Consider the following 44,765-nt stretch of genomic DNA (forward strand, 5'->3'; position numbering starts at 1 on the left):
GTGCTTGTAGTCTTGCACATATGTACGGAAATTCCGTACTACCTTCAAACATCATTTGAGATGTGAGTGGTGCCCCTGCCCAAAAGATTTCATCATCGATTAATACAAATGGGAATGCTTTATTTTGTCTTTGTAACTTTATGTTTTTTAATGGAACTGGTCCATCACTATAAACCGTTATTTGTGCATTTGTACGCATTAACGCTTGCCATACTCGTTTATCTACTTGCTTCGTACTTGGAAGTGAAATAATGATTTTTCGTTTTGCGGCTAAAATATCTTTTAATAGCCCTTTCGTTTCCTCCGGATTCATTTCCATAAACCAGCGTAATCGTTTCGATATTTTCCGCTCCCATAATTGTCTGGATGTCGTGCGATCATACACATCCCCGTGACGTTCTATATGAGCTGTTAATTGTGATAACGCTTGTTTTCTCGAAAGATTTTTACGCATATAATGGCAATCCGATAATTGAATGAACTTCCCTCTCGCTCTCGTTACTGCTACATTGACGAGGCGATGGTTTTTATGGTCAAAGAATAACACGCCAGGTCGTTCTTGTGGATAACTATCAACTGTATCAAAGATCATCATATCTCTTTCAGAACCTTGAAACTTATGAACTGTCGCCGCTAAAACTGGTATGTTTTGATATTTCGTTCTCTGCAACATTTCCCTGATACATGTTGATAAAAAGCGTGACTGCGCCCTGTAAGGCGTAACCACACCGATCGATTGCACACCATCTAACAGTCCGATTAACATCATTTGCATCGCTACTAAACCAGACATAATGTTAAATCGAGAACCAGAAGCAGCGTCCTTTAACGAAAAGGCTCCCATTAAGCTCGTATCAAATAAAACACTTGCCTCATTTGCGAACGGTTGTAGCTGCGCAAGTTCCTTACGCTCTGAAACAGACGGATGGTCGTATACTCTATTTTTATAAATAAATGAGTTTGTAAACTTCGATATATCCGCATGCATACGTCTTTGTTCCTGCAACATAAAAAGGTTGGGATGTGCTTCTGATTTATTTACAGAATCAACAATGCCGGCATGATAAAACATATCTTCGCCGAGCCATTTGCGAACGAGTTCATGGTTCGCCATCGCAATCGGAGGTAACTGTAAAAAGTCACCACAAACGACGATACGTTTTCCGAGTGAAGCAGCTAATGCGATTTGCGGAACGAACGCCATACTCACTTCATCTACGACAACTAAATCAAATGTACGCTCATAAATAAGTGAATCAATTGCACATTTTGATAAAGTCGCACCAATTACTTTCGCATTTTCAATATATTCTTTTTCTACTTCTTTAATTTTCGCTTTTTGCTTTCGAAGATCACTTTCAATCTCTTGTATACGCTTCTTATCAGCAGATGTTGCTTTATACGATAAAATTTTTTCACGAAGTTCTTGGCGTGTTTCTTCTAAGTAGAGTCTTTCCTCACCCCATGATCCGTTCGTCGTTTCAACTAACTTCGACGCAAGTAACGTTTCATGATTTCGTATATGTTCATGTTGACTATAACCGTAACGAACAATTTCGCCAGGCGTCCATTTCTTTTTCTTTTCAATTTGCTTCGTTACTTCACTCATTAATACGTCCACTGCCGCATTACTATGAGCTAACACAAGTACCGATTTTCCTTTTTGGTAATGAGCCGAAATAATACGTGATAAATTGTACGACTTCCCTGTTCCAGGCGGTCCCCATACGTACGTTGTCGGATTGTAAAATGAACGATACGCCAATTCATTTTTCGGATTTTTCATCTTCTCAATATGTTTCGGACTGCTCGTCCCATCAACAAGACGCTTTATACGATTACGTTTTAGCTTATCTTTATGTGCCTCTTTCAATCGCTCTTGCAGTTGCTCTAACAATTGCCACGGTTCACTATATAAAACCGCTTCTCTTATTTCACCTTGTATATAATCATTTAATTTCAGTTCTATTTCTAATCCATGTACAGATAATACTTCCCCTGTCGCTTCCTCACCATCGAACTCAATTCGAATTGGTGAACCTTCAGGTAAGCTTACTTCCGAAATAAGCTGAAATACATACACTGTATTTTCATAATCTGTATATAAAAAACGACCGTTCATGATAGAAATTTTACTACCACCTATCGTTTTCCAATGTTTAATTTCATATGCTAATGCATAATGCCACTCTTTCATCGTTGCCGATAATGAAGGAGTTTGAGTAGGTGTATTCATCGTATAATCTCCTTCCTTCTCCCCAAACATACTTTCTCACTATACCATATAACACGCTAAAATTTGTAAGGTTTTTATCTTGCTTATTTTCTTAATTTTCAATATCATTTTACATATAAAATTTTCAGAAAGAAGGAATCTACATGCCAGTTAGAAGAATAGAACACGTTGGACTTATGGTTGCAAACTTAGAAACATCTATTACTTTTTATGAAAAAGTAGTCGGCTTACAGCTCATTAAACGTATGGGGCACCCGAATCCAGATTTAAAACTCGCCTTTTTAGGTGTGGAAGAATCGAAGGAAACGATACTGGAACTCATCGAAGGTTATAACTCTTCTCTTCCAGCAGAAGGAAAAGTACATCATATTTGCTTTAAAGTGGATTCATTAGAAGATGAAATTGAAAGAATTCAAAAACACGGCGTAACATTTTTACTAGGAGAAGAAATCGAAACATTACCAGATGGAACACGTTACATATTCTTCGCTGGCCCTGATGGGGAGTGGATTGAGTTTTTTGAGACGGAGAGATAGAAAAGGAAAAGGAGCCGGAATTCTGTCTCCTTTTTTCCCAAGTGCAGAAACGGTTTGAACACCATTAACTTTCACCCTGAAAATTCACCAAGATTAAGAAAAAATCGTTTTGTTAGGAGTATAGAGAATGATCAATGCTGTTTACATTCTTATTTTTTGGGTGCTTATACTATTTCCAACCCTTTATATAATAAAGATAAAGAAGTGGACTATAAAAGCAACTGCCTTATTTCTTGGAAGAATCCTATTAAGCATTGTCTATTTCATAAATGGAATGGTGTTAGGACTGCAACGAAATTGGGTAGAGCCTCCCTATGAAACAGAATGGGATTTCTTTGTAAAGTCTTTACTAAACGGAAAAACTGATGCACTTATACACTTGTTACTTCTAATTATTATCATTACTTTGGATCTATTCATTACATTTTATTATATTAATAAAAAGAAATAGGATATTCTCTCCTATTTCTTTTTTTATGAGTAGCGCCATATCGCTATCAAACTAAGGTTTTATGCTGCCCCTAAACAATAATTTTTTACATTTTTACTCTGGGGATGTCAATTTTACTATTTTTGGGGTATTTATTTTTACTAGCTTGATGGACATGGGGTTGATTTATTTTCTTAGGTTGATAGACATGGGGTTGATTTATTTTCTTAGGTTGATAGACATGTGGTGCTATCCCATTGCTATTAAGCTAAGAATTTAAATGTAATATTATTTAAGGTAATACTTAAGATACAAATAAAATATCTTTTCCATGTCGCACTGTTTTATTGAAGTCTATCCCGAGTTGTAGCTAGTTCAATGCAACTGTAAATTCGGAGTTCGGTGCGCCAGCAAATACAACCGTTCCGTTCTCTGGTAGTTTCACTTTGTTATTGTCACTAACGACGGTAAAATTGACGCATACTCCATTCTCATCATACACCGCGAATGAACTTCCTGATGGCAACTTCACAGTCATCGTTTTCCCTGCTGCCGTTTGCGGAATCGTAAACCATTTGGCATGCCCATTTTCTTGCAGTGTAACTTTCGATAATGGACCTGCATCAAGGGATTTTACGTTAGATTCACTGACGTATAAAAAGCTGGCCATCTCCATATATTCATTACCATTCTCTGTATAGAAATGAGCTTCCGTCGTATCCCGCCCATTTATCACGGGAATCTGAATTTGATGCGTCGCCGAATTTGGACCTGTAATTTTTTTGCCGTCCCAATACCCATCCTTGAGCGTAATTTGTGTGTTTAGAGGCATTAGTAGTCCTAGATAGTTCATTGAATTAAATTTTTCGTTAACGAGGTAGAACTTGCTCCCCTCACGCTTCGCCCATGCAGCTGCTGTTTTCTTCGGTAACACATTGCTTTCTAATTTTTGGGCTAAATATTGAGTCAACACATTTTGCCCCAATCCCGGCGATAATTCATATGTGCTCTCTCTCAAATAAACTTTTCCATTCTTCTCAGTAACGAAGTTAAGCTTGGAGGTACCCTTCTCATTTATAAAGCTTCCATCCGCCGTATATACATATTTTTCTTTCGGTTTAGTTGGTAAAAACAGTTCTCCCTTCTTCGTAATTTCTATTTTGAAATGGCTTTGGATATTTCCATAAAAACCCGCTTTTTTTACCACGTCTTGAGGTACTTTAGCCTTGACTGGCTTGCCGAAGGATTTATCTGGTTTTATATCCTTAATTGTCCCTTTCTCTTTAAGCCTAGCTAACAGTAATTTGTTTGCCAACAGTTGATTTGTCGTGCTGGAGCCGCCGGAGGACAATACAACTGCTGCCATCTTCTGTTCTGGAAGCACGACCAATGTGGCATGTTGCAGTACCGTATCCCCACCCTTAGTCAACGCTTTTATCCCATATTCACTGAATGGGTATAGTTTCACACTATCCCAGCCAAGACCATAGTTGAACATGTTTTCGCTATCTTCCGGCCACATGCCTCTTTTATATTCTTCTTGTTCCATCGCCTTGACTGCTCTATTAGAGAGAATTTCTTTTCCCTGTCCCATAAATATTTGTGAGAATCGCACCACATCTTCTGCAGTAGAAGAGATTCCTCCCGTACCAATCGCATTTACCATTTCACTCGGAAGCTGTCCCTGGTATTTTGGAGAATACTGTCCAGCCCGCTTTTCGTCTTCCCATTTGTCTTGCGATGTTATCGTATGATTCAGTTTTAATGGCTCTGTAAACTTTTGATGTAGAAATTCAGTAAAACTCATACCACTGACTCTCTCTACCAAGATCTCAGCTAGCGTAAAACCATCATTACAGTATACTGAGAACGCACCAGGGTCTGCCTTCAAGTTTTGGTTGGACAATTGCTGCAACAAGATATCATGGGCATAAGCATCATTATCTTTAAATAAAAATACATTATTGTACGAGGAACCTTGCAAACCCGAGGAGTGATTCAACAGCATACGCGGTGTGATGCGCTTATATCGTTTATCTTTCATTTTGAACTCAGGAATATAGCGGGCAACAGGGGCATCCAAATCAACTTTTCCTTCGTCTACTAGTTTCATAACAGCCGCAGCTGTATATACTTTACTGGTTGAACCAATTCCGTATAGAGTATCTTTGGTTAGTGGCTCTTTCCCTTCTATGTCATTCTTGCCTGTCTGCCCCGACAAAATAAGTTTACCATTATCAATCAGCGCATACTGCACGCTAGTCGTCTCATAGGACTTCGTGAGTAGTTCAGCGTTCTCTGCAGCAATCTTCTCCAAATCTTGGCTAGCAACTTCTTGACTAGATACAACTGGAGTCTTACTGCTAGAAGACGCTAGCGCTCCTGTTGGTAGGCTCATCGTTAGAGCCAAGGTAGCGGCTAACACCCCAGATAATTTATTTTCCATAAGAAAAATACCTCCTTAGATAAATGATCGATTTCATCTTTTATTTGTACAATTACAAACATCACATAAACTACTATTCCGCCTTTATCCCTACTGTCTAAATTCAACAAGTAAAATACTTTTAAAAAGACCAGGATTCTCGGCTCTACCCATACTGTTCAAATTGCCGTCAACATATGCCTCCCTCCATGTGTCCCTCCAGCAAAAGTATTAAATCCTGGAATAACACCTGTATGTCCCCCTATCGAGACAACGTTAGGAAGTTTAATTTCATAGATTCCTAGACCATATCCATTGATTCCTCCCTTTCCTGTAGAAACTGTAGTGAATATTTGTTTTAGTTGCTGTTCTTTCAGTAATTGCCACCAAGCAAATAAGAAAAAAATTTGTTTAAGTCGTTACACTTCCAATGCGAAAGTAAAAATCTGTTTTCATCGGTTCTTAGTTCTTATATCCTATATACCAGCTGCATACCCCTACGTTTTTCTACCCTGGGAAGTTTTAGCGAGTACCCCGGGGGTATCCAAGTTGCAATGTATCTCGCATTACTTGTTCGACGGAAGTACGATCTAGTTGAGTACTTATTTGTAATGAACTAAGTATATTTTGAGTGGAGCCTGTTTTTATCATTGCGGTTGGTGTTAGGTATAATAAAGAGTTCCGGCAATGAAAAGTGCTGAATCTGCAAATGGGAGTTAATTATATATTTTCATAAGACACTCTTCCCCTCTATTCATATAGTATCGGCGGTTGTATATTATTTCTTACTAATTACACAGAAATCATCTTCATATTGTTTATTTTTACAAGCACCATACTGTCGTAATAAACGGTAAAACCTCTCTTTTTCACATGTATGTTAGTACCATAAATGATTTTTTTATTTAGAATGTGCTTATTACTAGTTTGGTTTTCGTATAAATTAATCCTATTTATCCTCCCTCTTTTGTGCTTCTCTATATTTGTATCCTACATAATAAAAATTTCTTTTTTCTTATGCATTTCTTACAATTTCCTTACGTTCAAATCACTTCTATAATTAGGTAGGTTTTATTTTAAAATCTCCAGGATAATAAATGCTTATATAATCCCACGATTTCATAGAAGATGGATTAATAACCCTGCGCCAAATGATCATGCACATCTCTGATATTCCCTTGGATTCCCCCCTCAACCTTTACAACAGTTCCAACCGGCAATCAACACTTCTTCACGTTCTTATAACTAGTAATAACTAATCAACTCCTTACCTGAAAATAAATTAATATAGAAAAAGAGAGATAAGGTTAAAATACCTTTATCTCTCCTTTTCTCTCACAAATTTTGCGAAGGATTTTTTTGTTTTTGGGTTCATCTGTTTTCTTAGCTTGATGGGCATGAGACGTTAAGGAAAAGCAGACTGAAAGAATTAAAGGAGAAGAAATTATTTCAATAAAATTTCTTTAAAGTACTTTTACGTCACTTTCACAAATATAAGAACTCTCATATATTACACTTCATACATCCTTTTCCAAGGAACAATATACCGATACACAAATCCCTATTTATATAGGGATTTTTTTGTGCAAGTCCCCTCACCATCAATTTAAGAATTTAAAAAAGAGGGGATTATCCCCCTCCTTTTACGCTTGCTCCGATTGTCGAAATTATTTAATATACCCACGATTCAGTTCCGTTAACTTTTCATTGATGTTAAAAATTCTTACTCTAATATCTTTAACACCAACTGCTTCAAGTCTGTTCTTGTGCATTTCAGCGTATTTTTCAGCATCTTGTTTTTCCTCAAATACATAAATGCCTCCAGCTTCTTTTGTTTCTTCATTCTCAGTCCATATTTTCCAGTGGAATCCTCCTTCTTCGTTAATACTATTTGCTAAATCCCAAAATGCTTTTTCCATTTCTTCACCAAAAGGACCTTCAAACGGAAAATCAACTTGTAATAAATACGCCATTTTCACTCACTCCTATTTTTAATATAAAATTCATCAGGAATTCCTTTGTATAAAAATCCTTTCCATTCTTTTACTGATTATGATTCGAATGATAGTAATGTCTAAATTCGTATTGCTATTATTATTCAAGCATTAATTTGAGAATCCCCCTATTTGTAAAAAAACTACAAAATGTTAGCAACTTGAACGCATACAGTTTAACGGCTTCAGGTTATGTTTAAAAAATATGATAACAACTTACCCCTAAACTAAGGACAAACAAAACAAGCGCAGGTATTGCTTTCTTAAAAGGATCTCTCGCTAATACAATAAGAGTTAATGCAGCTGCAAGCATCGTACCACCTAACAACAATCCTGCTAATAAAGCTACTATTGGAATCCAAATTCCTATCAACATTCCAATTGCTCCTACAATCTCAAAAGCTCCAGTTAAGAAATTAAAAAACGAAGGTAAACCAAATCGTTTGAACTCCTCTGCCATTTTCCCAGATATAATTTTCGTACCTGTCATTAAAAAGAACAAAAACAACAAAACTTTTACAATATTGATGAAAATTAAAATAGTAATCACACCTTTCTTATTATTTGATAAAAACTCAGTATTGTTCAGGTAGTAGTCACTACCTATACCCTATTTCCTGAGATTGATCATAGGGAAATTGCTTCAATATTTAAAGGGGTAAAAATTATATGCTATAGCATATACAATGCAGAAATTCGACTGGTACTAGGTAAAAAAGTGATCCTGAATCAGATATCATAGAAAATAAAGCTACCTTCTCCTTCCTCTAAACAAACGAAATTATATGCTATAGCATATATAATACATAAAACAAAGTTTGTTCCTTATGAATAGCATAGTATTAATAAGGAACAAGTATTAATAGCGTGTATCATACAATTTGTTTAATAATGATTGTAATACTTTAATCTCTTCCTTGCTCAAATTACTCGTAACGAAATGGTGAGCGTCTTTCACTACAGGCAAGATGGTTTTCTTTAACTCGTCACCTTTTTCAGTTAAAAAAAGGTTATGTGAACGCCTATCTTGGTCATTCAAAGCCTTCTTTACAATCCCTTTTCTCTCCATTGACTGTATCATTCTTACGACAGTAGTTTGATCTTTATCAATAGCTTCTGCTAACTCTTTTTGAGTAGTGCCCCTTTGGCTACAAAGAACACTAATAATTCCCCACTGCTCTGGTGTAACTCCATACGGCTTTAATTTCTTTGTAAAATAATTAGTCATTTTCACATCAGTACGATGAACAAGATAGCCTATTAAATCATGTAAGTTCATGGATCACCTCTATAAATTAAGATATAAAAGGATATAGCATACCAGTCAATTATTCACAGTGAATGTATTTGTTTCACTATTTATATGCTATGACATATATATTAAATTAGGTCATTTTAATTGTCAAATGAATTACCTATTGTTTTCAAAATCAAAATCTATTCCATACATTCCTCCGGTGTGATTTCTGCTGACTATTTCTTCTCCATTCTACAGAAGTTCCGTAGATCTCCCCGCTTAATATGATCACAGTAATTTTTAGCGCTTCATCCTCTTTCTTTTTATGATGTTCTTATAACATTTTATAAAATTTGATATCTACAGGCAGCCACACATTTTCCACCGACGAATCCTTCTTGTCCGCCGATAATTCTTGCAAACTGTTGACAAATTGATTCCTCATTAATCGCCATACCTTTCATCATCACCCCTTTCACTGTTAGGTTATGAATGAATACATAGGTCTGAAACGGTAATGAATCTATGCTATTATAAAAAAGATGATGGGAATCTAACGAAATCTATTAGCTCAATTATTCTTGATCATTTGTATTGTTACCAGAGTTTAAATGGTGCAGAATTTTTATTTTATCCCGCAGTAACGGGCCTTAACAGCCCGATTGGTGAGTGTTAATAATCAGTGAGGGATAAACACCCCACTGATTAAACTTTCACTTTATGAGGGGTTTTTCCTTTTATGCTTGCTGGGCGACTGAAGGTAAAACTCGGCTATTATATGTTAAGATATTTTTAGAGGGCATAAAAAAACACCCTAAGGTGCCATCCTCTGACTTGAGAATCATATCTATGTATGGAAAAAATCAGAAAAGACAAATACAAAAGAGAAGCTTCTAACTATAATTTATAAAGTTCTTATGGCATTAATTACTTACATACATATTTCATTATTTACCGGAAGAAGAATCCCCGTTATATTACTTTCTAATCAGTCTCGTTAAAGCCATCCCAAGAAATCCAGTACCCATCCCTATTAGCCATCCAGTTTGAGTACTTCCTAACATAGATCCCACTCCTCCACCAAGAAACATGCAGCCAACGAATACTAATCCTCCAATTCCCCAATTCGGCCTTTCCATAATTCAAACACACCCTTTCAATAAAACATATGCTATTAGCTACCTAAACTTTCTTGCATAGGATATGTTAATTATTTCTCTAGAGAGGGTATAGTTATTTAGCTTAAGTTTAGCAACTTTCAGGGAATTCAAAAGACGCGGAGATTGACCGATTTGAAGGGATTACAGGAGAAGAATTTTTTGTATGATAATAACTTAATGGTTGTGGAACAAATTCTTCTTCAACTAACCAGCTAATAGAAATCTGGAGATTTTCTACAATCGGGGCTCATCGCCATCAAGTTAACATACCTCCCCCAGTTCTTGTTGTTACAAAATAAGCAGCATATAATCAATTAAAATAATATAACAACCCAAATTAGCAGCAAAAACATCAAGAAAAGACATTCCAAATATGGAACGCCTTCTTTTTTATAAAATCATTCACTTAAATCTATTCCAAAAAATTCTAATTAATAAAATCAAACATTTAACGAAAGAAATTTGTTACTTGCATAACGCTCTTCTAACTTTTTTTGCAAAATTTAGTGGATCATCAACGTCTTCGATATTAACGTAAATCAAATTCGGATCATCACATAACCATTCATTGTGTATAGACGAAACAATTATACCTTGTTTAATAATTGTAGCAACAAATTCAGTAACTTCCTTTTGCAAGAGTGCTACTCGGCCTAGACATAATGCCCGTCCAGTTTTATGATCTCTTGATTCAAATGAGAAGGAAGTTGTTACTCTAAAACGCTTTCCTAAGATGGTTGCTCGTATTTCCTCCCGATTTATTGTTGCTACACATTTTCCACCGGCGAATCCTTCTTGTCCACCGATAATTCTGGCAAACTGTCGACAAATTGATTCCTCATTACTCGCCATATTTTCAATCATCCCCCTTTTACTGTTAGGTTATGAATTCATACATAAGTCTGAAACGGTAATGAATCTATTCGGTTACAAAAAGATGATGGCACTCTAATAAAATCTGTTAGCCCAAGTATTCTTGGTTATATGAATTATTACTAGATTGTAAATGATGGGAGTTTTACTACCCGCAAATAGCGGGATGAATTTCCAAAAGTAAAACCCCAGAAATCCAAAGGTCTCTGGGGCTTCATTATATATTTAGCTCTTTTTGCTTTTTATTTTGTTTATGTCTATAAAGTAATTTTCGACTTATGAGAGAAATCAGTAATAAGATCAGTACTAGTACGAAAAGTTGCATATATGATAAATTAAAATATTTAGCACCTGTAACAAGTAAAAGTGTAGAAATCGTACCTTTTACAATGAAAAAAATAATAATCCATAATCCGCCTTTTTTCCAGTTCATTTTTACTTACCCTTTCCTACGTTTAAATTCATAAAAAAATTAGTGATAGTTCTTGAAAGTGACATTTTAATTGAAATCTATTACATTAATAAAAAAGTAGACTTTTTTTCACAAAAATCATATCCAATTACATGGGACGATTCCATAATAAATGCAAATGATATTCATTGTCAATTTTATTCAACATTTTTAATTCCGATCGTCTACATTGTTCTTTCAGATAGTGACATTTCTTTTTTGTTTCTACAACCGCGACACATCTTTGCAGAAGGAAATCACTTATCTATTTTCACAAGCTGTTTGCCTTGTTCTTGTAGCTTATATGCTAATTATACTTCATTACATTGCTTGGAAATATTAAAAATCACAAGGAAAAGAAGCTAACAATAAATTGTTAACTTCTCAGCTTAAGGAAAAATAGTATCTTTCCTTATTTTTTAATATCTAGGTTGTGATTTAATATTGGTAAGATGAGCATCAAACATATCAATGATTTCAAGAAATCTATCCGCTTCACGAAATACATGATCTGCTAATAATGGATGAATGATACTCTTTATTTTACATTGCTCAATTAAATCACGTGCCGTTTTCTTAAAATCCCGAAGAGATGTGACTGACACACGATTTTGATCTAAAAATTGATCTAAAAGAGGAACTGTTTGAGATTGTGGTTTCATAGATTCTAAGTCAATTGCTTGATACATTAATTCATCAAAATCATTGCTAAAATTCCGTGCTGTATCTACAAGCTTTCTTTCAGATGGATCAAGAAGATGACCAATAAATTTAGCATGGTCTGCCATAATCCTTAAAAAGAAAACATTTTCTTTAATAATAGCATCCGGAAGGGCATCTAATTTACCTTCATTTAATTCAATTAAACGTTTTCTAAAATAATCAGCTTCCCTACTTGTATGGTCAACTAACAGTGGGAAATTATTTTGCCCTGGCAATTTACATGTGAGAATTAATCCTAAAATTTTTCTTTTAAATCCCCAAATATTAGTTGCAGCTTGTTGTACTTCTGAATTAAATCTTTTTATTTGCTCAGGATCTGTTTCATTTGTATAGGAATACGCTATTTGTTCAATATGTTCAAACAATCGATAAAATTGATTAGCTTCTTCGATTAGTTGGGTATCCTCACATCTAAACCCCAATCGAAGAAAAAAAGAATGTTCCTTCATGATTCTAGACCAAAAACGAATTTCATTTAATGATCGTTCAACAAACATGACAGACGTAACACCCGTATCAGGATGTAATGAGGTCTCATCCCTATTCATTCTTAATCCCCCCAGTAAATACTCAGCTAGTTCTATTCTTATGAGTAAGTATATATATAAATGCCATCAATAAAAATCCATGATGATATTGAGAAAGTCCTTTCGGAAATAAAGAAAAGATACCATCAGATGCCTTTCTCTGAATTGATAACCACATGTTATGTTTAAATGTACCTAGTTAACAGTTCCCCCCGCACACGAGAAGTACATAGTATACATAATAAAAAAGAAGCAGAAAATCACTCACGATTTTCTGCTTCTTTTTTTAATTTAAGTTCTTCATACATCGCTTCACGCAAGATTGCTATTTTCTAGTACACGATAACTGGATCATACGTGTTCAAATTATCATACACAGTTTTTGCAACATTAGGAAGAAGGTTAACACACCCACCTGATCCCCCTGTTAAATAGGCATTATTCGCCCAATTTGTTCGCCAGCCAGCATCATGGAATCCTTGACCGCTATTTGTGAATGGTACCCAGTAATCTACTTTAACTGCATAATCAGCTTTACCTACTGCGCTTCCTTTCAACGTGTATGGTGTTCGTTTATATAGGACGTACCACACACCTGGTGATGTATCTTCACTCGTGCTATGTTTACCAGTTACTACATTTGTTGTGACTGCTAATTTGCCATCTTTATAAATCCAAATTTGTTGATCTGCAATTGAAACTTCCGCATACGTGTCTCCAATACCGTTATTCGCTGTTGTTTCATAACCGATACCTTCCTTCTCCCAACCATTTCCGTGAATATTAGAAGCAGATAGCGATTTTTCACCCTTTTCAAAAGCTTGTTGAACTTGTTTTGTTTCTTTTTCAACATCTAGTGCCCAGCCGTAGCCTTGTCCTTTTACTGATATAACCGAACCGGAATGGGTTTTAAAGCTGAAATTTTTATTTAATGTTGATTTAGCATTATTAATTTCAGTAATCTTTTTCTTAATGTCGCTCGCATCGATTGTCACTTTCATATCCTTTGACATAGAGGCATTTTGAATTAAATCTTTCGCTTTTAAAGGATACACTTCATTCTGTACTTTATATTCAACGGACTGCCCAAGAAGATTCTGTAGTGCTTGCTCCTCTTTTTTGATAATTGGATCGTCTTCTTTAATAGGCTGTATGTATGTAGACTTCAGATGAATTTCGCTTTTATATTTCTGCTTGTCGTAATCTTTCAATAGACTAGTAACGTCATACTGTTTTCCATCAACGCTCTTCGAAATAACAATTTTTCCTTGTTCAAGCTTCGCCATAGCATCTTGAGGTGCTTTTAATTCTTTATTCATAGAAACGAGCTTTTCTTCTACAAGTTTTTTCATCGTTTCACTACGATACTGATCCGCCTTTTCCGGTAGCACTGAATAATTTTTTTCCTTTGAGGAAGGGAAAAATGTCCACTGGCTTTTTAATAACTTCTTAACTTGAGGCAAATCTTTTTCCGTAAGTTCTGTTTTTGTCTCTTTTTCATCTAAAATTTGTTGTTGATCGACATAGACTTTATTTGCTAGTCCAGATGTTTTTAATTTCTGTATTGCCTGATCAGCACTCATACCACCAACTTTGGTGTCATTAATCGTAACATTCGAATTGAAGTGAGTTGCCTGATAATAACTCACTCCCCCAACGAGAAGCGCAATTATACCAACACCCGCTGCGATAAATTTCCAATTTGGAAAACGTTTTCTTGATCTTACTCGTTTTTTATGAACTTCTTCAACTGATTCATTTACTGTATTGTTGTTCATCAATTTTTCCCCCATAGACATTAACGTCAATCGATTTTAAACCAAAACCATTGACTAGTGTACCTTATTTTTCCTGAAATTTCATTATTTTTGACAAGATTTTATCGCATTTATTTAATCAAACTTAGTTTTTTAATAGAACGGCCCTACTCTATGTGTAACACTCTAATTTAGTTTCATATGAGATTTTTTCTTTTTCTACAATATCAGTCCAGCTTATTAAAAAATAGAAAAATCCCGTATTCCATAAAAAATACGGGATTTTTATCCATACGTTTATTTTGTAAAGTAACATTTAGTCGAAAGAAGTTCATTCGTTACAGATTACTCATCTAATTAAGGATCATTTATATTCCAGTCCAAACATCTTTCCCGTATCGTCCTTCATGTTGCAAATGATCCAACCAATTCCTTGCTTCTTGTTCACTAACTTCATGAATTTCTTCATATGCTTGACAAAGGGTATCTTCTACATCCGGAGCCATTTTACTTCCATCACCACATATATAAAGATGAGCTCCATTATCTAATAACGAAATTAAATTGATTCTATCTTGTTTTATTAAATGCTGTACATATGTTTTTGGATGTCCCTCTAGACGAGAAAAAGCTGTGTGTAAAGAGATTAATCCATCTCTTTCATCATTTTCTAGTTCTGTACGATAAAGATAATCTTTTTCAGGATGACGACAACCAAAATATAGATGCGCTTGTCCTAAGTTAATACCTTTTTGCTTTTGAACACGACGCGCTTGCAAGAATCCACGGAATGGTGCAATTCCAGTACCTGGTCCCACCATGATAATTGGTGTTTCTGGATTTTCAGGCAATTGAAAGTTTGATTGTGGCGTTCGAATGAAACAGATAATTTCATCTTTATTATGACGCTGAGCTAAATAATTAGAAGCGACGCCTTCATATGTCCCTTCCCCACTCCATGCAGGTGCATTAACAACACCAACCGTAATGCTCAGACGATCCTGTGCAACGAGTGGCGAGCTTGAAATAGAATAGTAACGCGGTTTGAGCGCAGGAAGAAGTTCTAAAAATCGTTCAAATCGGATTTCACAAGCCTCATACTTTTCAAGCAGATCCAACATTGAAATACGTTTCTTTAATATTCTTTCATGATAAACTCCTTCTTCCAATAATGATTCCAATTCCTTTTTATGAGGAGGGCATGCTGTGAATGTCACCATTTCTCGTATTTGTGCTCGAGTGGCTGCTTCTTGCACTTCGACACTATAACTAATAAGGTCAAACAAACTAACAGGACTGTCTAAAGGTATGTGATTTACACTGCGCCCACTTGCGCTCAGTATGACTTGATCCTTCCCATTTAATCCAAAGCGTTTTAAAATTCGGTTAACATTTTTCTCGCTATTAATTGGTAGCACTCCAAGGTGGTCTCCTTCTTGATACGTAGCACCTTCTGGCAAGGATACCTCGATATGCCGCGTACTTCTATCACTGCTGGATGATTGGAGTTCACGATTTTCTAGTATAGATGCATAAACTGCTTCATATGTTCGGGCAAGAGGAGATCCTCCAAGACGACTAACAAATTGCAGACTCAAAGTACTGCGCTCTTTTTCCATATTTTTGTTAAGTTCTAGTCCAAATGCCCTCATCGCATCAGACCACATGCTTTGTTTCCATTGCTCGAGTTGTTCCTCGAAATCACCACTTGCATCCGCTTCTCCGCGTTTAGAGAATCTCGTTGCTCCTTTTTGAGCCATTTGCTCATCAATGTATCTTGGAATCCGCTGATAAGTACTAGCCCAATTGTGATCTCCACAACCAAAAACTGCGTATTGAACACCTTTTAGCTCATCCGGTTTTAATTCCTCCAACCACTGCACAAACTGCCCTGCATTACTTGGTGGCTTTCCATTATAAGATGAAGTTACAATAAGAACTGCTCCTTCTTTTGGCAGAATTCCAATTCGCTCGTTAAGAGCTACTACTTCCGTTTGAACACCTTCTAAACTAGCTGTATCTGCTAGTTCTCTTGCAATACCTTCTGCTACCCCTGTATCCGAGCCATACAGAACAAGCAGCGAAAGATTATCAGCTCCAATAATAGAAGGAGTCTTCTGAACTTGCTGTTCGATTTCATGGTTTTTCAGTTTCTCCTCTGTAGGCGCAAGAACAGTAGTATGACTGATAGTTTGATTTCGGGGTAGAATCCTAATTTTAAAATCACCGGGCTTTAGCGTTAATGTTTGTTTTACGTCCAGCTGATAGTTTTGATAATCGATTAATTCAAAATGTTGAAGAAGCATTCCCATTACGAGAGTGGCTTCATGAAGTGCAAACTGCATACCGATACATGCTCGTTGACCATTTCCAAATGGCTTATAAGCATGATGAGGAAGCTTATCCGGCTCTTCAAATCGTTCAGGTTGGAATTCTTCCACATTGTCTCCCCATGCGTCTTTATCCCTATGTAGCTGTGGAATAAGAACAGAAATACGATCTTCTCCTTTCTTAATTGGATATTTCCCACCAATTACTGTATCTTCTTTTGCATAGAGACTGAATGCTGGAGCAGTAGGCCATAGACGTAGCGATTCATTTAAAATCATCCGTATGTACTTAAGTTTCATAACTTGTTGATATGTTGGAGTAGGATCTGTCAATACCCGATCTACTTCTTCATAGGCTTTTTTCAACTTATCCGGATTCTTTAATAAAAAATAGATTGCAAAAGATAACAATCCACTTGTTGTCTCATGCCCAGCTATTAAAAAAGTGATAATTTGAAAACGAATATTTTCATCATCTAATTTTTCACCAGTTTCCGGATCCTGCACATTTAACATACGGGCAAGTAAATCATTTTCTTCTTGATTTCCATTACTTTTACGTTCAGCAATAATATTATCTACTAAAGAAAACATGGATTGGATATCATGCTGAAATTGACGTTTCGTTCTCCACATGAGTTTGTCTTCTATATCCAGTCGCTGTAATTGGTGCATCGCTTCATCTAGAGCACGGCTCATGCTAGTGATAAAAGGATGAGAGGTCTCACGATAAAAGCTATTAAATCGGTAATTAAAACCACATAGACCAATTGTATCCAATGTAAGACGGGTCATATCCTCCGGAACATCTACGTTTTCATTCGGATTCAGTCTTGCCCATTTTTGAACGAGTTGTACAGCAATATCGACCATCATGGCATGGTAATCTTTCATTGCCCGTTGGCTGAATGTAGGCATCAAAATATTATGAGCTTTTTTCCAGTTAGGCTCGTCAGTCTCACTTGTAAATAACCCGTCCCCAGCAAAGGCGCGAACTTTTGCTAAAGCACCATCTATACTTTTATCGAACCGTGTTTCGTCACAGACTTCTGCTACCAGTTCATGTCCAGAAACGACAATGATGGTATCACTTAAAGTTTGAATTTGAAAAATAGGACCATACTCTTCCGCTATCTTGATAAAAGATAAGGTCGGTTTATCTTTGTCGATTAATGGGAGATTCCCCAGCGGTCCATATGTTTTCGGCTGAGGAATGGCAGATACTTTTTTATCCATTAAAAACACCCTTTCAAAAAGCATAAAATAAAGTGAAACTTTAATCAGCCCTCACCAATCGGGCTTTTACGGGCAGCAGGGCCCCCACCTAACTTCTTTGCTTCCGCTGAATTTTGAGGTGGGGGTCTTACTGCCCGGCAAATAGCGGGATAAAATACCCCATTCAATAAAGAGAAGATAGCAAGCAATCGCCTGGGATAAAGATATGTAATTGATTACCTTACTTTATCTTTTCCCTAACTATTCATGATTATGATATTGCTTATAAGGTTGGTAATCTAAGTTGTTTGTTGACATTAGATTTATAATTTGCAGAAAAAAATACTAACTTACAATGAAGCGAATTATTATAATTGGAGCATTATGATGTTGGTGTTAAAAGATAATCTAAAAACTCCCCACATATTTTGATCACACTTTATTTTACAGCTACAGTTGCACTACATATCCGTCAAGCTAAGAAAAGCGAACACCCAAAACAAAGAAGTTGATGAGCTTAAGATTGTAGTATTTGGAAAGCCCATAGTTTTTAATGTCCAGTCAAACAAATACGATAAGTAAGTAATGTTTGACTAGTGAAACTATTTCCAGAGAGTTCCGATGCTAAAAAATAGTTTGTCTCTTGCTTTATAGTAAATTTATCCAACAACATTTATACGTAGTGCTTTCCATGTTACAATTTACTATAAGTGAGGAAGGTGTCTTATGAAAATATCTGTTTATGTTGCAAGTGCATTTAGCAAGGATCATAAAGGCGGAAATAAAGCAGGAGTGGTATTTATGGAGAATACATTGACCACTACTCAAAAAATGGCAATAGCCAAACAACTGGGCTATGCGGAAACCGCATTTATATCAGAATCTGAAATTGCTGATTATAAAATTGAGTATTTTACACCAAAAGAAGAAGTTGATTTATGTGGGCATGCCACAATTGGCTCTTTCACGATACTGATGCATTTAAATAAACTTTTCAAGAATCGCTATACGATTGAAACGAACAGCGGTGTTCTTACTATTACCATAAAAGAGGACATCATATTCATGGAACAAAACGAACCGATATTCTATGATGTTATATCTCCAAATGAGTTTATCGACTGCTTTGACATTAAAGATATAGACAATAAATACCCAATTCAAATTGTCTCCACGGGCTTAAAAGATATTTTAATTCCTATAAAAAGCGAAACACAATTACATACAATGCAACCTAATTTTGAAAAAATTAAAAAAATCAGCAAGTATTATAATGTTGTCGGGATGCATCTATATACTTTTAATGACAATCGAATTATATGCAGAAACTTTGCTCCACTATACGATATCAATGAAGAAGCAGCGACTGGAACTTCAAACGGTGCATTAGCTTGCTACCTTTATGAACAGCACTACTTACAAAAAGAAGTCTATGTATTTGAACAAGGTTATTCTTTACACTCGCCTTCCGAAATATTAGTTAAATTAGCAACCAATAGCAAGAATGAAATAGAAAAAGTTTATGTTGGTGGCAAAGGCTATTACTGTGAAACTAAGTGTTTACATGTAGAAAATATTGAGTAAAAATAAAAAAACACCGAATAAAAAGGTTGAGAAGGATAGAGAAATAGATAAAAAACAAACACATTATTTAATTGAACAATGTGTTTGTCTTCAATCTGAAAGGATTTGATATGAATATCAGATCCTTTTTACTATATATAATTATTTCACTGGTTCTTTTCCAACTTTAAATACCGACGCCTTAGCAACAAAAAATTGTATTTCTTCACAGCCTAACTAATCAGCAAGAAACTTATAGGAATCATTATCAAGAGTTTTTTTGCTTTAACGATTTAACCTATCGACTGCTTCCGCACTTGTATCTACACGTTTAACGAAAAAAACTAATAGCAGTGCAACAACATTCATGCCAAGCGCTACATAGAATGAATGCTGAATTCCGGATAATAAAGCCTTCTGCGTTAACATTGCCTTCGTAGCTTCTGTGAAGGTTGTTGGATCTACATCAGACATTAAACTTTCAGCTTTTGTTGTTGTTACAGAATTCATAATCGTAATAAGAATAGCAGTACCAATCGAACCTGACACTTGTTGAGCTGTATTATTAACAGCTGTACCGTGCGGATTTAAGCGAGTTGGCAATTGATTAAGACCATTTGTCATAAGCGGCATCATCACCATCGCCATCCCAAACATCCGCAGTGTATAAATAAGAATAATATGCGTGTGACTAGAGTCGAGTTGCAGGTTTGCCAGCATATAAGTTGAAACAGCTGTAATGGAAAGTCCTACTATGCCAAGAATCCGAGGGCCATATTTATCAAATAGTTTACCTGTAATTGGTGACATAACCCCCATTATTACCGCACCCGGAAGCATCATCAGCCCAGAGTTCAGCGGCGAAATGCCACGGACGTTTTGTACATAAGCTGGTGTTAAAATCATACCTGAAAACATGGCCACCGCGTTGACAATTGCAATTACAGATGCAAGTGCAAACATTGGGTACTTGTAAACACGTAAATCCAATAACGGTTCATTCATTTTTAATTGACGGATAATGAAAGCAGTTAGGGCAATAGCGCCTATGGTTAAAGTTGTTACGACAACTGTATCCGTCCAACCATCTGAGCTTGCAGAACTGAACCCATATAACAAACCGCCAAAACCGATAGAAGATAATAATAATGAGAGATAATCAAGTTTTGCATTTTTGTTTTGTTTCATGACATTTTCAGATTTCCAAATCCCTAATAGTAAGCTAATGATTGCTAACGGTAAAATCATTTCAAAAAGCAAACGCCAGTCATAATACTCTACAATATAACCTGATAGTGTTGGTCCAATTGCTGGAGCTGTAATCATAACTAATCCAAAAATCCCCATTGCTGTTCCCCGTTTTTCTCTTGGGAAGCTTACTAGCATAATATTCATTAACAAAGGCCCCATGACTGAAGAACCTGCTGCTTGAACCATTCGGCCAGTAAGTAATAAACCAAAGTTCGGTGCTACAGCCGCTAAGGCAGTACCAAAAATAAAAATCACCATGGATGTAATAAATAAGCTCCTATTTGAGAAGCGGGTTATTAAAAATGCTGATGCCGGAATTAATATACCACTAACAAGCATATATCCTGTAGAAAGCCACTGGATTGTTGAATAATCTTGAATGTCTAAATCTTTCATTATTGATGGCAAAGCTACATTTAAAAGCGAGTTATTTAGAAATGAAACAAAGGCCCCAATAAAAAGAATTACAAGCATTAAATATGGTGGTTTTCTTTTATGTAATGTTTCACTCATATATTTGTTTGCTCCCTCATTATAAATTTCATTGATTCGTTTAAATCGTTTGCATATCTGCACAAGAATACTTTATCCTTGCAGTATTTTGCCAAACTCTTCGAATAGATATTCTCTTTTTAACAATTCCCTTTTCTCACCATAACATTTTAAATCTTCTTTATTGACTAAATCCTTTATACACATGTAAATAAGATTTTGAAGGAATATATAAATGAACTTTTTTTAAAAATGACAAAATATTTAAGTAGGCCACATAAAACGATCAATCTTTTTTATAAAAATGTAAAGAATCTAAAATTAAAACCCAAACATTTTGATTAAATTGTTTGGGTTTCTTCTATTTATAAAGTCAATATTTGTAGCAATACTTTAATCAAACTAACACCTATAACTTTTTAAAACTTATTGAATTTATCACTTGCTAATCTAGTAATAAAATACTGAACATCAAACAAAACAGTAGCAAACAGAACGAACTTTATACATACTAAGGTCCATCTCATAATATTTTTAAACAATCGATTATAACAATATCTGAATTATTTTACATTTGAACCCATGTAATCCACTTCTCACCTTCTAACAAATTCGCTATATAACAAAAAAAGCATTGGATACCCAATGCTTTTTACACTTACGCAAATAGAGATGTATTCGCATATAAAGCTGGAGAGCCACCTGAATGTACGAATAAAATGTTATCTTCTTTATTAAATGTACCTTTTCTAATTAAATCAATGAGTCCCGCCACTGCTTTACCTGTATACACTGGATCAAGTAAAATACCTTCAGTTTTCGCAAGTAACTGAACTGCTTCAACCATTTCTGGTGTTGGTAAAGCGTATCCTGGTCCTACATATTCATCAAAGCATGTAACGGCTTCGCGCGGGATAAAGTTTGGGATACCAACGTGAGCTGAAGTTTCAGCTACAAGTTTTGCTACTTTCTCTTCTTGCTCAGCTTTTCCTCTACTTACGTTAATTCCGATTACAGGAATCTGGCTTTGCGTTCCAGAAAAACCAGTAATTAAACCAGCATGCATACCCGCGCTACCACTTACACAAACAACTGTAGTGAAATCAATTCCTTGCTCGAATGATTGCGCCATAATTTCTTGCGCACAAGCAATGTATCCCATTGCGCCAGTAGGGTTTGATCCACCAACCGGTATTACATATGGTGTACTACCTTTTTCACCTACTTCTTTTGCTACCTTCTGCATCTCTTCCATAAGATCTGCTCCGTTTGGTACAACAATTACGTTTTCAGCACCTAATAAGTGATATAAGAAATAGTTTCCGTTAAAGTCTGGCTTCTCTTCTGGCTCAAGCCCTTCCTCTAATACAAGGATACATTTCATTTTTTCTTTTACCGCAGCTGCCAGTGTCAGGCGGCAATGATTTGACTGAATACCACCAGCTGTAATTAACGTATCTGCACCCTTTTCCTGTGCATCCGCAACTAGAAACTCTAACTTTCTTGTCTTATTACCACCAGCTGTTAAACCAAGTAAATCATCTCGTTTAAAATAAATAGTCGGCCCACCAAGTACTTCAGAAAAATTGTTTAACTTTTCAATCGGTGTATATGATTCTGTATATTTTTTTCTCGGGAATTTAGCTAAATTCATTGTAACGCTCCTTTTGTACTTCTTTCACAATATATGTAACGATACTATTATTACATGTAAAAATGATGAAGTCATCTTTCTGGATTAAAAATGTATTAGAATTTCATTTTGATAAGTAAAACCGTATTAATGATTTTAACTTAATTACGGTACATGAAATTTATATCAACGATTTTTTAAATATATCGTTCATTACTTACAATATATCAACGGTTTTTCAAATATATCGATCGTAACTTGCAATATATCAACGATTTTCTTAATATATCGATCTATCGACAAAAAACGACAGACAAGCACCCATTTTTCATCAACAAAAAAGAGCCCACACATTCAAATGTGGGCTCCCTCCAATCACTTATTTACCGAAAAACGAAGTAACTGCGTTAATCCCGGCTCTAAATTCATTTCACCTTTATGACGTACGTATACAGTTTTATCTCCATCAAATTTCGGAGGATTTGCTTTATTATACGTATACCACTCATTCGTTCCTTCTATAGAGTACTCCATGTATTCAGTTGCACCGGCAATTACGTTTTTACTATCATCAGCTGTTACATTTGGTGCCATTTGCGCAACTTTTGAATCACTAACTAATAATTTCTTAATATCCTTATCACGTTTATAATCGTAAGCCGTTACGACAACATCGTTACCGTATGCTTTCACTTGCAGTCCTTGTTTAAATGAATATCCATCAGGAGCAGTTTTCTCTCCACCATTTGGTCCTGCTGACATCCAGCCTGTTTCAATCCCGCCCGTATTTACAACAGTGAAACCTTTTTCATCTCCGCCTTTAATTTTCTTTTTACCAGCCCAGTCAGGTAAGTTTAAATCCCAATGCGTATGACTCGTGAAGAAAACAACTTGCGGATAGTCTTTTAATATATCGTACAATTTATCCACGTTTAAATAATCTTGTAAATATGGTGATTGTTTCGATCCGGATACCGTATCAGGTAAAACGTGATGAGAGAAAATGAAAATTGGTTTATTTTTATCTTTTTGGCTATACTCTTCTAAATTTTGTTTAAGCCAACCTAATTGTTCATCACTCATATATACTTCGTCCCACATTTTTGAATCGTGGTATTTCATATATTTTTCAGTTCCTAAAAATAAAAGCGGATAACCGTCTAATTCTTTTTTATGATATACCTTTTCTTGCCCACTGAATTTCAGATAACGGTTAAATAGCGTTTCCTCAGTTACACCATTTGGCCATGTATTTTGAGAAAGTTTCCCGTCAGCTGTCCATTTCCCAGCATAAAACTCATGATTCCCAACAGTTGACCATACATTTTCCGGATGTTTATTTTTGTTTAACACACGCTTCACATCATCATATTGTGACTGCTGTCCAGTTGGCGTTATATCCCCATTCATAATAAGCGCTCTAGAAAGTGGCGTCACTTTGTTCATATCTTTTAACACGTGATCAAAGTCCCCTAAATCCCCTTGAATATCACTAATAACGTTAAAAGTTGTAGCTGATTTTCGGACTTGCTCTTTCCCTTCCGCATGTGCTGAAAATGTCGGTAATAATGCCGCCATAACAGCTAATGAAGCAACTGTCTTTTTCATACAAATTCTCCCCCTACTAATAGAATGTGCAAACTGACATGTTCTGCTTTCTCTTAGGTGCTTGTCCAATTCATATTATAGGGAGAGATTGTAAAGGCTAATGGAGTGAAAAATTAATTGTTTTTTAAGAGATTTTGTCTTTTCATTGCACTCCACAATTCGAGATTCGCGCCAATCTAGCTTTCTAGCCTTTAACATTACATACATGTAAATTTTGATGTTAAATCTTTTCGTTTCATACGTTGTTTTTTATTACTTTTAATTTTCGGGAAAAATCCACTAATTAATAATGTTATAATCCATACCATTATTAGAATAAAATTTATTGTATTACCGGAATTCAAGCTGAAAACTCTCCACAAATAGGCAGCACAAAATACGAGGATAGCAGTAATAATAAGTAAAAATGTCCTAACTACTAATCCGATGTAGGATCTCTTCTCTTGCTTAAAAATGAAAGTTCTTCTACCTTTGTACAATCTAATCACAAATAGCAGCAAATATAAACCAAGTGTGGCTCCAATAACAATTGATGTAATAGAGTTGTTTTTTCTCTGCTCAGCTAGAGAGAAGTAACTTTCAGGTAATTTTCCCGTTTCATATTCAATCCATGCGTGGTAAATATCCTGTCGTAAGTCTATACCACCTTCACCATTTGTAAGGATTACCAATCCATCCTTTGTATTAGGAATGAAACCATAAAAAGAATGCCAGCCTCGATTGTCACCAGAATGATAAAGTAATTTCCATTGATTAGATAGTTTTTTTTCAAATATACCTAAACCATTCTCCCCTAATACTAGCTTTTGCATTTCTTCAACATGTTCACTTTTGATGACACCATTCCCTTTATTATTTGCATCCATGCTTGCAAGTATCAATGTCATCATATCCGTAACATTTGTCTTAAGACCTGCAGCAGCCTGTTCGGTAAATTGGTAACTAGGGAGCTCCTCTCCAAAATATCCATAAGCTTTCGAAAGGTTATGGTTTTCAGGACGTTGTAAGAATGAACTAGATTTTATTCCTAAAGGTTTCATAATTTGTTCTTCCATATAACGATCAAACGGTATTCCGGTAACCTCTTCAATTACAAGTTGTAAAATTGTATATCCGCCACCAGAGTAAATTGTTTCTGAACCTGGTTTATTGGTAACCTCCACTGGTTCATTAAGCCATCCTTTTCCAGACAGAGATTCCTCAATAGAGTCAAGATGTTTCCCTGGTACAACCCCGAGGTATCCTTTATGTGCAGACAGCCCTGCTGTATGACTTAACAATCTTCTTATCGTGACTTCATTATTATTAAACTCTGAATTAGGTAATTTCCATTTGGTCAGATATTTTCCAACGGGATCATCTAGTGATAAACGACCTTCATCTACAAGATGCAAGATTCCCCACGCTGTAAGGCTTTTAGATATAGAACCAGCTTGAAACAATGTATCATCACTCACCGCTTTTTTTGTCTTTTTGTCTACATAACCGTAGTTAAGTGTATAAGCAATACGCCCCTCATGTACGATACCTATTGCAACCCCTGGTACCTCATAATTCTCCTGCCATTTTGGTACCTGTTCATCCATCTTTTTTTTGAAATTCTCTATACTTCTATTAGTCAACGTGCCCGATTCTGCCCTCACCACATTTGTAAACCATACTTCATTCGTAATGAATATACAAATCATTAAACATAAAATACTTTTGCATATTATCGATGCTTTTTGCCTATTCTTCATTTGCTTCACCCTCTTTTCAGAATATTCTATCCATAAATCAGAGTATCCCATTCTAATATCCCGTTCTATCGATTTTTATTACTTAACCTTACAAAATTGTAATAAAAATCAAAGTTCTACATACTTAGGGGTTTTACTGTTCTTTATTCGAGGGCAGGAAATTTAATACAAAAAAGACACAGAGATTCCTCCCCATGCCTACTAATTTCTTACCTTTTCACCGCATGCACATAATGTACCGTCTCAAAAGCTTCTAAATAATCGTTTCTTCCTTCAAAATACAATTTATTTATGTCCACTGGTGATAAATGCTCATAAATGAGTAAGCCCGCCTTCTCTAACAGTGCTTCCATTTCGGCATAAGAAAAACATGATTTCATCGGTTCTCCGCCTACCGCAGCCATTTTCACCATGTTTTCAACTCGATTGGACAGTCCCTTTTCCGTAAACAAGTTTTCATCGGGATAATCAAAAACGATAGAACTGCCTGCCGGAACCATCTCGAATAAACATTCTAATAAACTAGTAAGTTCCTCTTTCGTTAAATAGTACGTAACACCTAAAAGGCTAAAGAAAGTCTTTTTATTTTCAAATCCTTCATTGCGTAACTGTTCATAGGAAAATCCTTTCGTAAAGTCCATTGAAACAAAATGAAGGTTATTTGGAACTTCAAGTTCTGCTTCTTTTATTCTTTCCTTCTTAGACGCTTGCGTAGAAGGATGATCTACTTCAAATATTTCTATTTTATTTTCTAATTCTCGGCGTCTAAAACTGAACGTATCTAAGCCTGCACCGAGTATGACGTATTGTTTTGCTCCTAATGTAATTTCATGTAGTAATACCTTTTCACAATATGCTGCACGTGCTAAAGGTGTTGGTGATAACTGAACTTGTGTAATCCATTTTAATATTTCTTTCGGATTATCTTGAAACTGCTCTGCAATATCTTTATTGAAAAAATGTATCCCTTGAACCATATTCGTTTCAATATTGTTAAGTTCTTTTTGTGAAATGAAATCTTTAGCTACATAATCATCAAAGATTTTAGGACTATCAAATTCACTATGATATGCCCTTCCAAAAGCTGATACTAACGACGTTACACTTGCTTCACCTTGTTTCACGCACATACACTCTCCTTCATTTTCACAACAAAAATAGGGTCCCCCTGGCCAGGAGAACCCTATTATACACTTTATTTTTATATTGGTAAATTATATCATAAATAAGTTTTTTTGTCAAGTTTTCAGCTCACCTTCACTCTAGCAATATGTGTATTTTCAAGCAGGAATACTCCTTCTTGCATAGAATATTCCAGTTTATAACAACACCAACGGAGGCTGTCATGAAAAGATTAGTTATCATTACAGTAGGAAAAACCCACAGCGGAAAAACTACATTTGCAAAAGTATTAGAAAAAGAGTTACCCCATTCTTTCGTTATGGACCAAGATAACCAAGCAGAATTTATTAACACACATTATGAGAAATTACAACCAACTGAAGGCCCCAATACATTTAAGCACGGTCTTTCGAAATTCATTGTTGATTATGCGAGAGAACATACAAGTTTACACCTTATTATTTGTAACTCTAATCGCAGTAAAAACGGAAGGTTCTATTTATTAAACGAATTATTCCACAAAATGAATATGTATGCATACTCGTTCACTTTGACATTCCAGATGATGTGCTTTATGAAAGAGTAGCTCGAAGCACGCGAAGTACCAATATTTTTAGAGGTGGTTATTCTAATTTCAAAGAAGTACTCGATCGATAACAGGTTGAATCACTACATGAAGATGTGGTGGATCCTATAGAAAATAAGGCTGATTATTTGTTTGTTATTCACGATAGTAAAGATATGAACACTACTATAGTAGAAATTGTTCATCTAGCTAAAGATTTGTCCCCTATCCCAAAATAAGAGATTATTATGCAAATCCTTCCTCTAAGCGCCTAACATGGTATATAATAATAAAATAATCTACTTCTATATGCTCAATTTTACACAAAATTGCTCATGCATATGAAAGAAAAGAGGTACAAAAATATGAAAACAAAACAAACAATTGCTGCGTCTACACTAGCTTTAGCAATGATTGCTGGCGCAAACTCAGCTCATGCGGAAGTAACTGATGCTACTCCTCAGCAAAGTACGGGAGATCGATTAGCTGAAATTAAGCAACATAGACAAGAATTAGATGCGAAATTGCAGCAACACAAAGAAAACGTTGATCAAACATTGAATGAACTTAACCAAGTTAAGGAAAATGTTGATACGAAGGTGAATGAACTACATGAGCGTAAACAAGTTGCTGATGAAAAAATTAACGAAATGAAACAACGTAAACAAGAGTTAGATGCAAAACTTCAGCAAGACAAACAAATCGCCGAGGATAAAATCGCTGAAATTAAAGAGCATAAAAAACAAGTAGATGACAAAGTTGCTGAAATAAAAGAACATAAGGAAAATATTGATACAAAGGTTAATGAGATTAAAGAACATAAACAAACTGTCGATGAAACAGTAAATGAAATTAAGCAACATAAAGAAAACATCGATCAGAAGGTTAATGAACTTAAGGAAGTTAAAAAACAAGTAGATGAAAAATTAGCTGAGTTAAAGAAAGCGAAACAAACTGCTGAGGATAAACTTGCTGAGCTAAAAGAAAATAAGCGGAATACTGGTAACACGTTAGAAGAACTTAAGAAAATTAAAGGAAACTTAGATAGTCTTTCTGCTAACTTAGAACTAGCTAAACAAGATGTGAAAAATAAGCTAGCTGAATTACAAAAGGCTAGACAAGACTTACTAAATAAAATTAACGAAATTAAACAAGCGAAACAAACTGTTTCAGACGATTTAACAAAGAAAAAACAAGACTTAGATATTAAAATCAACGACTTTAAACATACTGAGAAAAAAATAGACGACAAATTAGCTGAGTTACATACAACGAAGCAAAATGTTGATAACAAAATTAATGAAATATCACAATCGAAACAAACGCAAGCAGATAATAGCACTAAAAACAATAACGCTAGAGAACTTCCTAACGCTGGTAGTGAGCAATCAAATAATATGGCTTTAGGTATGTTATCTGTATTAGGCGGCGTTTTATTAGTAACACGAAATAAAATTAAAACGTTATTCTCAAAATAAAGCCATTATACTTATTAAAAACAATTATACAAAGGCCAACCGCATGTGCGGTTGGCCTTTTTCTTTATATTAACTGTCCATCTCTAAGCGTCAATATACGATCACATACATCAAGCATTCTTTCATCATGCGTAATCATAATGGCTGCTTTTTGACTTTCTTTCACTTCGCGTTTCATCATTTCAACGACTTCACGCGCACGTTTTGAATCTAAGCTTGCCGTTGGTTCATCTGCTAGTATTAAATCTGGGTTGTTCATGAACGCACGAGCGATTGCCACCCTTTGTTTTTCTCCACCAGATAGTTGATTTGGATAATGATTTTTTCTTTCTCCTAATCCAAATGCCGCTAATAGGTGATCCGCACGCTTTTCAGACTCTTGTTTATTGTCTTTTTTCAGCTTTGCAATATAGAGTAACTGTTCTTTCACATTTAAATACGGAACAAGGTTTGCGAACTGGAAAATGAAACCGATCTTTTTCAAACGTATATCTGTCATTTCCTTTTCGGATAACTGCGTAATATTTTGTTCACGAATGTATATATCCCCTTTTGACGGCGATAATAAAGCACCCGCGATTGATAATAACGTACTTTTCCCTGATCCAGAAGGACCGACGATTCCGATAAATTCTCCAGCTTTCACATCAAGCGATATCGGATGAAGGGCTGTTACTTCTGTATTCCCTTCTCCGTACACTTTACTTACTTTGTCTAATTTTAATAATGAAGTCATTACATCCCGCCTCCAATCGCTTCTAATGCATCAACTTTTAATACTTGATATAACGAAATAAGTGTTCCTAAAATACTAATGACGATAAAGATTGTTGCATATTGTGCAATCATCGGTGTTGTTAATAAGAACGGCATACCTGCTGGTAAAATTTGTTCTAATCCTTGTACAAGAACAATACTGATTACCATCGCAACGACTGATAAGAATAACGCCTGCACGACTAAGCTATTTGCTAAATACGAGTTCTTAGTACCAATTGCTTTTAATACGCCTAATTGCTGTGTTTTTTGCAACGTAATGACGTAGAAGAATACACCGATTAATAACGCAGCGATAACAAGTAAGAATGCAATGATCATCGTTAATGTTCCTTGCTCTTCTTTAAATCCTGGAATACTTTGCAGTACTTCTTTCTTATCAATAACATGGGCATTTTTAATCTCTTTATCTGTATTAAGTGCAATTGCACTATAATCTTTTTGATTTGGTTGTGAAATAGCGCCCCATACATCTTCGTTTACATATACAACTGGTGTATGGCTAAACATTTGGTCTTTCGTAAATCCAACGATTGTAAATTCTTTCTTTGAAACAGGATCGATAATTGTATCCCCAATATCGATCCCTTTTTCTTTAATGGATTCGTCAGCAACCATTTCATTATTCGCTGTACCTAATTTCTCACCTTTTACAATGTTCGGTTCTAAAAATGTATCACGTTCACTTGAAAAAATAGCGACATCAACCTTTTTCGAACTATCTTTCTTTTCATACGTTGAAACTTTCACACGAAACGGAACTGCCTCTTTCTCGCCTACTTGATTTACTACGTTATCTACATCATCTTTCTTAATTTGTGAACGAAGTAATTTATTTTCCGCATCATCTGCTAAAACGAACTTATTTGCCTCCATATTTTGAATCGATGACGCATTATCATATGATAATCCATTTGCTAATCCTGAAATAACAAGGACTAAAAATGATAATAACACCATAATCAGTCCGATTAATCCGTATCTTAATTTTGATTGTTTCAATTCACGCAGAGCTAAAAACATCTCGCTCGCTCCTTCCTCTTTCTTTCTATGCACTTATCATAAAAAAGAAATATGAACGGAATATGAACAGAAGATTACAGAGGATACTTTTGAGCTTCGGTTTAAGGAAGAACAGGTGAAAGGTACTGCCTTATAGCAAATAAAGAAAATATTTTCTTTTTGCTATAAAGCTCAAACAAGCATAACCCCGTCCTAAATTTAGGACGGGGTTATGCTTGTTTACTTTTGGATGTAAGATACTAAAATAAATATATAACAATAAATTCATTTAAAAAATCTAAATTCCATTCAACAATAGCGCCCTTTAATGGAATAACTAATACGTTCAGTTAACGATTTGATGGCCATGCCCCCTGCATTTTCCTTAATTGAATAATTTGGCCAGTATGATAAGCATCGTGAAGCATGATGTCTAGTAATTTCCCCTCTAATGAATTTTGTTCCAGCTCTTTTTCGGAAATTGCACTTAATACCTGCCTTAAATTACGCTGAGCATTTTCAGAACGTTCAACGACTTCCTTCCATTCTGTGTCATCATTAGATTGCTTAGTAAGATAAAAGGTGTCATCACCGTCAAGATTATGTGTCCATTCATGGCCTTCCAATTTTGCAGCAAGCCTCTCTTTGTAATAAATGAGATGATTAACGTTCTCCCAAATGGTATTCGTTGCCTCACCAGATGGTTTCCACATAGCCTGTTCGGCTGTAAGTCCTTCTATAGCATGTTTAAACGGTGCATACCAACTCTCTTTATCGAATGTTGAATCTAGTACGTTTAATAACACGTCAACTCGTTTCAAAGTAATTTCCTCCCTAAATAGTTAAAGTTTCAATAAAATCCTTATAACTATGTAGAGATTCTACATTTTCAAATAAACTTCCTCCTAATCTTATTCCACAAACAAGTCCAATTATAGAATAGGATTACTCGTATTTTTTCACTTTACATGTAGAATAACGGACAAAAAAAGAAGAGGCGTTCGCAAACAGCCTCTTCCATCTATTTCGGAAGTTCAACCCGAACAGTCGTCCCTTCCCCTTTCGTACTATACACCGAAACTGCCCCTTTATGCAGTTCAACAATTTTCTGCACGATTGATAATCCTAAGCCACTACCTTCTACATTTCTTGCCCTTGCCGTATCTACTTTATAAAAACGATCAAAAATACGTTCCATTTCTTCTTTTTCCATACCGATCCCGTTATCGGATATAGAGATAATGACACTAGATTCTAACTCTTCGACAAAAAACTCAATCGTCCCACCATCATTTGAAAACTTAATGCTATTCGTAAAAATGTTACTCCACACTTGATGTAGTAAGTTTTCATCACCTTGTATTGTAATGTCCGGCACATCAAATTCAACAGCGATATCTTTCTCACGCCATTTCCATTCGAGCATAAAAATGACGTCTTTAATTTGCTTTTGTAGATTGAATTCTTTTATTTGTAATACTTTTTCTTCTTTATCTAAAGAAGCTAGCGTAAGTAACTGTTTACATAAACTAGACATTCGCTTACTTTCGCCCTCGATAATTTGTAAGTAATGGTTTCTTTCTTCTTCACTCATCTTTTCTGTTTGCAATGTTTTCGAAAATCCTTGTATGGAAGAAAGCGGCGATTGAAATTCATGCGAAACGTTAGAAACAAATTCTTGTCTCATCTCATCTAATTCTTTAATACTTTTCGTCATCTTTTGAAAGCTTGTAGACAACGTTCCTATTTCATCTTTTCGTTTTACGTCTAATTCGATTTCATATTCACCACTCGCAATTTTTTGCGTAGCCTTCGTAAATTTACGAATTGGGCGAACGATATATCCTGCTGCAATCGCAATAAAAATAATACTTAATAACACGATAAAACCAAGTAAAACCGCTAAGAAAATTCTCATTTCACCAAATTGTTGCTGAATGTCAGGACGAATAAATAAAGCGTACTGTTTATCACCGTGTTTTAACGGTACACCGACACTATTAATTAATTCATTATCGAAGAATCCTGTAATAAAGAGCCTCGTTGGATATGTGGAAACACCATTAAACGTTTCCCCCTGCAATACTTTACGAACCGTATCATCACTTATCGTTATTTTACGAAACGCGTTGCCGATACGCTTTCCATTCATTTGGTCGTCTACAATATAAATTTCATATCCTAATTTCGCAATAGAATGCAAGTACGCCTCTTGATTTCCTTCACTTTGCTTTTCATATAATGACTTAACTTCTTTTGCATACGTTAAAATCTTTTCACTATTATACGGTTTTAACTTCACTTGATAATATACGTTCGTTAATAAAAAACCGATAATACTACTAAGAAGCATAATACCGACTGTCATAAAAACGAATCTAGAATATAGTGATTTCATTTTATTTCAACTCCAACTTATAGCCGAGTCCGCGCACTGTCGTAATTTGAAAATCATCTGTTCGTTTTGAAAAACGATCTCTAAGACGTTTTACATGAACATCAACTGTTCGTTCGTCCCCTTCAAAATCCATTCCCCACACTAACTCAATTAATTCTTCTCTTGAAAATGTTCTGCCAGGATAACTAGCAAGTTGTGATAATAGCTCAAATTCCTTTAAAGGAAGCAAAATCGTTTGCCCGTTACATTTTACTTCAACACCTTTACGATCAATTGTCGTTCCATGAAGTGTAATAATGTCAGCGCTCAGCATTTGATAACGGCGCAACAAAGCTTTCATACGAAAAATGACTTCAGCTGGCTCAAACGGTTTTACAATATAATCGTCCGTACCAGAAATGAATCCTTTTTCTTTATCAACTAACTGATCTTTCGCAGTTAATAAAATAACCGGTATATCATGATACTTCCGGATTTCTTCACATAACGTATAGCCATCAACAAACGGCATCATAATGTCCACTATCGCAAGATGAATATTTTCCTTCTCTAAAACGTCTTGCGCTACCTTTCCATCTTCCGCTTCAAAAACTTTAAACCCCTCTTTTTGTAAATGGTAATGTAATAACTCTCTAATATGCTTATCATCATCAGCTAATAAAATATGTATCATCTTCATTAAACCCTCTCTTGTTCATCCTTCTACATTTCTTACATTAAGAAACAATTGGTTTTTTTGCAAGAAAAAGAAAAACAAACCAACATTTTAAGATAAATAAAAAAGAATCTATTTTGAAAAAAGATTATTCAAAATAAATTCTTACGTTTTAGTATTAAGATTATTTTAATGAAAAGTAATTTCTATGCTTTAGAAATATCAACGAATCCTTCTCCAAATACGTCACGAACATCGTGGATAGCGATGAACGCAGCCGGATCTGTAGTTTGAACAATCCGTTTTAGCTTCACTACTTCTTGCTTATTAATAACAACATAAAGAATTTCCTTCGGAGTTTTCGTGTAATAGCCATGACCTGAGTACACAGTAACCCCTCTGCCCATTAAGGTAGTTACCTTCCCGGCAATTTCATTCGGGTTATCAGAAATAATCGTAATGGCTTTCTTCGGATTTAAACCTTCAATTACAAACTCCATCACTTTCGTTGCTACATATAGCATAATAATTGTTATCATCAGTTTTTCTGCACCAATGATGAAATAAGATGAAAACGCAACAATTAAATCGAAGAACAGTAAACCATAGCTAATGCTCCATCCTAAATATTTATGCGTCATCCTTGCTAAGATGGTAGTACCTGCTGTTGTTCCGCCAACGCGAATAATAAGACCAATCCCGCACCCAATAAATATTCCACCGAAAATAGCATTTACGAGCATTTCATCAGAAGTAATCGTCCAACCTTCTGTCAAATGAAGAAATAGCGAGTTCGTAACTACAGCGATAATCGTATAAATTGTTGTGATCTTGTTTAAAAATTTATAACCAGCTATTAACAAAATCGCATTTAATATTAAGTTGACTAAACCTGGTGACCACTCAAATAAATAGTACGTAATAATCGTGATACCTGTTACCCCGCCTTCACCGAACTCATTCGGGATAACAAACAAATTGACACCTAACGCAAATAGAAATGCACCAATAATAATAAAAATAATGTCTGTCGTTCTTTTTTTCATACAGTACCTCACTTCTTATGTAAATATTTCTTCAGATATAAACTCTCACCATTATATCGTGGAATATTCAAATCGAACAGTGGTCTTTCTTTATTTTAATATAAGATAATAAACAGCCTTTATTCTTTGTCCACATGTAAACTTTCTTCGTGAAATGTATCATACATATATATGATTTATTTCCTTTTATCCTAATGGTAGTGTAAATAAAAAATACCCATCTAATTGTTATACACATGATAATTAGATGGGTACTTTTTATTTTGTTCTTACTCTACATATATATTCGGTTTATACATTTGTTGTTTAGAGAAAATTGCAAATAACGACTTATACTCGCCTTATTAAGACCAGATCCATACATCATCATTATTTTGCGTATTGTTCTTTGCTTCATGAACTTTTTCGATATGATCAACTGTGTTCCAGTTAATAGAACTTCCGCCCCATCCTACAAACTTCATATCAATTTTTACTTTCTCACCAGCATGAAATACTTGTCCCTTTGTTAAGAAAACGTCAATACTATCTTTCTTCCCATTTAGTGATGGATACTCAACTACGACATACTTAGTAGAACCGTCTCCCTCATCTTCCATCGTTCCTATTTTTGATACTTCGCCAATTACATAATCAGGTGAGCCATCTTCTTTCATGTGCATACCTAACTTGTTTGTTGTATTTTCAACTGCAGTTGCAACCATATATTCTGTAAAATTACGCATCATAGATCCAGTCGCTTTTACTTCGTCTCCTACTTTCACATTTGAAAGTGAATCCATATACACACTAACAGGCTCCTCATATTGCTTAGATTTCACAACAATTACACCGTTATCTACTTCTACTACTCGCCCTTCTAACGTCGAGAAATTCGATTCAATAGAAGCCGCACTCGCTTTCGTTACTTCTAATCCTGGTACATTCGTTCCTGATAATGCTGCGATACCTAAAGCACCTGCTAAAATTAATTTTTTCATACCCATATGTAACCTCTCCATTCATGATGATTTTATTTTTTGATTGGCTACGACCAACCTGTAACCATTATAGTTACATGTTATAAAAATAACAACCACTTTTCTCATGCAATGTTGCATACTGTAATTTTTAAATATTAATCGACTATTCCTATATTCAACACTACTGCTAAATTCTTGAATATCAGCAGGTAAACGGATTGATGATGAAGAAACTACTGTCATGCATCATATTTTTCAATGCTACGGTTTGTATAATCGTAGTTCATTACATTATGTAGGGGCGGAATTCATATGTTAATAAAACCAAAGAGATTACAGCCAGGAGATATCGTAGCAACAGTAAGTGCTTCATGGGGAGGAGCGGGTGATTCTAAGCTAAGATGGCGTTATGAGCAAGGAGTAAAGAGATTAGAAGAAGTATTCGGGCTTACAGTTATCCCAATGCCAAATAGTTTAAAAGGTAGCGAATACCTTTATAACAATCCAGGGGCTCGTGCGGAAGATTTAATGACAGCATTTAAAGATACGCGTGTTAAAGCAATTATTACGAATATTGGTGGCGAAGATAGTATCCGTTTACTACCTTATATTGATTTTAATGTGATACGTGAAAATCCGAAAATCTTTATGGGGTACTCTGACGATACCGTGTCACACTTATTTTGTCATAAAGCAGGAATTTCCTCTTTTTACGGTCCAGCAATCTTAACCGATTTTGCTGAAAATATAGAGATGGATTCATATACGATTGAAACAGTGAATCGAACTCTCTTTTCAAATGAGATTATTGGTGAAATTCAACCAGCTAACGAATGGACGAGTGAGCGTTTAGAATGGATAGAAATAAATAAGGATACAAGACGTACGATGCAGCAAAACAACGGATATGAGGTCCTTCAAGGATCTAGGACTGTACGAGGGCGTTTAATTGGTGGTTGTATTGAAGTATTGGAATTCGTAAAAGGAACGGAACTTTGGCCTGAGAAAAAGCATTGGGAGAATAGTATTCTATTCTTTGAAACATCTGAAGAACATCCAGAACCAAATTATATAAAGTATTGGTTGCGAAATTATGCAGCGCAAGGCATTCTGCAAAAAGCAAAGGGAATCATCTTCGGTAAACCGAAAGACGAAACATATTATGAAGAATATAAACAGGTAATACTTAAGATTATGAAGGAAAATAATTTAGAAGATTTGCCGATTCTTTATAATTTAAATTTTGGCCATACTGAACCGAAGTTTATTTTACCTTACGGTGCGATGGCAGAAATTGATTGTGAAAATGAATCTTTCTCTATTTTGGAAAGTGGAGTGGAGTGAAACTTTCAATAAGTAAAGCCATAAGTTTTATAATTATGTTTTCCTGATCCTAGCGTATTTTTATTTTATTAGCTTGATAGTGATATGGCAGGACTCAAATCAATAAAAACACTCCTATGAGATATGACTGGGAATTGTTACTTTTTAAATGATATGGAGATTACTTATCTAATGATAAAGGGGGATTTACGTGTATGGAAGTAACATTTACAGTAAGGAAATGGGATGAAAAACCAATTGATGATACTAGAAAAGATTTCCCTATTAATATTGCCCATGTTGAATATGATATTGATGGGGAATTAAAAGGAAAAGCTTTTGTTGAATACTTATTATATTATTTAGACTCAAATATAAATGATGGTCACTTGGCTACCGCTAAAATTTCTGGATTTTTACACTTTGAAGGAATTTATAAGGGGCAACAAGGAACATTTACAGCTATAGAGCAAGGAATATTTGATAAAGGAAATTTAGATTCCCCAGGAACAATTATTAAAGCTACCGGTAACTTAGAAAGTCTGAGAGGGTCCTATAACTATCAGTTTACAGGTCAAACTAGTAAACTAATTTTAGAATTTGAAATTTAGCAAAATACCCTATAATTTAGTGGAAAGGACATTTCTTGTAATACTAAGAATGTCCTTTTTATTGACGAGCTTATTCAACTATTTTCTAATCGTTAAGAAAAGAACAGAGTATAATACATAAAATTTTCGTTATGGGTGGGAATTAAAACTCTAAGCCTGAGAGGCATGGGCCCCCACTTATTCATTACTTCTCCTACCAATTAAAGAATAATCCCTGAAAAACTCCCCTTCAATACTTCTTTTTCAAGTTGATTCATACATGTAAACATCGCAATAATCTTCGTACGATTTTTTTCATCGGGTTCAAATTTTTCAATTGTTACGTCACATCGAATCGTATCCCCACTAAAAACGGGACGTAAAAATTCAAAATCCATCTTGCGAGCTAATACGTTATAATCACCGCCAACTTTCGTAGGCAGTGTTGATGTTAAAAGTCCTTGTACAACAAATCGCCCTTGTTCATCAGGTGTAACATGATGAACTCCCTCATCCTTAGATACCTCTGTAAATAAAACAACATCTTCTCTTGTAAAAGTTCGCTCAAAGGTGATTTTTTCGCCTACTTGCAATTTCATTGATACCCCTCCTCGAAAACACTTTTAAAATAAGAAAAACCGAAACTAAAAATCATTTCGGTTTTTCAATCTAAAGAAGTCTATATTTACTTTAAAGAATGTACAAACAACCCACTGCGCAGTTTCGGTTCAAACCACGTTGATTTTGGCGGCATGACTTCCCCAGCGTCTGCGATTGCTAATAAATCTTCCATTGACGTTGGATATAATGAGAACGCTGCTTTATATGCACCGCTGTTCACAAGGCGCTCTAGTTCTTCTAACCCACGTATTCCGCCTACAAAATCGACGCGTGAATCAGATCGCGGATCATGTATTTCAAGCACTTGGCTTAATAGATGGTCTTGCAGAATAGACACATCTAAACCTTTCACAAGATCGTTCGCATCAAACGTTTCCTCTTTCACAGTGAGCTTATACCACTTCTCGTTTATATACATACCAAATGTTTTCGGCTCATTCGGTTTATACGGAGAAACATTTGCTTCTTCTACATAAAAATACTGCGTAATTTGCTTTAAAAACTGTTCCTCTGATAAGCCGTTTAAATCTTTCACAACTCGGTTATAGTCCCAAATTGATAATTCATCGTGAGGGAATAGAACGGATAAGAAGAAATTAAATTCCTCTTCTCCTGTATAATTCGGATTTTGTTCTCTTCGCATAAGTCCTACTTTTGCTGCTGATGCAGAGCGATGATGTCCATCTGCAATGTACAAGTTCGGAATATCTTCAAATGCGTTTACTAAAGTGGCAATTACACCTTCATCTGCAACCTTCCAAGCAACATGCTCAACGCCATCTTCTGCTGTAAATGTATAAATTGGCGCATGTTCTTCTTTCCAGCTGCTAATGAAACGTTTCACTTCATCTTTTGTACGGTACGTTAAAAAGATAGGGCCCGTATTTGCATCACACACATCAACGTGACGGATGCGATCTAATTCTTTTTCATGACGCGTTCTTTCGTGTTTTTTAATTGTATCATCATCATACTCATCAATAGATGTACAAACGACAAGTCCTGACTGCGTTCTTCCTTGCATCGTCAGCTCATAAATGTATAATGCTGGCTCCTCATCTTGAATGAACACTTCTTCTCGTATAAATTGCTTTAAATTTTCACCCGCTTTTTCATATACGCGATCATCGTACGGTGAAAGTGCCGGATCTAAATCGATTTCTGCTTTATCAACGTGTAAGAAAGAATACGGATTGCCTTTTACAACTTCTCTTGCCTCTTCACTATTTAATACGTCATACGGTAAAGCCGCAACTTGTGCTGCTTTTTCTTCTACTGGACGAATGGCCCGAAACGGTCGGATTTTTGCCAACTTCCTCTCTCCTTTACACAATCATTCGAACGGCTACAACACCTGAAATTTTGCTTATATTTTCCACTACATTCTCTTTAATTATATCATCAATTCCGTTATCAATATCAATCATTGTATACGCCCAAGAATGTTTACTACGATTAATCATATCCGCAATATTTATATGATGTTCTGCTAAACATCCTGTAATTTGTCCTACCATGTTCGGAACGTTTTGATGCATAATTGTAATACGTTTCTTTCCGATATACGGAAGTTCTACGTTAGGATAGTTGACTGAATTACGAATATTTCCTGTCTCTAAATATTCACGTAATTGACGTGCAGCCATTACTGCACAATTTTCTTCCGATTCTGATGTAGATGCACCAAGATGGGGCGTCGCTGTTACATTTTTCATCTTAATCACATTTTCATTCGGGAAATCCGTTACGTAATGTGTAATAACATCTTCTTCTAACGCTTTTTGAAGAACATTTTCATCTACAAGTTCCCCTCTTGAGAAATTGAATAGACGCATTCCTTTTTTCATCGTCTCTATAGCATGTTCACCAATAATCCCCTTCGTTTGATTCGTAAGAGGAATATGAAGTGTAATATAATCACACGTTGCAAAAATTTCATCTAGGCTAAACGCTCTTTGCACATGTGTAGAAAGGCGCCAAGCTGTTTCAACTGAAATGTAAGGATCATATCCGACAACGTCCATTCCTAAAGCTAGCGCATCATTCGCGACTAAAGCACCAATTGCACCAAGACCAATAACCCCTAGACGTTTCCCCGCAATTTCTGATCCAACAAATTGTTTTTTCCCTGATTCAACAAGCTGAGGTATTTCTTCACCCTCTAAATTTTTCGTCCAGCTTACTCCATTAATAATGTTACGTGAAGACATAATAAGACTTGCGATAATAAGTTCCTTTACGGCATTCGCATTAGCCCCTGGCGTGTTAAATACTACAATTCCCTTTTCCGTACATCGATCGACAGGAATATTATTTACACCCGCACCAGCTCTTGCAATCGCCTTTAAATCTTTTGAAAACTCTTCTTGATGTAAAGAATAGCTGCGAAGTAAAATGCCGTCTGGATGATCCATTCTATCCCCTACTTCATAGCGCTCTCCGCCAAGAACTTGCAAACCTTTTTCTGCAATTTGATTTAACGTTTGAACACGAAACATATCCCCATCTCCCTATCTATTTTCAAGCTCAAATTCTTTCATATAATCTACTAATTGCTGCACACCTTCCACTGACATCGCATTGTAAATACTAGCGCGCATGCCACCTACTGAACGATGTCCTTTTAACGTAACGAACCCGCGTTCCTTCGCTTTTTGTAAAAACTGATTATTTAATTCTTCTGACGGTGTTGTAAACGGAATGTTCATAAGTGATCGATACGTAGGATCAACTGGTGAAGTAAACAATTTAGATTCATCTAAGAAATGATAAAGAAGTGACGATTTCATTCTATTTTGTTCTTCAATCGCAGATACCCCGCCTTGTTCTTTTAACCACTCTAGTACAAGCTTCGTTACGTAAATACTAAAGGATGGCGGTGTATTATATAAGGAGTTATTTTTACTATAAGTTTCATAGTTTAGCATTGTAGGACAAGAGCGATCTGCCCCGCCAATTAAATCTTTTTTTATAATAGCAATCGTTAAGCCCGCTGGCCCTAAATTCTTTTGTGCTCCCGCATATATGAGGCCAAACTTCGTAACATCATATCGTTCTGATAAAATATTTGAGGACATATCCGCAACTAGCGGCACTTCTTCGAGATGTGGAATATCCACATATTTTGTCCCCTCAATTGTATTATTCGTTGTTATATGTACATAATCTAGTTTTTCATTACCGAGTAAACCATCCAATTTAGGAATCGTAGTAAACTTCTCTTGTTCAGAAGAAGCAATCACTTGTACTTCCCCTACTTTTTCTGCTTCTTGCAGTGCCTTTTTAGACCATGAGCCAGTCAGTACATAACCTGCTTTTTTGTACGTATTCATTATATTTAACGGTATCATAGAAAATTGTAATGATGCACCGCCCTGTAAAAATAAAACTTCATACCCATCAGGAATGTTCATTAATTCACGAAGCAGGCTACTCGCTTCATCAATAATACTTTGAAAATAAGAAGATCGATGACTCATTTCCATAATAGACATGCCTGTCCCGTTATAATTTAAAAGCTCCTTTTGCACCTTCTCTAAAACTGGCAAAGGGAGTATTGATGGTCCTGCAGAAAAATTATACACTCTCTCCATCACCCGGATGACCTCCCTATTTCTCATTTTATTATTTTTTAAACTTTCTGAATTATAACCCACAATACAATATACGGTCAATTTCTTTTCTATTATTATGTCTCAAGACGCGATGGAATCGCTTGCACGTGCATACTATATGTAAACATATAAAAAAGTGTTAAGTACATAATCGTACTTAACACTTTAATAATAGAAGAATAATAGCTATTTGTCCGTAAAGAACCGATCAAAAATTTGATAAATAGCAGAAAGACCAAAGAGCCAATAAATAGTGTCCACAAGCGCCGGCATAGAACCAAACCATTTCTCAACTACATTGTAATCTAACGCTACAAACAACCAATTCAAACCGCCAAGAATCACCAAAATTACTGTAAGGTAAGACAAAAATTTCATTATGATTGCCCCCTAGGTGATAAGATGGTGAAAGGCCTTTCACTAGAAATATATGTAGGAAACTTCAAAACTTACCTATTTTATAAAATTTATTTTCGATACCATCCGTTAATAACTGCCTCTGCTTCTTTACTATGTATTTGATACGCATGTGTACTATCATTAGAGCCAATAAACCAAATTGAAAAACCTTTAAAATATGGTTTCGGTTCTAATACATCTCGGTAAGCGCGCCAGCCATTTAATTGTACATCCTTTGAAAATACATTTGAAACATCTGGATTCCATGGATTTTGTAGTCCTAGTTCACGCGCTGGTACGTTAAATCCACCAAAATAAACTGGCTTTCCTGTTGCATTATGTAATTGTTCCAGTTGTTGAACAACATTTTGTCCACGATTATATACTGTTGTCGCGAATAAACTTTGCTTCACTTCTTCGTATGATGGATTCCTTTTTCCTGAAACTTCAAACCAACTATCGATACTAACAATATCCACCTTTTTTAAATACGGACGATTTATTTTCTCTTTAAACTTCGCTTCATACGAAGGGTCCCAGCTTGCTGTTAACCACCAGTTCATTTGATACAAAACATTTCCTTTATACTGCTGACGGACAAAATTAATCGTATCGTTCCAATATCCTTCTGCATATTCCATATTAACGAAATTAGAAGCAATCTTTAGTCCATACACATTGTATTTACTTGTAATAGAATTAAAAATATCTTGTAGAATAACCGTTTTCCAATTCCAAAAGAAATCATTAATATTACTTGGATTCCATTCTGTTTCTCCAACATTCCCCTGCTGAATATACGGGAACGGTTCCACTATAACTTGAATATTACGCTTTAATAATTCTTGAATTAAAATGATAGCCTGTTTCTTTTGCGCCTGATTAATTACCATGTTAGTAGAAGTCACATTCGGAATATCTACTTGAATCGGTACATTTACTGTATTTAAATTTAAGCGCTCTACATCAGCTAACACTTTCGCTACATTTCCAACTTCCCATACCGTTACGTTTCCTGATTTTATTTTTCCAGGTTGAACAGTATTTACATCTGCCTGTACGTTTCCTTGAAAACAAAAAGAAAACAACATAATAAACACTCCTAAAAAACTTATTAAACTCTTATTTTTCTTCACAACTTTCCCCCTATAATTTTTGGCTTTCTTGATTATTTTATACAATGTTTCACATATATTCCAGAAAAAATCACATGAAGTTTTCATTAATAAAAGCATTATTCATATAATTCTCCTGAAAATAGTAAGATAAATAAAAAAGAGCGGATTTTGAACTGCACCCCAATTGTTAGACACCGTCTAACAATTGGAGGTGCAGTTTTTCTATGGTTAAATTTACAGCTGATGAAAAAATACACATCGTTCAACGTTATTTGAACGGAAATGAAAGTTACCGAGAAATTAGTAAAGCGGTTGGTATAAGAGACACCGTAATTTTGAATTGGGTAAACCAATATAAACAAAATGGTGTGGAAGCTTTTCTAAAACGGTATACAAATTACACGCAACCATTTAAACTAGACGTACTAAATTTTATGATTGAAAACGGTACGTCCTTATTTGAAACGGCAGCTATTTTTAATATTCCTGCCCCTTCAACGATTATTGTTTGGAAAAAACAATTCGAAACACAAGGAATCGCTGCCCTTCAATCAAAGAAAAAGGGGCGTCCATCCATGGAAAAAGATTCAAATAAACAATCAAAACAAACACCAGTTGAAGGTTCAGTCGAAGCACTTGAAGCACGTATTCAACAGCTTGAAATGGAAAATGAGTACTTAAAAAAGTTGAATGCCTTAGTTCAAAACAAGGAAAAATCACGAAACAGGACAAAGCACAAGTAGTCTATGAATTAAGGCATAAATATTCGGTGAAAGCACTTGTAGAGCTAGCTAACATTCCACGAAGCACGTATTATGATTTAGTAAAGAAAATGAATCGTCCGGATTTAGATGCCGATTTGAAAGCTGAAATTAAAGCGATTTATGAGGAAAATGAAGGTCGTTATGGCTACCG

General features: G+C 35.4%; 35 protein-coding genes and 5 pseudogenes (1 of these 40 running past the window's edge). 8 read left to right on the plus strand and 32 right to left on the minus strand.

Features of this window, described 5'->3' with window-relative positions; all coding sequences use genetic code 11:
* Positions 1-2,266, minus strand: the 5' portion of a protein-coding gene (locus tag JDS98_RS03575) for an AAA domain-containing protein (RefSeq protein WP_141555948.1). It extends 44 nt beyond the left edge of the window; only the first 2,266 of its 2,310 coding nucleotides appear in the window; its start codon is at positions 2,264-2,266; its stop codon lies off the left edge, out of view.
* A 113-nt stretch (positions 2,267-2,379) separates the two neighbouring features.
* Here JDS98_RS03575 and JDS98_RS03580 point away from each other — a divergent pair, with 113 nt between their 5' ends.
* A complete protein-coding gene (locus tag JDS98_RS03580; protein WP_001145291.1) occupies positions 2,380-2,772 on the plus strand; it encodes a VOC family protein in 393 nt (130 codons plus the stop codon).
* 127 nt (positions 2,773-2,899) lie between these two features.
* Complete coding sequence (locus tag JDS98_RS03585) at positions 2,900-3,223, plus strand: hypothetical protein (RefSeq protein WP_000606340.1); 324 nt, start codon at positions 2,900-2,902, stop codon at positions 3,221-3,223.
* 349 nt (positions 3,224-3,572) lie between these two features.
* Here the strand turns inward: JDS98_RS03585 and JDS98_RS03590 are convergent, their stop codons facing one another.
* The 13 genes and pseudogenes from JDS98_RS03590 to cypD form a co-directional block, all read right to left on the minus strand.
* The gene (locus JDS98_RS03590) at positions 3,573-5,648 is read right to left on the minus strand and encodes a serine hydrolase domain-containing protein (protein WP_098911778.1); all 2,076 of its coding nucleotides are present in this window, start codon (positions 5,646-5,648) and stop codon (positions 3,573-3,575) included.
* Between the two features lie 90 nt (positions 5,649-5,738).
* Positions 5,739-6,048 (minus strand): annotated as a pseudogene (locus tag JDS98_RS30850) (serine hydrolase domain-containing protein); the annotation flags it as partial.
* A 1,246-nt stretch (positions 6,049-7,294) separates the two neighbouring features.
* Positions 7,295-7,600 carry a monooxygenase gene (locus tag JDS98_RS03600; protein WP_097959581.1) on the minus strand — a complete coding sequence of 102 codons (306 nt, stop codon included), beginning with the start codon at positions 7,598-7,600 and terminating at the stop codon, positions 7,295-7,297.
* 217 nt (positions 7,601-7,817) lie between these two features.
* Positions 7,818-8,168 carry a DoxX family protein gene (locus tag JDS98_RS03605; protein WP_199633576.1) on the minus strand — a complete coding sequence of 117 codons (351 nt, stop codon included), beginning with the start codon at positions 8,166-8,168 and terminating at the stop codon, positions 7,818-7,820.
* Positions 8,169-8,480: 312 nt separating this feature from the next.
* On the minus strand, positions 8,481-8,900 hold the full coding sequence (locus JDS98_RS03610; protein ID WP_097952191.1) for a MarR family winged helix-turn-helix transcriptional regulator: 420 nt from the start codon (positions 8,898-8,900) through the stop codon (positions 8,481-8,483).
* Between the two features lie 326 nt (positions 8,901-9,226).
* A pseudogene (locus JDS98_RS03615) lies at positions 9,227-9,352 on the minus strand (DUF1259 domain-containing protein); the annotation flags it as partial.
* A gap of 483 nt (positions 9,353-9,835) precedes the next feature.
* On the minus strand, positions 9,836-9,997 hold the full coding sequence (locus JDS98_RS03620) for a hypothetical protein (protein ID WP_000441014.1): 162 nt from the start codon (positions 9,995-9,997) through the stop codon (positions 9,836-9,838).
* Positions 9,998-10,483: 486 nt separating this feature from the next.
* On the minus strand, positions 10,484-10,870 hold the full coding sequence (locus tag JDS98_RS03625) for a DUF1259 domain-containing protein (RefSeq protein WP_142307101.1): 387 nt from the start codon (positions 10,868-10,870) through the stop codon (positions 10,484-10,486).
* Between the two features lie 238 nt (positions 10,871-11,108).
* Complete coding sequence (locus JDS98_RS03630) at positions 11,109-11,324, minus strand: hypothetical protein (RefSeq protein ID WP_001104095.1); 216 nt, start codon at positions 11,322-11,324, stop codon at positions 11,109-11,111.
* A 209-nt stretch (positions 11,325-11,533) separates the two neighbouring features.
* Positions 11,534-11,653, minus strand: a pseudogene (locus JDS98_RS03635) (RNA-guided endonuclease TnpB family protein); the annotation flags it as partial.
* Positions 11,654-11,761: 108 nt separating this feature from the next.
* Positions 11,762-12,613 (minus strand): DUF2935 domain-containing protein, encoded by an 852-nt coding sequence (locus JDS98_RS03640; protein ID WP_001078035.1) that lies wholly within the window; start codon positions 12,611-12,613, stop codon positions 11,762-11,764.
* A gap of 311 nt (positions 12,614-12,924) precedes the next feature.
* Entirely contained in the window at positions 12,925-14,370 is a 1,446-nt protein-coding gene (locus tag JDS98_RS03645; RefSeq protein ID WP_097952197.1) for a L,D-transpeptidase family protein, read from the minus strand.
* A 347-nt stretch (positions 14,371-14,717) separates the two neighbouring features.
* Positions 14,718-17,915: a bifunctional P-450/NADPH--P450 reductase gene (gene cypD, locus JDS98_RS03650; RefSeq protein ID WP_199633561.1), complete on the minus strand. Its 3,198-nt coding sequence runs from the start codon at positions 17,913-17,915 to the stop codon at positions 14,718-14,720.
* A 705-nt stretch (positions 17,916-18,620) separates the two neighbouring features.
* Between cypD and JDS98_RS03655 the strand changes: the two genes are divergently transcribed.
* On the plus strand, positions 18,621-19,478 hold the full coding sequence (locus tag JDS98_RS03655) for a PhzF family phenazine biosynthesis protein (protein ID WP_000704338.1): 858 nt from the start codon (positions 18,621-18,623) through the stop codon (positions 19,476-19,478).
* Between the two features lie 264 nt (positions 19,479-19,742).
* On the opposite strand, the gene JDS98_RS03660 is transcribed toward JDS98_RS03655, so the two are convergent.
* The 5 genes from JDS98_RS03660 to JDS98_RS03680 all read right to left on the minus strand — a co-directional run bounded on the left by JDS98_RS03660 (position 19,743) and on the right by JDS98_RS03680 (position 27,310).
* Positions 19,743-21,221: an MDR family MFS transporter gene (locus JDS98_RS03660; protein WP_097959510.1), complete on the minus strand. Its 1,479-nt coding sequence runs from the start codon at positions 21,219-21,221 to the stop codon at positions 19,743-19,745.
* Between the two features lie 637 nt (positions 21,222-21,858).
* Entirely contained in the window at positions 21,859-22,854 is a 996-nt protein-coding gene (cuyA, locus tag JDS98_RS03665; RefSeq protein ID WP_199633562.1) for a D-cysteate sulfo-lyase, read from the minus strand.
* A 354-nt stretch (positions 22,855-23,208) separates the two neighbouring features.
* On the minus strand, positions 23,209-24,441 hold the full coding sequence (locus JDS98_RS03670) for a DUF4073 domain-containing protein (protein WP_097959508.1): 1,233 nt from the start codon (positions 24,439-24,441) through the stop codon (positions 23,209-23,211).
* Positions 24,442-24,638: 197 nt separating this feature from the next.
* A complete protein-coding gene (locus JDS98_RS03675) occupies positions 24,639-26,180 on the minus strand; it encodes a serine hydrolase domain-containing protein (RefSeq protein WP_097959507.1) in 1,542 nt (513 codons plus the stop codon).
* 209 nt (positions 26,181-26,389) lie between these two features.
* Positions 26,390-27,310 carry a class I SAM-dependent methyltransferase gene (locus JDS98_RS03680; protein WP_199633563.1) on the minus strand — a complete coding sequence of 307 codons (921 nt, stop codon included), beginning with the start codon at positions 27,308-27,310 and terminating at the stop codon, positions 26,390-26,392.
* A gap of 215 nt (positions 27,311-27,525) precedes the next feature.
* Between JDS98_RS03680 and JDS98_RS30000 the strand changes: the two are divergent.
* Both JDS98_RS30000 and JDS98_RS03695 read left to right on the plus strand, forming a co-directional pair.
* Positions 27,526-28,106: pseudogene (locus tag JDS98_RS30000) on the plus strand (AAA family ATPase).
* 126 nt (positions 28,107-28,232) lie between these two features.
* Complete coding sequence (locus JDS98_RS03695) at positions 28,233-29,345, plus strand: LPXTG cell wall anchor domain-containing protein (RefSeq protein WP_199633564.1); 1,113 nt, start codon at positions 28,233-28,235, stop codon at positions 29,343-29,345.
* Positions 29,346-29,409: 64 nt separating this feature from the next.
* On the opposite strand, the gene JDS98_RS03700 is transcribed toward JDS98_RS03695, so the two are convergent.
* The 7 genes from JDS98_RS03700 to JDS98_RS03730 form a co-directional block, all read right to left on the minus strand.
* Positions 29,410-30,081 carry an ABC transporter ATP-binding protein gene (locus JDS98_RS03700; protein WP_000202590.1) on the minus strand — a complete coding sequence of 224 codons (672 nt, stop codon included), beginning with the start codon at positions 30,079-30,081 and terminating at the stop codon, positions 29,410-29,412.
* Positions 30,081-31,145: an ABC transporter permease gene (locus JDS98_RS03705; RefSeq protein ID WP_199633565.1), complete on the minus strand. Its 1,065-nt coding sequence runs from the start codon at positions 31,143-31,145 to the stop codon at positions 30,081-30,083. The genes JDS98_RS03700 and JDS98_RS03705 overlap by 1 nt, the downstream gene beginning before the upstream one ends.
* 329 nt (positions 31,146-31,474) lie before the next feature.
* Positions 31,475-31,945 carry a DinB family protein gene (locus JDS98_RS03710; RefSeq protein WP_199633566.1) on the minus strand — a complete coding sequence of 157 codons (471 nt, stop codon included), beginning with the start codon at positions 31,943-31,945 and terminating at the stop codon, positions 31,475-31,477.
* A gap of 200 nt (positions 31,946-32,145) precedes the next feature.
* Positions 32,146-33,522: a sensor histidine kinase gene (locus tag JDS98_RS03715; RefSeq protein ID WP_199633567.1), complete on the minus strand. Its 1,377-nt coding sequence runs from the start codon at positions 33,520-33,522 to the stop codon at positions 32,146-32,148.
* Between the two features lies 1 nt (position 33,523).
* A complete protein-coding gene (locus JDS98_RS03720; RefSeq protein WP_000781961.1) occupies positions 33,524-34,201 on the minus strand; it encodes a response regulator transcription factor in 678 nt (225 codons plus the stop codon).
* 182 nt (positions 34,202-34,383) lie between these two features.
* Positions 34,384-35,223 carry a YitT family protein gene (locus JDS98_RS03725; RefSeq protein ID WP_000747489.1) on the minus strand — a complete coding sequence of 280 codons (840 nt, stop codon included), beginning with the start codon at positions 35,221-35,223 and terminating at the stop codon, positions 34,384-34,386.
* A gap of 344 nt (positions 35,224-35,567) precedes the next feature.
* Positions 35,568-36,209 (minus strand): hypothetical protein, encoded by a 642-nt coding sequence (locus tag JDS98_RS03730; RefSeq protein ID WP_199633568.1) that lies wholly within the window; start codon positions 36,207-36,209, stop codon positions 35,568-35,570.
* A gap of 288 nt (positions 36,210-36,497) precedes the next feature.
* On the opposite strand from JDS98_RS03730, the gene JDS98_RS03735 reads away from it, so the two are divergent.
* Together JDS98_RS03735 and JDS98_RS03740 are read left to right on the plus strand one after the other, a co-directional pair.
* Positions 36,498-37,529, plus strand: a complete 1,032-nt coding sequence (locus JDS98_RS03735; protein ID WP_097959500.1) for a S66 family peptidase — start codon at positions 36,498-36,500, stop codon at positions 37,527-37,529.
* Between the two features lie 194 nt (positions 37,530-37,723).
* Positions 37,724-38,119 carry a DUF3224 domain-containing protein gene (locus JDS98_RS03740; protein ID WP_000454076.1) on the plus strand — a complete coding sequence of 132 codons (396 nt, stop codon included), beginning with the start codon at positions 37,724-37,726 and terminating at the stop codon, positions 38,117-38,119.
* Between the two features lie 200 nt (positions 38,120-38,319).
* Here the strand turns inward: JDS98_RS03740 and JDS98_RS03745 are convergent, their stop codons facing one another.
* The 6 genes from JDS98_RS03745 to JDS98_RS03770 all read right to left on the minus strand — a co-directional run bounded on the left by JDS98_RS03745 (position 38,320) and on the right by JDS98_RS03770 (position 43,868).
* Positions 38,320-38,697 carry a hotdog family protein gene (locus JDS98_RS03745; RefSeq protein ID WP_000776365.1) on the minus strand — a complete coding sequence of 126 codons (378 nt, stop codon included), beginning with the start codon at positions 38,695-38,697 and terminating at the stop codon, positions 38,320-38,322.
* Positions 38,698-38,783: 86 nt separating this feature from the next.
* Positions 38,784-40,031 (minus strand): DUF1015 domain-containing protein, encoded by a 1,248-nt coding sequence (locus JDS98_RS03750; RefSeq protein WP_001063058.1) that lies wholly within the window; start codon positions 40,029-40,031, stop codon positions 38,784-38,786.
* Positions 40,032-40,044: 13 nt separating this feature from the next.
* Positions 40,045-41,217 (minus strand): 3-phosphoglycerate dehydrogenase family protein, encoded by a 1,173-nt coding sequence (locus tag JDS98_RS03755; RefSeq protein WP_199633569.1) that lies wholly within the window; start codon positions 41,215-41,217, stop codon positions 40,045-40,047.
* 12 nt (positions 41,218-41,229) lie between these two features.
* On the minus strand, positions 41,230-42,312 hold the full coding sequence (gene serC, locus JDS98_RS03760) for a 3-phosphoserine/phosphohydroxythreonine transaminase (RefSeq protein WP_097959498.1): 1,083 nt from the start codon (positions 42,310-42,312) through the stop codon (positions 41,230-41,232).
* Positions 42,313-42,519: 207 nt separating this feature from the next.
* Positions 42,520-42,711 (minus strand): DUF378 domain-containing protein, encoded by a 192-nt coding sequence (locus JDS98_RS03765; protein ID WP_199633570.1) that lies wholly within the window; start codon positions 42,709-42,711, stop codon positions 42,520-42,522.
* A gap of 89 nt (positions 42,712-42,800) precedes the next feature.
* Complete coding sequence (locus JDS98_RS03770; protein ID WP_000739752.1) at positions 42,801-43,868, minus strand: glycoside hydrolase family 113; 1,068 nt, start codon at positions 43,866-43,868, stop codon at positions 42,801-42,803.
* A 206-nt stretch (positions 43,869-44,074) separates the two neighbouring features.
* On the opposite strand from JDS98_RS03770, the pseudogene JDS98_RS03775 reads away from it, so the two are divergent.
* Positions 44,075-44,765, plus strand: a pseudogene (locus tag JDS98_RS03775) (transposase); the annotation flags it as partial.

The sequence above is a fragment of the Bacillus cereus group sp. N11 genome (assembly GCF_016483605.1).
Lineage (GTDB): Bacteria > Bacillota > Bacilli > Bacillales > Bacillaceae_G > Bacillus_A > Bacillus_A toyonensis.

What these genes read in the sequence shown, in the direction of transcription:
- JDS98_RS03580 (WP_001145291.1), top strand. Translation starts at nt 2,380, where the DNA reads ATGCCAGTTAGAAGAATAGAACACGTTGGACTTATGGTTGCAAACTTA.
- JDS98_RS03585 (WP_000606340.1), top strand. Translation starts at nt 2,900, where the DNA reads ATGATCAATGCTGTTTACATTCTTATTTTTTGGGTGCTTATACTATTT.
- JDS98_RS03590 (WP_098911778.1), bottom strand. Translation starts at nt 5,648, where the DNA reads ATGGAAAATAAATTATCTGGGGTGTTAGCCGCTACCTTGGCTCTAACG.
- JDS98_RS03600 (WP_097959581.1), bottom strand. Translation starts at nt 7,600, where the DNA reads ATGGCGTATTTATTACAAGTTGATTTTCCGTTTGAAGGTCCTTTTGGT.
- JDS98_RS03610 (WP_097952191.1), bottom strand. Translation starts at nt 8,900, where the DNA reads ATGAACTTACATGATTTAATAGGCTATCTTGTTCATCGTACTGATGTG.
- JDS98_RS03620 (WP_000441014.1), bottom strand. Translation starts at nt 9,997, where the DNA reads ATGGAAAGGCCGAATTGGGGAATTGGAGGATTAGTATTCGTTGGCTGC.
- JDS98_RS03625 (WP_142307101.1), bottom strand. Translation starts at nt 10,870, where the DNA reads ATGGCGAGTAATGAGGAATCAATTTGTCGACAGTTTGCCAGAATTATC.
- JDS98_RS03630 (WP_001104095.1), bottom strand. Translation starts at nt 11,324, where the DNA reads ATGAACTGGAAAAAAGGCGGATTATGGATTATTATTTTTTTCATTGTA.
- JDS98_RS03640 (WP_001078035.1), bottom strand. Translation starts at nt 12,613, where the DNA reads ATGAATAGGGATGAGACCTCATTACATCCTGATACGGGTGTTACGTCT.
- JDS98_RS03645 (WP_097952197.1), bottom strand. Translation starts at nt 14,370, where the DNA reads ATGAACAACAATACAGTAAATGAATCAGTTGAAGAAGTTCATAAAAAA.
- cypD (WP_199633561.1), bottom strand. Translation starts at nt 17,915, where the DNA reads ATGGATAAAAAAGTATCTGCCATTCCTCAGCCGAAAACATATGGACCG.
- JDS98_RS03655 (WP_000704338.1), top strand. Translation starts at nt 18,621, where the DNA reads ATGAAAATATCTGTTTATGTTGCAAGTGCATTTAGCAAGGATCATAAA.
- JDS98_RS03660 (WP_097959510.1), bottom strand. Translation starts at nt 21,221, where the DNA reads ATGAGTGAAACATTACATAAAAGAAAACCACCATATTTAATGCTTGTA.
- cuyA (WP_199633562.1), bottom strand. Translation starts at nt 22,854, where the DNA reads ATGAATTTAGCTAAATTCCCGAGAAAAAAATATACAGAATCATATACA.
- JDS98_RS03670 (WP_097959508.1), bottom strand. Translation starts at nt 24,441, where the DNA reads ATGAAAAAGACAGTTGCTTCATTAGCTGTTATGGCGGCATTATTACCG.
- JDS98_RS03675 (WP_097959507.1), bottom strand. Translation starts at nt 26,180, where the DNA reads ATGAAGAATAGGCAAAAAGCATCGATAATATGCAAAAGTATTTTATGT.
- JDS98_RS03680 (WP_199633563.1), bottom strand. Translation starts at nt 27,310, where the DNA reads ATGTGCGTGAAACAAGGTGAAGCAAGTGTAACGTCGTTAGTATCAGCT.
- JDS98_RS03695 (WP_199633564.1), top strand. Translation starts at nt 28,233, where the DNA reads ATGAAAACAAAACAAACAATTGCTGCGTCTACACTAGCTTTAGCAATG.
- JDS98_RS03700 (WP_000202590.1), bottom strand. Translation starts at nt 30,081, where the DNA reads ATGACTTCATTATTAAAATTAGACAAAGTAAGTAAAGTGTACGGAGAA.
- JDS98_RS03705 (WP_199633565.1), bottom strand. Translation starts at nt 31,145, where the DNA reads ATGTTTTTAGCTCTGCGTGAATTGAAACAATCAAAATTAAGATACGGA.
- JDS98_RS03715 (WP_199633567.1), bottom strand. Translation starts at nt 33,522, where the DNA reads ATGAAATCACTATATTCTAGATTCGTTTTTATGACAGTCGGTATTATG.
- JDS98_RS03720 (WP_000781961.1), bottom strand. Translation starts at nt 34,201, where the DNA reads ATGAAGATGATACATATTTTATTAGCTGATGATGATAAGCATATTAGA.
- JDS98_RS03725 (WP_000747489.1), bottom strand. Translation starts at nt 35,223, where the DNA reads ATGAAAAAAAGAACGACAGACATTATTTTTATTATTATTGGTGCATTT.
- JDS98_RS03730 (WP_199633568.1), bottom strand. Translation starts at nt 36,209, where the DNA reads ATGGGTATGAAAAAATTAATTTTAGCAGGTGCTTTAGGTATCGCAGCA.
- JDS98_RS03735 (WP_097959500.1), top strand. Translation starts at nt 36,498, where the DNA reads ATGTTAATAAAACCAAAGAGATTACAGCCAGGAGATATCGTAGCAACA.
- JDS98_RS03740 (WP_000454076.1), top strand. Translation starts at nt 37,724, where the DNA reads ATGGAAGTAACATTTACAGTAAGGAAATGGGATGAAAAACCAATTGAT.
- JDS98_RS03745 (WP_000776365.1), bottom strand. Translation starts at nt 38,697, where the DNA reads ATGAAATTGCAAGTAGGCGAAAAAATCACCTTTGAGCGAACTTTTACA.
- JDS98_RS03755 (WP_199633569.1), bottom strand. Translation starts at nt 41,217, where the DNA reads ATGTTTCGTGTTCAAACGTTAAATCAAATTGCAGAAAAAGGTTTGCAA.
- serC (WP_097959498.1), bottom strand. Translation starts at nt 42,312, where the DNA reads ATGGAGAGAGTGTATAATTTTTCTGCAGGACCATCAATACTCCCTTTG.
- JDS98_RS03765 (WP_199633570.1), bottom strand. Translation starts at nt 42,711, where the DNA reads ATGAAATTTTTGTCTTACCTTACAGTAATTTTGGTGATTCTTGGCGGT.